The 57,671-nt window shown below is 42.6% G+C and carries 47 protein-coding genes and 2 pseudogenes (1 of these 49 only partly in view); 20 read left to right on the top strand and 29 right to left on the bottom strand.

What is annotated here, in order from left to right:
* Both DWX23_RS18420 and DWX23_RS18415 read right to left on the bottom strand, forming a co-directional pair.
* On the bottom strand, positions 1-659 hold the 5' portion of the coding sequence (locus tag DWX23_RS18420) for a TIGR03915 family putative DNA repair protein (protein ID WP_122375520.1). The gene continues 106 nt to the left of window position 1, outside the view; only the first 659 of its 765 coding nucleotides appear in the window; it begins with the start codon at positions 657-659; its stop codon lies off the left edge, out of view.
* A gap of 63 nt (positions 660-722) precedes the next feature.
* Positions 723-1,988, bottom strand: coding sequence for a putative DNA modification/repair radical SAM protein (locus tag DWX23_RS18415; protein ID WP_122352292.1), 1,266 nt, complete (start codon positions 1,986-1,988; stop codon positions 723-725).
* Positions 1,989-2,055: 67 nt separating this feature from the next.
* Between DWX23_RS18415 and DWX23_RS18410 the strand changes: the two genes are divergently transcribed.
* Complete coding sequence (locus DWX23_RS18410) at positions 2,056-2,883, top strand: AraC family transcriptional regulator (protein ID WP_122375519.1); 828 nt, start codon at positions 2,056-2,058, stop codon at positions 2,881-2,883.
* Here DWX23_RS18410 and DWX23_RS18405 read toward each other — a convergent pair.
* Together DWX23_RS18405 and DWX23_RS18400 are read right to left on the bottom strand one after the other, a co-directional pair.
* Positions 2,878-4,092, bottom strand: a complete 1,215-nt coding sequence (locus DWX23_RS18405; RefSeq protein WP_122375518.1) for a multidrug effflux MFS transporter — start codon at positions 4,090-4,092, stop codon at positions 2,878-2,880. The two genes, DWX23_RS18410 and DWX23_RS18405, sit on opposite strands and share 6 nt — an antisense overlap.
* A gap of 97 nt (positions 4,093-4,189) precedes the next feature.
* Complete coding sequence (locus DWX23_RS18400; RefSeq protein ID WP_122375517.1) at positions 4,190-4,852, bottom strand: vancomycin high temperature exclusion protein; 663 nt, start codon at positions 4,850-4,852, stop codon at positions 4,190-4,192.
* A gap of 116 nt (positions 4,853-4,968) precedes the next feature.
* Between DWX23_RS18400 and DWX23_RS18395 the strand changes: the two genes are divergently transcribed.
* Entirely contained in the window at positions 4,969-6,132 is a 1,164-nt protein-coding gene (locus DWX23_RS18395; protein WP_122375516.1) for a glycosyltransferase, read from the top strand.
* 43 nt (positions 6,133-6,175) lie between these two features.
* Here DWX23_RS18395 and DWX23_RS18390 read toward each other — a convergent pair whose 3' ends face one another.
* The 14 genes and pseudogenes from DWX23_RS18390 to DWX23_RS18330 form a co-directional block, all read right to left on the bottom strand.
* The gene (locus tag DWX23_RS18390; RefSeq protein ID WP_122352287.1) at positions 6,176-7,420 is read right to left on the bottom strand and encodes an ABC transporter permease; all 1,245 of its coding nucleotides are present in this window, start codon (positions 7,418-7,420) and stop codon (positions 6,176-6,178) included.
* A 16-nt stretch (positions 7,421-7,436) separates the two neighbouring features.
* A complete protein-coding gene (locus DWX23_RS18385) occupies positions 7,437-8,636 on the bottom strand; it encodes a pyridoxal phosphate-dependent aminotransferase (protein WP_122352286.1) in 1,200 nt (399 codons plus the stop codon).
* A gap of 141 nt (positions 8,637-8,777) precedes the next feature.
* The gene (locus DWX23_RS18380) at positions 8,778-9,674 is read right to left on the bottom strand and encodes a YitT family protein (RefSeq protein ID WP_122352285.1); all 897 of its coding nucleotides are present in this window, start codon (positions 9,672-9,674) and stop codon (positions 8,778-8,780) included.
* A 145-nt stretch (positions 9,675-9,819) separates the two neighbouring features.
* Positions 9,820-10,176 carry a hypothetical protein gene (locus tag DWX23_RS18375; RefSeq protein ID WP_122375549.1) on the bottom strand — a complete coding sequence of 119 codons (357 nt, stop codon included), beginning with the start codon at positions 10,174-10,176 and terminating at the stop codon, positions 9,820-9,822.
* Positions 10,177-10,296: 120 nt separating this feature from the next.
* Positions 10,297-10,821 carry a DinB family protein gene (locus tag DWX23_RS18370; RefSeq protein WP_122375515.1) on the bottom strand — a complete coding sequence of 175 codons (525 nt, stop codon included), beginning with the start codon at positions 10,819-10,821 and terminating at the stop codon, positions 10,297-10,299.
* 63 nt (positions 10,822-10,884) lie between these two features.
* Positions 10,885-11,565: an RNA polymerase sigma factor gene (locus DWX23_RS18365; protein WP_199673329.1), complete on the bottom strand. Its 681-nt coding sequence runs from the start codon at positions 11,563-11,565 to the stop codon at positions 10,885-10,887.
* A 69-nt stretch (positions 11,566-11,634) separates the two neighbouring features.
* Entirely contained in the window at positions 11,635-12,816 is a 1,182-nt protein-coding gene (locus DWX23_RS18360; RefSeq protein WP_122375514.1) for a DUF4221 family protein, read from the bottom strand.
* A gap of 111 nt (positions 12,817-12,927) precedes the next feature.
* A complete protein-coding gene (locus DWX23_RS18355) occupies positions 12,928-14,103 on the bottom strand; it encodes an MFS transporter (protein WP_122375547.1) in 1,176 nt (391 codons plus the stop codon).
* 4 nt (positions 14,104-14,107) lie between these two features.
* A pseudogene (locus DWX23_RS25330) lies at positions 14,108-14,317 on the bottom strand (ABC transporter C-terminal domain-containing protein); the annotation flags it as partial.
* Positions 14,318-14,382: 65 nt separating this feature from the next.
* Positions 14,383-15,991: pseudogene (locus tag DWX23_RS18350) on the bottom strand (ABC-F family ATP-binding cassette domain-containing protein); the annotation flags it as partial.
* A 79-nt stretch (positions 15,992-16,070) separates the two neighbouring features.
* The gene (locus DWX23_RS18345) at positions 16,071-19,379 is read right to left on the bottom strand and encodes a DEAD/DEAH box helicase family protein (RefSeq protein ID WP_122375512.1); all 3,309 of its coding nucleotides are present in this window, start codon (positions 19,377-19,379) and stop codon (positions 16,071-16,073) included.
* Positions 19,380-19,411: 32 nt separating this feature from the next.
* Positions 19,412-20,341: an endonuclease NucS domain-containing protein gene (locus DWX23_RS18340; protein ID WP_122375511.1), complete on the bottom strand. Its 930-nt coding sequence runs from the start codon at positions 20,339-20,341 to the stop codon at positions 19,412-19,414.
* A gap of 12 nt (positions 20,342-20,353) precedes the next feature.
* Positions 20,354-21,460, bottom strand: coding sequence for a restriction endonuclease subunit S (locus tag DWX23_RS18335; protein ID WP_158607091.1), 1,107 nt, complete (start codon positions 21,458-21,460; stop codon positions 20,354-20,356).
* Between the two features lie 2 nt (positions 21,461-21,462).
* Positions 21,463-22,959 (bottom strand): class I SAM-dependent DNA methyltransferase, encoded by a 1,497-nt coding sequence (locus DWX23_RS18330; protein ID WP_122375509.1) that lies wholly within the window; start codon positions 22,957-22,959, stop codon positions 21,463-21,465.
* A 434-nt stretch (positions 22,960-23,393) separates the two neighbouring features.
* Here DWX23_RS18330 and DWX23_RS18325 point away from each other — a divergent pair, with 434 nt between their 5' ends.
* Positions 23,394-23,801 (top strand): MauE/DoxX family redox-associated membrane protein, encoded by a 408-nt coding sequence (locus DWX23_RS18325; RefSeq protein ID WP_122375546.1) that lies wholly within the window; start codon positions 23,394-23,396, stop codon positions 23,799-23,801.
* Positions 23,802-23,897: 96 nt separating this feature from the next.
* Positions 23,898-24,344 carry a DUF6078 family protein gene (locus tag DWX23_RS18320; protein ID WP_122375508.1) on the top strand — a complete coding sequence of 149 codons (447 nt, stop codon included), beginning with the start codon at positions 23,898-23,900 and terminating at the stop codon, positions 24,342-24,344.
* Positions 24,345-24,604: 260 nt separating this feature from the next.
* On the opposite strand, the gene DWX23_RS18315 is transcribed toward DWX23_RS18320, so the two are convergent.
* Positions 24,605-25,444, bottom strand: coding sequence for a phospholipase A (locus DWX23_RS18315; RefSeq protein WP_122352276.1), 840 nt, complete (start codon positions 25,442-25,444; stop codon positions 24,605-24,607).
* A gap of 163 nt (positions 25,445-25,607) precedes the next feature.
* On the opposite strand from DWX23_RS18315, the gene DWX23_RS18310 reads away from it, so the two are divergent.
* Positions 25,608-27,401 (top strand): MutS family DNA mismatch repair protein, encoded by a 1,794-nt coding sequence (locus DWX23_RS18310; protein WP_199673327.1) that lies wholly within the window; start codon positions 25,608-25,610, stop codon positions 27,399-27,401.
* A gap of 50 nt (positions 27,402-27,451) precedes the next feature.
* Here the strand turns inward: DWX23_RS18310 and DWX23_RS18305 are convergent, their stop codons facing one another.
* Entirely contained in the window at positions 27,452-28,249 is a 798-nt protein-coding gene (locus DWX23_RS18305; RefSeq protein WP_122375545.1) for a M48 family metallopeptidase, read from the bottom strand.
* Between the two features lie 183 nt (positions 28,250-28,432).
* Between DWX23_RS18305 and argR the strand changes: the two genes are divergently transcribed.
* From argR to DWX23_RS18280, 5 genes are all read left to right on the top strand, one after another.
* Complete coding sequence (gene argR / locus DWX23_RS18300) at positions 28,433-28,876, top strand: arginine repressor (RefSeq protein ID WP_183672226.1); 444 nt, start codon at positions 28,433-28,435, stop codon at positions 28,874-28,876.
* Positions 28,877-28,941: 65 nt separating this feature from the next.
* Positions 28,942-29,535 carry a GNAT family N-acetyltransferase gene (locus DWX23_RS18295; protein ID WP_122352273.1) on the top strand — a complete coding sequence of 198 codons (594 nt, stop codon included), beginning with the start codon at positions 28,942-28,944 and terminating at the stop codon, positions 29,533-29,535.
* A 70-nt stretch (positions 29,536-29,605) separates the two neighbouring features.
* The gene (locus DWX23_RS18290; RefSeq protein ID WP_007653701.1) at positions 29,606-30,805 is read left to right on the top strand and encodes an argininosuccinate synthase; all 1,200 of its coding nucleotides are present in this window, start codon (positions 29,606-29,608) and stop codon (positions 30,803-30,805) included.
* A complete protein-coding gene (gene argC / locus DWX23_RS18285) occupies positions 30,802-31,770 on the top strand; it encodes an N-acetyl-gamma-glutamyl-phosphate reductase (protein ID WP_122375506.1) in 969 nt (322 codons plus the stop codon). Before DWX23_RS18290 ends, argC begins: the two co-directional genes overlap by 4 nt.
* Positions 31,771-31,780: 10 nt before the next feature.
* Positions 31,781-32,908 carry an aspartate aminotransferase family protein gene (locus DWX23_RS18280; RefSeq protein ID WP_122375505.1) on the top strand — a complete coding sequence of 376 codons (1,128 nt, stop codon included), beginning with the start codon at positions 31,781-31,783 and terminating at the stop codon, positions 32,906-32,908.
* Positions 32,909-32,982: 74 nt separating this feature from the next.
* Here DWX23_RS18280 and DWX23_RS18275 read toward each other — a convergent pair whose 3' ends face one another.
* The gene (locus DWX23_RS18275; RefSeq protein WP_122375504.1) at positions 32,983-33,495 is read right to left on the bottom strand and encodes an FKBP-type peptidyl-prolyl cis-trans isomerase; all 513 of its coding nucleotides are present in this window, start codon (positions 33,493-33,495) and stop codon (positions 32,983-32,985) included.
* Positions 33,496-33,621: 126 nt separating this feature from the next.
* Here DWX23_RS18275 and DWX23_RS18270 point away from each other — a divergent pair, with 126 nt between their 5' ends.
* The 3 genes from DWX23_RS18270 (at position 33,622) to DWX23_RS18260 (ending at position 38,409) form a co-directional block, all read left to right on the top strand.
* On the top strand, positions 33,622-35,856 hold the full coding sequence (locus DWX23_RS18270) for a S9 family peptidase (RefSeq protein WP_122375503.1): 2,235 nt from the start codon (positions 33,622-33,624) through the stop codon (positions 35,854-35,856).
* Positions 35,857-35,892: 36 nt separating this feature from the next.
* A complete protein-coding gene (locus tag DWX23_RS18265) occupies positions 35,893-37,749 on the top strand; it encodes a mechanosensitive ion channel family protein (protein WP_122375502.1) in 1,857 nt (618 codons plus the stop codon).
* Positions 37,750-37,851: 102 nt separating this feature from the next.
* Positions 37,852-38,409: a copper resistance protein NlpE N-terminal domain-containing protein gene (locus tag DWX23_RS18260; protein WP_122352266.1), complete on the top strand. Its 558-nt coding sequence runs from the start codon at positions 37,852-37,854 to the stop codon at positions 38,407-38,409.
* 84 nt (positions 38,410-38,493) lie between these two features.
* Here the strand turns inward: DWX23_RS18260 and DWX23_RS18255 are convergent, their stop codons facing one another.
* Positions 38,494-39,687, bottom strand: coding sequence for an aminopeptidase C (locus DWX23_RS18255; protein WP_122375501.1), 1,194 nt, complete (start codon positions 39,685-39,687; stop codon positions 38,494-38,496).
* Positions 39,688-39,801: 114 nt separating this feature from the next.
* Between DWX23_RS18255 and proC the strand changes: the two genes are divergently transcribed.
* Positions 39,802-40,605: a pyrroline-5-carboxylate reductase gene (gene proC, locus DWX23_RS18250; RefSeq protein WP_122352209.1), complete on the top strand. Its 804-nt coding sequence runs from the start codon at positions 39,802-39,804 to the stop codon at positions 40,603-40,605.
* 476 nt (positions 40,606-41,081) lie between these two features.
* On the opposite strand, the gene DWX23_RS18245 is transcribed toward proC, so the two are convergent.
* From DWX23_RS18245 to pruA, 3 genes are all read right to left on the bottom strand, one after another.
* Positions 41,082-42,275 carry an aminopeptidase C gene (locus DWX23_RS18245; RefSeq protein WP_122375500.1) on the bottom strand — a complete coding sequence of 398 codons (1,194 nt, stop codon included), beginning with the start codon at positions 42,273-42,275 and terminating at the stop codon, positions 41,082-41,084.
* Between the two features lie 95 nt (positions 42,276-42,370).
* Positions 42,371-43,546 (bottom strand): proline dehydrogenase family protein, encoded by a 1,176-nt coding sequence (locus DWX23_RS18240; RefSeq protein WP_122352207.1) that lies wholly within the window; start codon positions 43,544-43,546, stop codon positions 42,371-42,373.
* 112 nt (positions 43,547-43,658) lie between these two features.
* Entirely contained in the window at positions 43,659-45,290 is a 1,632-nt protein-coding gene (gene pruA, locus DWX23_RS18235; RefSeq protein WP_122375499.1) for an L-glutamate gamma-semialdehyde dehydrogenase, read from the bottom strand.
* Between the two features lie 189 nt (positions 45,291-45,479).
* On the opposite strand from pruA, the gene DWX23_RS18230 reads away from it, so the two are divergent.
* The 3 genes from DWX23_RS18230 to DWX23_RS18220 all read left to right on the top strand — a co-directional run bounded on the left by DWX23_RS18230 (position 45,480) and on the right by DWX23_RS18220 (position 47,529).
* The gene (locus tag DWX23_RS18230) at positions 45,480-45,668 is read left to right on the top strand and encodes a ferredoxin (protein WP_122352205.1); all 189 of its coding nucleotides are present in this window, start codon (positions 45,480-45,482) and stop codon (positions 45,666-45,668) included.
* Positions 45,669-45,801: 133 nt separating this feature from the next.
* A complete protein-coding gene (locus DWX23_RS18225; protein WP_122375498.1) occupies positions 45,802-46,806 on the top strand; it encodes a L,D-transpeptidase in 1,005 nt (334 codons plus the stop codon).
* 90 nt (positions 46,807-46,896) lie between these two features.
* Positions 46,897-47,529 carry a murein L,D-transpeptidase catalytic domain family protein gene (locus tag DWX23_RS18220; RefSeq protein WP_122375544.1) on the top strand — a complete coding sequence of 211 codons (633 nt, stop codon included), beginning with the start codon at positions 46,897-46,899 and terminating at the stop codon, positions 47,527-47,529.
* 1 nt (position 47,530) lies between these two features.
* Here DWX23_RS18220 and DWX23_RS18215 read toward each other — a convergent pair whose 3' ends face one another.
* Positions 47,531-49,081: an alpha-L-fucosidase gene (locus DWX23_RS18215; RefSeq protein ID WP_122375497.1), complete on the bottom strand. Its 1,551-nt coding sequence runs from the start codon at positions 49,079-49,081 to the stop codon at positions 47,531-47,533.
* 210 nt (positions 49,082-49,291) lie between these two features.
* Between DWX23_RS18215 and DWX23_RS18210 the strand changes: the two genes are divergently transcribed.
* A complete protein-coding gene (locus tag DWX23_RS18210) occupies positions 49,292-51,664 on the top strand; it encodes a right-handed parallel beta-helix repeat-containing protein (RefSeq protein ID WP_122375496.1) in 2,373 nt (790 codons plus the stop codon).
* Positions 51,665-51,685: 21 nt separating this feature from the next.
* The gene (locus tag DWX23_RS18205) at positions 51,686-52,537 is read left to right on the top strand and encodes an AraC family transcriptional regulator (RefSeq protein WP_122352201.1); all 852 of its coding nucleotides are present in this window, start codon (positions 51,686-51,688) and stop codon (positions 52,535-52,537) included.
* 1 nt (position 52,538) lies between these two features.
* Here DWX23_RS18205 and DWX23_RS18200 read toward each other — a convergent pair whose 3' ends face one another.
* The gene (locus DWX23_RS18200) at positions 52,539-52,928 is read right to left on the bottom strand and encodes an L-rhamnose mutarotase (protein ID WP_122352200.1); all 390 of its coding nucleotides are present in this window, start codon (positions 52,926-52,928) and stop codon (positions 52,539-52,541) included.
* Positions 52,929-53,101: 173 nt separating this feature from the next.
* Between DWX23_RS18200 and DWX23_RS18195 the strand changes: the two genes are divergently transcribed.
* On the top strand, positions 53,102-53,749 hold the full coding sequence (locus DWX23_RS18195) for a pentapeptide repeat-containing protein (protein ID WP_122375495.1): 648 nt from the start codon (positions 53,102-53,104) through the stop codon (positions 53,747-53,749).
* Between the two features lie 18 nt (positions 53,750-53,767).
* Here DWX23_RS18195 and DWX23_RS18190 read toward each other — a convergent pair whose 3' ends face one another.
* Positions 53,768-54,034 (bottom strand): GNAT family N-acetyltransferase, encoded by a 267-nt coding sequence (locus DWX23_RS18190; protein ID WP_122352198.1) that lies wholly within the window; start codon positions 54,032-54,034, stop codon positions 53,768-53,770.
* A gap of 48 nt (positions 54,035-54,082) precedes the next feature.
* Complete coding sequence (locus tag DWX23_RS18185) at positions 54,083-57,583, bottom strand: DUF748 domain-containing protein (protein ID WP_122375494.1); 3,501 nt, start codon at positions 57,581-57,583, stop codon at positions 54,083-54,085.
* Positions 57,584-57,671 lie beyond the last annotated feature (88 nt).

The following is a 57,671-nucleotide window of genomic DNA, read 5'->3' as shown; positions in this document are numbered from 1 at the left end:
CACATCTGCTGGAACAATTTCTCATCCTTATCCATCAGACTCTCATTGAGGAAACCGGATAACAGATGCTCTTCCTTCTGTTCAAAACGGACCTCGATCGTCTCTTTCAGATCATAATAATAGCCGTACTCCCGGCGCATATCATAGATCAGCCATTTCTGATCACCGAAACGATCGTTCAGATACGGCAGGACAAGCGGCAAAACATTATATATAGGTTCGACGGCTGAGAAGTAAGTGCCATCCAATGCTTTCTGAAAACGGAGGAACTGCATAATGCGAAGGCGCTCGTTACTCACTTTCTTCCAGACTTTGGAGATCTGCAGCACATCGGGATCACCGAAATTCAACTCGATGGACTTGGAATGATCGAGCGCCTTGCGGATATAACGGAACAACAACATATCGACCTCCGGCAGTTCCGACAACCAGGAGACTGTCAACCCCGACAGGGATAGTTTCGACACCTTCTTTTCAAGCCCTTTCCAAACCCGGTCCGCCTTTTTCTTGTCGGAATAAATCGTCACCGTTTCCTCGCAGAACAGAGGTAACGGCTCGCCCTCCGCAAGCAGTACATCGGGAAAAGACTTCCGGACGTAAGCGTCGAAGACGGCAGTCAGTAATCCCTCGAAAGTTTTGTCATATATAAAAGCAATCACAATACGTCCTGTTTCAATCCACGCACCCGTAAAGAATGCAACTTTTCTACCTCTATATCACGTTCACAATACATCCTGAAATTGAATTGTTAGTTGGCGGTCGTCCAGCTTCCTGCCTTTTTTCTGAGTCAGGATGTGGCGTACATTCTCCGGCGTCAATTCGTTTACCGTCCGCATCGCCAGTTCATGGCAGGTGATGAAGTATTGCGCTTTCTTCATCACGACCCCGATCTTTTTCAATTGTTCCGATCCCAGACGGGAATAGCGGCGAGAGACAACGATCATCTTCGCCGATTTCACCCCGATACCGGGTACACGGAGAAGCAGCTCATAATCCGCCTTATTGATATCGACCGGAAACATATGCGGATTCCGCAGTGCCCACGATAACTTCGGGTCGACCTCCAGATCCAGTTCCGGGTAAGCATCATTCACGATCTCGTCCACCTTAAACTCATAAAAACGTAACAACCAGTCTGCCTGATACAAACGGTTTTCCCTCACCAGAGGCGGTTGCTTCAATGCCGGAAGCCGGTTGTCATAATCATTCACCGGGATAAACCCCGAATAATAGACACGTTTCATCGTCGGACGCTGATAGAGAGCTGACGACAAACGGAGAATATCTTTGTCCGTATCGGCTGTCGCTCCGATGATCATCTGCGTGCTTTGCCCGGCAGGGGCAAAGCGGGGTGCATGCCGGAAACGCTTCCTTTCCTCCGCACTTTGCAACACGCCCTGCTGAATATAGCGCATCGGGGCAAACACGCTCTTGAAGTCTTTTTCCGGAGCAAGTGTCTGCAAACTTTTCTCATTGGGTATCTCGATATTCACACTGAGACGGTCGGCATACAATCCGGCTTCATTCACCAGTTCCTGGCTGGCTCCGGGAATACTTTTCATATGGATATAACCGTTGAAACGGTGTATCAGCCGCAGGTCTTTCACGACACGGACCAAACGTTCCATCGTATAGTCCGGACTACGTACCACCCCCGAACTCAGGAAGAGACCTTCTATATAATTCCTCCGGTAAAACTCGATCGTCAGATCGACCAGCTCCGTTACGGAAAGCGTCGCCCGGGGCAGATCATTGCTCCGGCGGTTGATACAGTAGGCACAATCATACATACAATAATTGGTCAGCATGATCTTCAGTAAGGAAATACATCGCCCGTCTTCCGCAAAACTATGGCAAATCCCCCACCCTGCCGCACTTCCGACCATTCCTTTCTTTCCGGAACGGGAAGTACCGCTTGACGCGCAGGATACATCGTACTTAGCTGATTCTGCTAATATTTTCAGTTTTTCGAGAACAGTTTCATTCATATTTTAGGAGGATATGCCATACAAAAATAAGGATTAAAAAGCTATCTTTGCGATAAAACAGAGTGAAATGTTCTTAGATAATATTCCCGTACATAACCTGGATGAAACGGACTTCTTTGTCGTCGAACGGATCGAAAACTGTGCGCCCTTGAATTTTCAGGGATCGCACCGGCACAATTTCTACGAACTGCAATTCTTTACGGATACTGGGACAAACGAAAGCCACAGCATCGACTTCGTCGAATATCCGTTGCAAGCCAACCAGCTTTACCTACTCCGTCCCGGACAAGTACATACACTGAAACTAAAAGATCAGAAAGGATTCCTATTCGCTATCAATCCCGATTATTTCGAGCGCCTCTGCCTTCATATCGAGAGGTATGCGGATCATACATTTCCGAATATGCTTCTTCTCCCGGAGAAAGAAATCTTTGCCGTCCGCCAGATCGTTCATCTGATCTACTGCGAACATGAAGGGCAACACCGGAAAAGTCTGCTCAACTCATACATGCACGCTTTGATCACTCATCTGTTGCTATTATATACCGACACCCGGATCGACCAGGATATACGTGTCGGCAAAGTCTTATCCCTGATAGACAAGCACTACATCAACGAACGTACGACCGACTTCTATGCCCGCGAAGTAAATCTCAGCAACAAACGGATGAACGAGCTTACAAAAAAGGCCGTCGGCCACACAGTCAAACAACTGATAGACCAACGGCTATTACTGGAAGCCAAACGCATGATCAGTTCCGGAGCTTCGAGCTTCAAGGAAATAGCGTTCAGCCTGGGATTTAGCGAAGCTTCTTATTTCACCCGCTTCTTCAAGGAGCAAAGTGGTTGTACCCCCGAACAATTCCGGTCGTTACTGAAGAAAGACCTGTCATGAACGGACTTTGATCACCGCCAACCGTCGCCGTGTATCGACAAACAACAGCACGAAAGAGGTCAGTCCGCAAACAAACAATCCGCACATCATCGGTACCACCGAATCGTTCTGCAGGAAACTGACTACCGCCGACAATATCCCGGTAAACAATAATTGCAGGAATCCCATCAATGCCGAAGCTGCCCCGCTATCTTCCTTAAAATAAGCCAATCCAAGCGAAGTCGTTGCCGGAAGCAGCAACCCGATCGGAATCAGATTCAGGAAAACCAGCACCAGCAAAGGAATGACGGAAGTCGACACCAACGAAGTCACCACCAACAATACCCCGATCAACAACTGAAAGACAAGCGTATATCTCACCAGCTTCTTCAACGTCATATATTTCAGGAAGAAATTAATAATATAGGTACCGAACATCAAACCTAACGAATTGACTGCGAAAATAATGGCAAACGTATCTCCCGACATTCCTCCCTTCTCCATGATCAGGAACGGAGCATTGGAAACATACACCATCAAACCGCCGTAAGCCATACAGCCAATAATCGTATAAACCACAAACGGCCATACTTTCATCACCCGCACATATCCTTTCGTCATCTCCCTCAACGAAGGTTTCTTTGCTGTTACACCCTCGGATAAAGGTATCGGTTTACTTTTCGGAAGAAATACCCAGGTCAGCAAAATGGTACAAGCGCCTAACAATGCCATTGTATTGAACACCCCGTGCCAATGCCATTGTTTTAAAAGTAAATTACCGATAGTCGGTGCAATAACAGGAGCAATACCTGAAATAATCACCAACAAAGAGAATACTTTTGTCCGTTGTTCATTCACAAACAGGTCGTTTACGGCTGCACGTCCGACCACAACACCGGCGCACCCACCGAAAGCCTGAAAGAAACGGATTACCCAAAGTTGTTCTATCGAAGTCACATAGATGGAAGCAAACGAACTTACGGTGTATAAAGCAGTTGCCAGCAGAATCGGATTTTTCCGTCCGTAATAATCGGATAGCGATCCCCAGAACAATTGTCCGAGGGCAAAACCCGCCAGGAAGATGGATAAGGAAATTTGTACTTCACCCAGAGAAACCTGCAGGCTCTCAGCAATATCTGTAAAAGCAGGAAGATAAAGGTCTATACTCAGAGGTTCCAGAGCCGCCAGTAAGGAAAGGACCAGAACCACGATTCCCATTTTTCTATTCATCACGTTATACCTATTAAAATTACCGCGACAAAAGTACTTCCTTCTTTCCGTCCGTCTTTTACATTAATTGCACATTTACTGGTATAAACAGGAACTTTCAGGGAATAGGGATCGGTTCACCCAGATGGCGCGGTTGCTTCCGTGTCGCCAGATCGATAAAGACTTTTACCCTCGCCAGCAACTCGCGGATACGTGTCTTGAATCCGGCATAGGTATCCACATCGCGTGCATTGAAACCGACAGCCTGAATCCCATGCTTACCAGCCAGGAACAAAGCCCGTTCATTATGGAATCGTTGAGAAATAACGGTGAAACGATCTTGCCCGAATATCTCCCTGGCACGGACAACCGAATCCAGGGTACGCAGTCCTGCATAATCCAGGACAATGACCGAATCGGGAATATGATACATCAGAAGAGCTTTTTTCATCTCTTCAGGCTCGTTATAATTTCGCCGACGGTTGTCCCCGCTGATCAGGATATATTTTATCTTTCCGGACTTATACAATTCGGCAGCGGCTTCGATCCGGTAATCGAAATACAGGTTACTCCGTCCGTTCTTCAACATAGGTGTAGTTCCCAGCAATAAACCGACTTTATTTTCCGGGATTTGTTCCGTATCGTCATAAACGAGTTCCTTTGCATAATTACGAATACGAACATGGCAGGATAGTATCACAATACCAACCAGCAGACAGGCAGTGAACAGAACACCAGCAAGTACACCAACCACCTCTTTTCTTTTATTTTTATTCGCCATCTACAAATATAGTATTTTTCAGTAGAATAAACGAAACGGGATATTTCTTTTATGAGTGTGGTAATTAGGCAGGAAACATGTACATTTGTACGTTTTTTAAATTTACATATTCAAGAATGAACGACTTACTTATTTTCAACCATATAGAATTGATCCTGGCGGCTACAACTGCCGGTCTTTTCATCATCCAGCTTTTGTATTATCTTGTTACTTATGCCCGTCCGTTGAGACAGGCAAAAAGGAGACAAATGGAGGCAGGACAGGCCAAACCCGCCGTTTCCGTGATTGTCTATGCCAAGAACGAATCGGAGAATCTAAGGAAACATCTCCCGGCTTTACTGAACCAGAACTATCCGGAATACGAAATTATCGTCGTCAACGATGGCTCCACGGATGAGAGTGACGAGGTTTTAAAAACCTTCAAAAACGAATACGATCACCTTTATCACACCTATATTCCGGAAGACGTAAAATACCTGAGCCGCAAAAAACTGGCACTCACCGTCGGAATTAAAGCTGCCAAATACGACATCCTCCTTTTCACCGAGGCTAATTGCGAACCGATGGGTAAAAACTGGGTATCTACTATGGCACGCAACTATACATCCAAGACAAGCATTGTTTTAGGTTTCTGTGCGTATGGTCCCCATAAAGGATTTTTCCACAAACTGGTCGCTTACGATAACCTGATGACCGGACTGCAATACATTTCGTCTGCCCTTACCGGAAATCCCTATACCGGAAACGGTCGTAACCTCTCCTACCGGAAAGACTTGTTCTTTGCTCATAAGGGTTATTACAAATCGCTCAGCCTACATGCCGGAGACGATGATTTGTTCATCAATGAATCCGCCACCAAAGATAACACCCGGGTGGAATATTCTCCGGATAGCATCACCGAAATGGCAAAGATAGACCGTTTCAGTATGTGGAAAGAAATGAAAGTATCACGTGCTGCGACCCAGCGTTATTATAAAGGTTGGAATCTGACCTTTTTCAGAACGGAGAGCATCAGCTACTTCCTGTTCTTCATCGCGGTTATTACCAGTATCGTATTGGGTATCCTCGGAAACTGGTTGATCTCCATACTGGCCGGCTTACTTTACATAATCCGGTTTTCCTGTAAAGCTGCCATCCTACACAAATCGGCCAAGCTCCTGCAACAGAAACCGGTCACAGGCTGGCTATTTCTGTTGGAGTTGATCTTACCACTGTTCAATCTGTATGTAAGAATATACCGTATATTCAGAGGGAAGAACGATTATACGTTCAGGCTGTGAATAATTGAAAGTTGAAAATTGAGAATTGAAAATTAATGGAAGATTACTCGAACCGAATACTTTTGGCGGGATCGATCTTAGTGATCAGGTAAGACGGGCCGAGCATCATCAACATGGATGCACACAGCGTTCCGATATTCAGCAGAACTAAAGAGAGTACACTCAGATCGATAGGCACTGCATCCAGATAATAGGTGGACGGGTCCAGTTTTATTATATGAAAATGAGACTGGATCAGGCAGATAGCAATCCCGATCACATTTCCCCAAAGCATCCCTTTCCCTATCAGGAAGAAGGAGATATAGAGAAATATCTTACGGATACTGGCATTGTTTTCTCCCAACGCTTTCAGGATACCGATCATATTAGTCCGCTCCAGAATAATAATCAGCAAACCGGATATCATTGTAAAACCGGCAACAGAAAATATCAGGATAAGGATAACGACCACATTCACGTCCAACACATCGAGCCAGTTAAATATCATCGGATTCATCTCCTTGATCGAACGGGTAAAATAGGTATTTCCATGACGATCCTGTTGTTCAACCAAATTGAAATACAGGTCTTCTGCTATCTGATCCAGATCGTTGTAGTCATCGACAAGCAATTCCAGTCCGCTGACTTCGTCTTTATCCCAGCCATTCAAACGACGTATCTGCTTGATATCCGCCAGGACAAACAACTTGTCGTAATCCATAAAACCAGTCTCGTAAATCCCGGCTATGTTGAATTTGCGTGCACGAACATCTTCCTGAACGAAATAAGTCCGAACCGAATCTCCCAGTTTCAGATTTAATAAATCGGATAAATATTTGGAAATAATGATATCTATCGAACTTTTATCCGGGTTTATCGTAAGGATTTCACCCTCTTTCAGATTATTCCGGAAGAAACTCCAATCATAATCCGTGTCGACACCCTTCAATACAATCCCCTGAAAATCGCTATCTGTTTTCAGAATCCCCATCTTAGTGGCATATGCTTCTATATGTTTGATTCCGGGAAACTCCTGAAGAGCCTGAAGCAAGGAATCGCTCACCGCAATCGGTGTCGTTTCGTATGAACTGTTATTATCGAAATTGGTGATCTGGATATGAGAACCGAAACCGATCACCTTATTACGGACTTCTTTTTTAAACCCGATTACAATAGCCACCGAAAGAATCATTACCGCCAATCCGAGCGCAATCCCAATTATGGCAATACGAACAGCAGGAGGTGTTACCTGACGGTCCCCCTCCTTACTGAAATGAATTCTTTGTGCTATAAATAATTCTAAGTTCAAATCACTTTATAATTCGTTAAATGACTCTTCCCGGATAAGCTTCCAATGCTTTAGCCAGCACAACCAACGCATTTGCCAAATCTTCTTTTTTCAATACGTAAGCAATACGTACTTCATTCTTACCCAAACCCGGTGTTGTATAGAAACCGGAAGCCGGAGCCATCATGACTGTCTGTCCTTCATATTCAAATTCATCCAGACACCAGGCACAGAACTTATCGGCATCATCCACGGGCAGTTTGGCAACCGTATAAAAAGCTCCCATAGGGATCGGAGAATAGCATCCCGGAATACGATTCAGACCGTCGATCAGGAATTTGCGACGTTCCACATATTCGTTATACACCTCCAACATATACTCTTCAGGCGTATCCAATGAAGCCTCGGCAATGATCTGTCCGATCAATGGAGGACTTAAACGGGCCTGGCACCATTTCATAACATTTTCCTTCACCATCTGATTCTTCGTGATCAGTGCACCGATACGGATACCGCATTCGCTGTAACGTTTAGAAACAGAATCGACCAACACTACGTTATTCTCTATCCCTTTCAAATGGAAAGCAGAGATATAAGGGGCTCCCGTATAACAGAACTCGCGATATACCTCATCCGAAAACAGGAACAGATCGTATTTCTTCACAATATCACGAATCTGATCCATTTCTTTCTGTGTATACAGATAGCCGGTCGGATTGTTCGGGTTACAGATCAGGATCGCTTTCGTACGCGGTGTGATCAGTTCCTCAAAACGTTCTACCGAAGGAAGGGCAAAACCTTCATCGATAGTAGACGGAACTGTTTTGATCACAGCCCCGCTGGAAATGGCAAACGCCATATAGTTTGCATACGCAGGTTCGGGAACAATAATTTCATCCCCCGGATCCAGACAAGCCATAAAAGAGAAGAACACAGCTTCCGAGCCACCGGTAGTGATGATTATATCGTCAACATCGACATTGATATTGAATTTCGCATAATATTTAACCAATTTCTCACGGAAACTACGAATCCCTTCACTGGGTGAATACTCCAAAACCTTACGATCAATACGGCGCATCGCCTCCATCGCGACCTCAGGAGTAGATAAATCCGGTTGACCGATATTCAGATGGTACACCTTGGTACCCTTTGCCTTAGCCTTATTGGCTAGCGGAACAAGTTTTCTAATGGGGGAAGCCGGCATGTTGACACCCCGCTGTGAGATATTAGGCATTACTTTTTCTATATGTTAGTTTAAAGTTCGGCAAAGATAGGAAATAATTGAAAATTGAAAGTTGAAAATTGAAAATTAATATCGGTTTGCATGTTTTCCGCTCATTTAATTTTCAATTTTCAATTCTCCATTTTCAAATCCTCAAATTCCCGGCCGAGGTGAATCCTTGCTTGCATGCATCGTCGAGATAAACGCATGTGGATCAATATCTTTAATCTCGTCTTTCAAACGCGGCATATCTTTACGTTCAGCGATCGTAAAAATGATCTCTTTCTCCTGTCCTTCATACATTCCGCGTCCATGCAGGAAAGTTCCGCGCATCCCCATCTTGCCGACAATCAGGTCTTTTATTTCCTGTGTTTTCTTCGATACGATGAATACGGCACGATTCGGATTCTCTGTCTGGAACATTTCCACGACCTTCCCATAGACAAAGATGGCAAACCAGGAATACAAAGGCACTGCCCAATCCTGAAATACGATCAAACCGAGCATTACGATAGCAGAGTCAAGCAATATGATCATATTACTAACTTTCAGATTAGAATTATTGGCAATCACACGGGCCAGCACATCGGTTCCCGCACTTGTACTTTGTGCCTTAAAGACACAAGTCACACCCAGACCCAATATCGCACCGCCATAAAAACAGGCAATAAAAGTATCGTTTTCTACCAGCGGTTCCGTTCCGCAGAAATAAGATAAAGTATCTGTAAAAACAGAGATCAGTACAAATGTCACTATTGTTTTCGGTCCGGAAGAAAGTCCGATCTTTTTCATCGCCAGTATCAGCAACGGCACGTTGAAGCACAAAGCGGTAGCCCCCATCGGCAAACCATCCGGAAAAATGGAGAAAAGTCCTTTCGTGACATAATGTAAAACAATGGAAATACCATAAACCCCGCCCGGTACGATTTTATAAGGGGCGAGAAAAAGCACATAGCTCAGTGCCTGGAGAAAAGCTCCGACAACGATCAGCGAATAGTCGAAAGCATTACTTCTCAATGTAGCATTAGAAGGAAAACCTAGTTGTTTCATGATAAGATTAAATCATTATTTGTTCTTTTAAGTGTCACAAAGATAGATAAAAAAAGAAGAGACTACACAAACAAATTGTGTAATCTCCTCTATCTATTTTCAACAACCGCGATACGGGATCAAACAATCCCGACGCCTTTTATTATTAAAGGCTCAATGCACGGTTATTATTATTTGTCACATTCAACAATGTTACATATTTACGATACTGGTCGGGAGTCAGAACCTTTTTCATCAATTTCAAATTCCCATAGACAGCCTGGTGCATTTTCTTCTGTTGCTTGCTTTCGCTCGAACGAAGACTTTCACGTTGCATATCAAGGAAGTATTCATTAATGTTTGCTACTTCATTCACCTGAGAGGGGGTTAATTGTAAATAATAACTCAGTTTCTCAAAGTTAATAGCAAACGGTTCTTTACTCACATTGTTCCGGTTCTCGCGTGCAAAACCTACTGTTGCACATAATAAAATAGCTGCTACAGCCATACCTAAACGTTTCATAATACCTAAAAACATTAAATTAATAACCTAAACTCAGAGGCCACTGCCTCTCTATCTCCTTTTATCTTTTTGCTTTCAGATATATAACAGTATGTTTTATAACATTGTTCACGAGCAGGTTTATTTATTCAGCCAAATGATCGGATATCCCAGTCTCCGCTTGATCTCTTCCATCTCCGCACTATGCCACATTTCATGTTTGAAGCACCAGGACAATGCCTCATATTTGTTATTTGCGACCGGATGTTTAAAGGGAATAGGTTCCAATGGAGTATATAAAATACCATCACTTAAAGCCAACAGGTTTTCAATACAAATTTCATGAACTGCGTCCAACTGATTTTTCAATACGAAAGCAGTTACAACCTCCTCTTTGACAGACCGGTGTAAAGTACCCATCCCATTAAACAATTTATTATACTGTGCCACAGGAATCACCCGGTTGACTTTTTCATTCCATCCTGTTATCACAGTAATTGCATGAAAGTTCTGGGCGACGATCAGATGTCCGATCTGCCAGGCAAAGTTTGAATCCGTATTTTCCGGTATGACAAACCATAAATCTTCCGGGAGTTCCGAAACCAGGCGATTGACAAAATTTCTTGATTCAATGATCTGCTCTCTCAAAAATTCAATTCGATTCATAATGTTTACTTTTTAAGTTATACATTAATCATTAGTGAACGGAAGAGCAGGATATGTGACAACTCAGTCCAAAAATTTTTCCCAATAATTCTTTCTCGGTAAATCTTTTTCAAATTTATGATACAGATCGGCCAGCCGTATCATTTTCAAAACGGTTGAATATTCTTTCTCCAGATCGATACAGTAAACCTGTTTGCAGATCCGGCATTTACAAGTCCCGACAGGATTATATAACGGACAGGTATCATTCATAAAATGACTGATCTTAGTTATTGAACGAGAGGATATCTGCCGGACATTCTCTACCGACATTTCCATAATACTACTGATCTGTTTATAGGAAAGACCTATATTTTCTTTAAATATAAAGATCAAACGGGCATCGTTATTTAAACAGTGATTCAATGCAGTCAAACACCAGTCACACCGTTCCTTTACCCATTCTTTCCGATCCTCGTCAGAACCGGAATACTCAATTTCCTCCAAACCTCTGAATTGTTCCAAGTTCAGCAAAGTGACTACCTTTTCATTTTGGGCATACCGTAAAATAGTCCGTTTCGCAATCGTATATATCCACGTTGACAATTCAGAATTACCATTAAAAGAGGACAGGCTTTTAAAGATTTCATACCAGACTTCCTGTGCCGCCTCTTTCGCTATCTCTTTGTTCTGGATCATACGATGAGCAATGGTAGCAACCATTCTCCCATATTGTTCAACTAAATTTTTACGGTCTATCTCCATTGATCGGGTTATTAATCGATTTCTCCTGCCAAACCATACTATATTATATATGATTAAACCATCCTCCTATTACAAATCCTGTATATTGAACAAACCGAAAGTCAGATAATCGTCATCCTCCGGTTCTGTTCCGATACGTTCGATATTCAATCCCTCTTTAGTGACAAAAGAGTTCGTCCAGTTCCATTCCTGCCCTGTTCCTATCATCGTTTCACCGAGGTAATGAAACTGTTCGTCCATCATGACAATCGTTAGCGGTTTACTGTCGAGAGGCGTTTTCAAATTCGCATCCGGCATGCCATGTAACAAATAGCGGTAATATACTTTACGGTACGGATCATGAATTACAGCTGCATAAAAATCCTGTTCCATATAAGAGGTATAAACCAACTCGTCAGGTGTAGTCTTTACCTCCTCATGGCCGATAGAAGTAATCGTTCCGGCTTCATTGCTACCTCCGTATACTTTCATTGCTGCATCACTGTTCCAATCCGATATATACAGATCGTGTGAATTTGTAAAACTGTGGACCATCTTCCCTTCCGGTGTTATTGCCGGATACACAAACTGAATCAGGTCACCGCCCCAATTATAATTATTTCCGAATAACTCTTCCGGATAAAGATGATGATTTTCTGCCTTATCAGTAACCAAATCAATAGAGGTTGTGAACCGGAAATTCTCCCTGTCAGCCAATATCTCCGGGAAAGGAGCAAGACCGGGTAACTGTAAATGATTATCTATCAACATCAACGGCATAACTGTAGAAAAAACATACTGCGGATTATGCATTGCCCATTCTTTATCGTCTTTATTTAATAATGTAACACGGTTATGTATCACCCCAGCACTATCAGCCAAAGCGATTTCTATCAACGGGCGGTTGAATACATAAATAGAATCCGGACTTTTGATATAATAAGCTCCTATACTCATAACGGCATTCGCTCCTTCACGTTCGAAAGCGATTTGCCTGAGATAAGCAGTATCCGAATAATTGTAGAAATAAATCGCATTTTTCCGGGGATTCAGGAAGGTGAGCAGATCATTCCCCGTATGGTCGGAACAATACTGGATATAAGGAGGCTTAACCTTTGTCTCCGTATCCAAACGGAAACGTTTCTCGCCTGTCTCCACCAACTGCTTAACAGCCTTCAACTTCCCTTTATATTCATTCTTCACGCTCTTTTGATTACCGGAACAAGCGAAAAGCAGCAACAGCGATAACAGATAACAGTAATTCTTTTTCATATAGTTCTTATAGATTTGTTTTTCAGGTATAAATCAAAATCAATGCACAAATGTAAAGAAATATTCCATCGAAGTACATTAGAAACTGTTCATTTCTATAAACTCTAATATTCAAACAGATAATTTATATTTCTCATATGAAGGTCTCACCCATCGCAAATAAACCAGGAGCGATATCAGGCAACACCCCGAACCGGCTAAATAAGCAGTTGCCAGATCAGCATGCGAAGCAATAAAACCAGCCGCAAGCATGCCGATCCCCACCCCGAAATCGAAAGAAGTCAGATAAGTGGAAGTAGCCGTCCCACGCATATGATGCGGAGCCACATTCACAAAAAGGCATTGAATGGCCGGTACACAAACGCCAAATCCTATACCGATAGCCAAGGCAGAAGCGAAGAATACAATCTCATTATGAAAAATAGCGAAAACGGCAAATGAAAGCGTCAGGAATGTCAGTGCACTGATCGACACAAGATGTATCTTCCCATGATCGACCAAACGCCCGGAAATAAGACGGGCCGTACCCACTCCTATCGCCATAAAAATAAAGAAATAACCCGGATTGGCGACATTGATCTCCTTCCCGTACAATACCACAAAAGAAGTCACCATCCCATAAGGAATTGCACTCAACAGATAAGCCAAAGCCGTCGGCAAAGCTTTCACCAGGATAAAACGATCGAGCGAGAATGCCGGTCTCGGTACTTTCTCCCGCTTCGGATAACGGATCAGGCAAACCGAACCGACACCCACCAAAGCAATTGCCAGTCCAGCAAACACCACCGGATGAAAACCGAACCGGTCATAGATAAACACGGCCACCAATGGCGACAGCGACATCGCCAGGTTTATCGTCAATCCATAAAAACCCATTCCTTCCCCTCTTCGTTTGGAAGGGATCACATCGATCGCTATGGTATTTCCGGCAACAGAAGTCATTCCCATAAACCCACCCTGAATAAAACGGACAGCCATAATCATCAATACTGTCGTTGCGAACAGGTAACCGGTAAACATACAGGCAAAAACCATAAAAGCTAACAAATATAATGGCTTGCGGGAAAAGCAATCCACCAGATATCCGGAGAACGGACGAACACATAACAAACCGATCGAATAACTGGAAAGAGCTATTCCCACTTCCGACGGATCGATCTTCAGAACTTCCACCAAATAGACCGGTATAGTTGGCATCAACATGTAGAAAGAGAAGTTCATCAGGAAATAAGAGATACAACACTGAATGAAATTCCGGTTCCAAAGCACAGGTTTCGCTTCGTTCATATCTTTAAGCCAGTTCACTCAGCTCCAGCCAACGCATTGTCTTTTCGTCTATTTCTTCCATTACTTTCGCAATTCGTTCCGACTTAACCATCAGCTCATCGTTGCTAAGTGTTCCGCTACTCATTGCTGTTTCCAGTTCTGCCTTTTCGGCTTCAAGCTGCGGTATTTCCACCTCCAGTGCTTCAAACTCTTTCCGTTCTTTGAAGGTAAGTTTCTTTTTCTGCTCAGGCTGTGGACGGTTATTCTTTTCAGGAGCCGATGTTTGTTTGGGCTGGCGAGCTGCTTCAGCCTCTTTCTCCAACTGATCCTGTACCTCTTTCCAGTCACGGTACTGAGTATAATTGCCGGGGAAATCCTTCAGATCGGCATTACCACGGAATACCAACAGGTGATCGACTACTTTATCCATAAAGTAACGGTCGTGCGAAACAACGATTACACACCCCTTAAAGTTACGCAGATATTCTTCCAATACATTCAAGGTCACGATATCCAGATCATTGGTCGGCTCATCCAGTACCAGGAAGTTCGGGTTGCGCATCAGAACGGTACATAGATATAAACGGCGTTTTTCTCCACCACTCAGCTTGTAGACATAGCTATGTTGCTTTTCGGGAGTGAACAAGAAATAATTCAGGAATTGGGAAACTCCCAACTTCTTACCGTCTCCAAGATCAACATATTCAGCTATATCCTGCACGACATCGATCACTTTCATCTGCTCGTCAAACTGCAGACCATCCTGACTGTAATAGCCGAAACGGACTGTTTCGCCAACATCGAAGCGTCCGCTATCCGGTTCTACTTCGCCCATCAGCATTTTAATAAAGGTAGACTTCCCTGTCCCGTTGTTACCTACGATACCCATCTTTTCGTAACGGGCAAAAATATAATTGAAATCTTCTACGATCTTGATACTACCGAAACTTTTCGTAACATGCTCCGCTTCAAATATTTTCGATCCGATATAGGATGCTTTCACATCCAGGTTCACATTACCGTTATCCCGTTGCTGCTTGGCTTTCTTTTCCAGCTCATAAAAAGCATCGATACGATATTTAGCTTTCGTACCGCGTGCCTGCGGCTGACGACGCATCCATTCCAACTCTTTCCTTAACAGGTTGTTGGCACGTTCCACTTCTGTGTTCATCGTCTCCATCCGTTCCTGACGTTTTTCCAGATAATAGCTGTAATTACCTTTATACTGGTAAATTTGCTGACGGTCTATTTCGATAATCTCGCTGCAGACACGGTCCAGGAAATAACGGTCGTGCGTAACCATCAGGATACTGATGTTGGCACGGCTCAGGTAACCTTCCAGCCATTCAGTCATTTCCAGGTCAAGGTGGTTGGTCGGCTCATCGAGAATGATTAGTTCGGGGTCGGTGATCAGAACGTTGGCCAATGCCACACGTTTCAACTGCCCACCGGACAGATGTTCCACTTTCTGATCGAAGTTTGTGATCTTCAACTGCGAAAGGATCTGTTTGGCCCGTTGTTCATAATCCCAGGCTTTCAGGTTATCCATACGCATCAAGATATCCTCCAGATTGGAATGATCGTCACTCGCCATCGCTTCTTCATACTCGGCAATCAGACGAACCGTCTCGTTCGGAGAATAGAAACAGGCTTGCAGAACAGTCAACCCTTCCGGATAGACAGGCGTCTGCTCCAAGTAGCCGACACGCAGGTCGTTACGGAACACGACAGCTCCGTTATCATAATCTTCCTTCCCTGCAATGATATTCAGCAAAGTTGTTTTACCCGTCCCGTTCTTTGCAATAAGGCCCACTTTCTGACCTTGTGCAATACCAAATGTAATATCCTCAAAAAGAACCAAATCGCCGAAGCTTTTGGTCAGTCCGTCTATCTGTAAGTAACTGATCATACTGCCTTTTATGCTTTAAATGCCGGACAAAGATACAAAAATTCAGCGTAGGGTAATCTATAATAATGCCTCGTTTACTTTAAGCAGTTATTACCTTATGCAAATTCTCCACATATTGAGTAAGGTCACTAAGCTTATCACCAAATGCATCATACCAATCAAAATTCACAAATGGATCATTTCCGAATGTAGAGGTCGTTATGTCCCCATTTTCACATACATAATTTAAAATGGTCTTCAAATATTCCTCCTGCATGGAATTCAGATTACTTTCAGATATTAGTTCTGTGAATTTTCGAATAGCAATATTCCGATTCACTCCAATTATAGAACGGATAAAAGCAGCAACATTACCTCCATAAATCATATTCTGAGCATATTTTGAATATTCCTCTCTGGTTCCCAACTGCTGCCATAATATACGTTCCAAATCACGAATATCAGCTTGAGATAATGGCTCTACATTAAATATCTTTTGCAATACTGCATTATCTTTGTTCTCAGCCAAATAATCCACAACACGCTGTTTGTAAGTCGTAGTCGTAACTATTCCTGGCGCTTCTCCTCCATCGGTAAAAGCATCTTCAATATCTATAGTAAAAGTATTCTTACTATTTCCTTTTAAGAATAATATCAGTTCACGCAAGTCCTTACGAACACGCTCCAAACCATCCAAATTCAGATTTTCCCAGAAATGAGAGCTTAGAACCTCCTTTATAGTCTCTATCTTTGCCATAACCAAAGGAATGGAAGTTGCTTTTTGAAGATCTCGGGCAATTTCAATTACTTTTTTCTTACTTCTCACAGCATTAATATCCGCATCCAACAAGGATAATTCTATATAAAGAATAAGTAAATCGAACTGTTTAGACTCTTCATTCTCCATTTTTTGAATCAATAACGGAGATAGACTATTTTTTATGTGTAAAGCATCTGTCTCGGAAATAAAAATCCAATTTTCTGATTTACGATATTTACATACCAAATCCCAATGCTTCCGAACTCCAATTCGTGAATCATTCAGCGTAGCCACCTGACTATGCAACAGAGTCTTCAATTCATCATGTAAGTTTTTAGCAAAAGGATCTTCCTGATACCGGCTATGCTGCAAAAACACAGATATATCCGTACGAAGACAAAACAAACGCTCAGTCAATGACTGAACAGGTTTTGCCTCTACCCCTTGAGGGTTATCATTGAAAAACTCAAAATTATTACAATAATCAAATATGTAAAAACATTCCTTATTCTTTCCGGGCCCAAATATATTTTCAGATAAACGAGTTCCTCTACCTATCATCTGCATAAATTTGATCTTTGATTTAATCACTTTAAAAAAGACCAAATTCAAAATATCCGGCACATCAACTCCAGTGTCGAGCATATCAACAGAAACAGCTATTTGTGGTAAATTATCTCTCACCTCAAACTGATCAATCAGATTTCCTGCATACGTCACCGAGTTATCAATCAATTGACAAAAGCTCGGACCATATTCAGGATAAAGTTTTCCAAACCGTTCTACAATCAATACTGCATGTTTGTGATTATAAGCAAAAATGATTGTTTTTCCGATCCGTTCACCGCTCTGAACCCTTAACCCGTTTTCCATCAGATCCTGCAACACTTTATCTACCGTATCTTCATTAAAGAGAAACTTAAATATTTCATCCTTTTCTATATCACGATGATAATCCTCATCCGGATCAATATTTCTTTGAGCTTTTTCATATTCCCACACTTTTTCAAGCTGTTCCTTCTCCTCTTTACTCAAATTTTCATATTTAATTCCATTATTAATATGAGCAGAATGACGGATAATTCCTTTATAAGGGACCAGATACTTTTCTGCAACAGCTTCCTCCAGTTCATAAGCAAAATTGGGTTCTCCCTGTTCCTGTTCGAATAACTGATAAGTACTTCTATCCACCTCACTACGTGGTGTAGCAGTCAATCCGACCAGTAAAGAGTCAAAATAATCAAATATATCCCCATATTTTCCAAAAATAGAACGATGCGCCTCGTCAACAATAATCAAATCAAAACGACCTACAGAAAAATCTTTCGTATCACGATCTATATAATTAATCATCGTTTGATAAGTACTGAACATAACACGGGCTGCCAAATCCGGTTTATTATCATCCGACAAGACACAATAAGTTCCTGGTAATAATTTTGTAAAATTCTTATATGCTTGTTTTACCAAAGCGGTACGATCGGCCAGAAACAAAACATTTTTCACCCAGTTGTTGCGCATTAGTAATTCAACCAAAGAAATGGCAACACGCGTCTTCCCTGTACCTGTTGCCATAACTAATAGGGCACGACGGTGTTTTTTATTGAAATATTCACAAACAGCTTTAATTCCGCGTTTCTGATATTCGCGGTCTGTTATCTCGTCACGAATACGCAAATCGGTAATCTCCGCTCTCTCTCGTTTCTGAATGATCAGCTCCAAATCAGCTTGCGTATGATAACCATATACAGGACGTGAAGGGTAACCTAACCCATCTATCACAAAGGTATTAAAACCGTTTGTATAATAAATAACAGGCATCACGCCATACTGTGCTTCCAGGCATTTGGCATACAATTCAGCCTGATGTTTTCCTCTGGCGGCATCCACACTGGTACGTTTAGCCTCTATGACCGCTAAAGGCTTTCCATTGGCACCAAACAAGACGTAATCAGCAAAACCAGTTTCCTTATGATTCGGCATTCCTGCCAATTGTATTTCGATGCAGGCTTTTGCTGGCATAATGGATCCTTTTGCTTCCAAAATATCCCAACCTGCCTCACGTAACATTTGATCAATAAAATACTTTCGGGTTTCCGCTTCCGAAATACCTGTAACTGCTTTCGTAACCAAGGCTGTTTCTAACTGACCCTCATATTTCTCTACCAAAGCATTGGTCGGCTCCATATTTTCTTTGGGAGCTAGATGAACTTCAGCCTGTCCAGGGATCAAATTACGGTCAAAAGTCGGATAATCATCTATTACTTTCAGCTTTACTAATACGGAACCGACAAAAACATACAAATTCAGTAAAGAGAAAAAAGATTCTTTCTTTGCTACTTTTCCCAAATGTGCTGAATTATTACCGGCTTTACGGATATAGTGCAAGCGTTTCAACAAATCATCACTCTGAATAAAATTCTTAAACGACTCAGCATTTACCAACTGGAAAAGTGAAGACCGTTCCGGTATTTCCATCCCTTTAAACAAATAAATAGCTCTTACAATGTATTCTAAAGCCCGGCGACTATTGATAGCCGACTTCTCCGGATCTATAATCTGGTTAATTTCTGCCTCATTGCAATATGCATACAAATCTGCAAAGTCCGAATTTCCTTTCAGGTAATCAAAGTTTTTTGCTTGTATCATAACACTAACACTAGTTATGTTGATTTATAAATTCACACGCCTTTAAAAAGTTTGAAATCTATCTGATACCGATAGAACTCAATATTAGTACATACAGAAAGAGCTCTCTTCAACCGGGTATCTGCCTCCAATCCGATAATAATACCTTTTACCTCTTGATTGGGTTCCGCTAATTCTTCTTTGACATACCCCATGTATCGATGAATTTGCCCGACAACGACATCGGATGTTCGCCCTCTTTTTAGCTCTATGACCAACAAGGTCTTTTTATCCTTGCTGACTGCCAGTATATCAATAGGACCAGTATCGCTAGGATATTGTTCCCCTACTATTTCACCATTATCCTCAAATATATCATATTTTTTTCCAATATCAGTATGTTTCCAATTTTTTACGAGAAAATCTTCCAAATGTTTTTCCAATGCAAAGACAGTTGGGTCTTCAACCTCCTCATCATTACAATAGACAGTAGGAGGAGCTGTTCTTGTCAAGAATATCTCTATTTCTTGTTGGTATTTTGTGATATCGCAACATGTACCAATAGAACCGGTCGAATGTTGCAAACCTTCACTCATTTCACTTCTTTGAATGGTTTTATCATACCATTGAACTCTGCGTCGATGAGGTAGATTAGTTCCCGGCACATAATAATAATTTCCTACAATTTCGGCAATATAATATTCACCTTTGCCATTAGGAGTTAAAACAATATCGCCTATTTCAAGCCCACGGCATACAGTCCAGAGAAATCCGCAGGAAAGACCAGCAGCAACTTTTGTTTTTTCCGGATTTTCTTGCAGATATACAGGTATATACTCTTTATTAAAAGCTTTCCATCCATCAGGTAAATGACCTGACAAATCATTATCCGGAAGAAAGTTAGTTCCAATAAAACCACCTTCTTTACACTCGTCAGCATATATGCTGCCTCTTCCTAACATTACTCGGTTGTATTGTTTCATGGTTGATTAAGTTTATCCAAAATATTTATTCATAGTGTAGTCTAAGAGTTGTTGAACTTCGACTATGGATTGTTTTATTTTTTGTTTTTGGGATTCAATACCAATTACTTTTCGTTCAAAATGATTCTGAAAATCAATTGGAGGAACAATAATTTTTACCCGTCTAATCTCTCCCAAATGTAAATTAGGGACTCCTACTCCTTTTAATGCATCATTAAACTGCATTTTTGTACATGGACTATTTATCGCATGAACTAAATAAATTGGATTATATTTAGCATAAGGTCTCAATAGTGCCAGACTGACATAGATATCAAAAACCTCATCTGTATCAACTAACGCACATGTACCTGTAGTTCCATTCTTACAAAGTAATATGTCATTTCGACGAGGAGCTAATCTTTTATACAATACTTCATGCAATTCGTGAGGGATATATTTAACATTAGTCCAATCAATACTTCCACTTACTACATCCTTTGCTGATAAGAATTTATAACCATTATCTTTATCTATCGTGTAAGTTGGAGTTTGATGTGTTCCATCAGTAATTAATTCAAATATATCATTTAGACTTTCAATATTATAATTACAAATATTACTTTGCAAATCCCCAAACATATCATAAAAAATAGCCTGCCCAAGACGATCTAACTCTTTAAGTTGTTCACGCTTCTTTACTAGGATTTCGTTTAGTTTGTCAAGTTTCGTAACAATAGTTTCTTGCTTACAAATAGAAGGAAGAGGAATAAGTATATCATACAAATCTTTTTTCGTTAGGCTAGGAATAGTTACCGCTCGATTATGCCGTTCAAAATCATATTCTTTACAAAAATAAAATAAAAACCTAGGTAATAAATAAGTTGTATTTGCTACAAGACCAAATGCAGTATCGACATTCCAAAACTTTTGATTCATAAATATAGGATTATTGATATTTCCCTTTCTACCTATAATGACTGTTTCTTCTGGACACAAATAGTCATTTGCATACCCCATTATTCCCCCACTTCCACAAATCGGATATTTACCATTTTTAGATTCAACTTCTTTTTGATTACGGCCATTTATAATAGTCAATACATCAATCCATTTTCTATATACCCAACCTTCCTTCATACTCATATCATCTTCCTAAAATCCACAATCGCCTGCCGAATCTCTTCCTCCAAACTCTCAATACGTGCAAGAATCACTTCCGGTTTTTCATACTCTACCTTTTCCCGTTCCACTTCTTTATACTTATTGATCGAAAGATCATAATCATTGGCACGTATATCATCTACAGGAACAAAGAAAGACTGGTCTTTACGAGTGCGGGATTCTTCTCCTGCAAGGTTATGGAACCTTTTTATCACATCAGGAATATCGCTTCCTTCACATTCAGTACGTTTTTGATCGAGGGTAAAACCATCGGCTTTCATATCATAAAACCAAACTTTATCCGTACCTCCTACATTTGTTTTTGTAAAGATCAGAATAGCCGTACTTACCCCGGAATAAGGTTGAAAAACACCTGCCGGCATAGAGATAACAGCCTGTAACCGATGCTTATCTACCAATTCTGTACGGATAGATTTATGTCCTTTACTATTGCCAAACAATACGCCATCAGGAACGATCGAAGCACAACGTCCGCCCGCTACCAACATACGTAAAAACAAAGCGACAAACAACAGCTCAGTCTTCTTTGTATTGGTAATTGCCAACAGGCTTTTACTCACCGAATCATTGTCAAGGCTACCGGTAAACGGAGGATTTGCCAGACAAAGCGTATATAAATTCTCATCCGTATTATCAGACGATAACGAATCACGCCATTGAATATTCGGATTATTAACTCCATGCAACATCAAGTTCATCGCCCCAATACGCAACATCGTTTGATCGGTATCGAACCCGTTAAACATTTCATTATTAAAATGATCTGCAGCACTTTCGTTCAACAATTCATCTTTACAATGCTCTGTGATGTATTTTGCGCATTCCACAATAAACCCAGCTGATCCCATTGCCGGATCACAAATGATATCTCTTACAGTCGGCTTCATTAATTCCACCATCATCTGGATGATATGCCGTGGCGTACGAAACTGTCCGTTGGTACCACTTGCCGCCATTTTACCCAGGATATATTCATACACATCTCCCATCGTATCGCGGTTATTCATATCCAGATTGTTGATACCATCGACAACCTTGGCTAAAGTCCGTTCATTAGGGATTAGAAAAATAGCACTTCGCATAAAACGGCTATAAGCTGAATCCTCTCCTACACCAATATTTTTAATGAAAATGAAAACATCATTACGAACGGTATTGAACATACGAACTGTATCCGTATTCTTAAAAACAGACCAACGCAACGATTTATAAGGGATGTCCTTATCACTTTCCGGATTATGCCAGTTTCCATCCTTAAATATAAGCTTTTCAGGAGCAACATGATACTTAAATGCATTTGCTATTGCTTCTTTTTTAATCTGCGCATCATCCAACATCTTCATAAAGAACAAATAGGTCATTTGTTCCAGAATTGTAATCGAGTTCGTGATACCACCTGTCCAGAATGCATCCCATATCTGGTCTACACGGTTTTTTATCTCGCCTGTTATCATTTTCGTTTTTTATTGTTTATAAGTCTATTTGCAAATATAAGCACTTTCAGTCAAACCTGTCGTAATATACAGGTTTTCCATCCCATATTGAATATAAATTCTTATCCCCCCAAACTTTATTATTTTAAGCCCACGTAGTAATACTACTTTGTAGGAGGTTTATTTTTTACTCTAAAAGACTATCATTCATCTTAATGGCTTTTCTAAAAGGATTCACCATTACACCACATTTAATACAACCTCCCTCGTTTCTTTTGAAGAAACCATGTCTCTTCAATTTACAAATTGTCTTATGCTATAAAAATAATACATTTTCATGAACCTAACCAAAACATATAATACCTTTCTCCCGTTTTATAATAAAAGGTCTCCGCTTGATTCTGAAAATCATTATCAAGAGAGATTTTAAATATCATTCTTTGAATATTATCAATATGACTAAAAAAATAGATTATATATCTTTGTTTGCACGCATTGCTTTAGCTTTGGGCTTTCTGTCAGCCGTTGCAGACCGTTTAGGGTTATGGACTCCGTTATTGGGAAGTGACAATGTGGTCTGGGGGAATATGGAAAGTTTTACTGCTTACACTGGAGTTTTATTGCCGTGGGTTCCTCCATATCTGTTACCGCTGTTCGCATGGACGGCTACAATCGCTGAAATCGTACTTGGCGTATTACTATTAATAGGTTTCCAAAAACGTTTGGTTGCTCTTCTTAGCGGCATTCTATTATTGACATTTGCTTTTGCCATGCTGTTTTCTTTGAATATAAAAGCACCACTCGATTATAGCGTATTTGCAGCGGCGGGATGTGCTTTCTTGCTTTACAAGGAAAGCGATTAAGAACCGTACAAAAATTTGGATGAAATAATCTTCTCCTAAATTCGTTTAATCAAGGAATAAAATGTATGTTTGCTTCGTTAACTAAACGACAAATATATGAATCCCAATTTCGACTACAGCTTATTCCCATACTCTTTCGCCCACTGTCTGAACAGCGAATGCCTACGTGCAGAAAAATGCCTGCGCCGGCAAGTTGCCTTACGTATGCCAAAAGAAAGAGAAGCGGTTACAGTCGTGAACCCGAAACATGTTGCTCCTTCGGGGGAGGATTGTAAGCTCTTTGTTCCCGATCAACCGGAACAATATGCACGAGGAATCACTCATCTGCTCGATCGTGTTCCGCACAATGATGCTGTTATTATCAAACAACAAATGATAGAACATTTCGGACAGACGAACTATTATCGCTTTTCCCGGAAAGAACGTCTTATCAAACCCCATGAACAGGAATATATACGAACATTATTTCATAAGAGAGGAGTAACAGAAGAACCTGCCTTCGATGAATATGTAGAATACTACGATCTTTATCGAAAGATATAAAACAGGAAAATCCCTTTACACATATTAAACCGAGTCAACCCTTTTTATTGATTAGGCAGAAAGTAGTCAACTAAAATCGTTAAACGACAGTAATTTTATTTCCATATATTATGAAAGGACATTTTCATATATTGTGAAAATAGTGTTTCATAATATAAGAAAATAGATTTTCATAATTTACAAAAATCTTAACAAAGCAATATCTTCTGTCCGTTTATTCAGTAAAAATATGGAATTGGAACTAACCCTATCACTCAATCTCAATAAATACTGAAATCCTGCGGCTTTATCACAAATCCGATCCGCAGCATACTCTTGAACTGATTATATTCCAACAGGTTTTCACCGTAGCCATTATAATATTGTAGGAAGAAATATTGATTCTCATTATTATTGAACTTATAACTCAACTCTACCTGTGTATTAAAGCTGAACCATGTTTTACGTTTCGTCAGGATCACTCCGCAATTAAAACGCTTATTATCCGTTCGGAAATTAGTTGCCAGCTGGAATATACCGTTGTATTTCAGCAAGTCCTTGTTATACTTACCATCGACGATCGGTATCCAGGTCTTGAACTGGGCTTCCCAATTCTTGTTGAGAACAACGGCGGCAGCAAATGTGACCCTATTCCAGCTACGCGAAGCTGTGCTGTCTTTCCCGTTCGACTCATGTTCAAGCATCAGATATCCTTTACCTATATATTTGTTATGATGGATAATCAGGTGTCCGAGTCCTATTCCCGGATTAAAGTTCAGGTCGCGCATAGGAAGAGATTCCTGAAAAACATTCCAGAAAGCTTTCTGTGTATACTGGATGAAAAGATAGGTATCGAAAGGTAACTTGCTTTTGGTCAGCCGCTGCGCAATACTCAATTGAAATTTGACATCCGAATTGGCAGCGGTCGGTTTATGCCCGATCGTCGTTCCACCGATAAAATAGTTGTCTTTAAATAATGTAAAATAAGGAGCCTTGTCCAATACCGCACGTACACTGTCTGCATTATATTCCATCTTGGGGTCCTGGACCAGCACCTGGGAGAAAACTGATACGAAGCCGGAGATAAATAAAACAAACAGAAATATAGTTATCCTTTTCATATATAATATTATTGTGTATAGACCCTATAAAACAGAGCAAAGGTAATAACCGCACAGCTAAACAATTCTCCCCGATTTCCTGAATTATGGTCAATTCAGTTACCTTTTCTTTATTAATAACCAATTCTTATCCGGTAAGTTCATTTTTTATATCTTTGTCCGCATGGAAAAAGTATATCAATATTATCGGGATACAATAGCAGCATACACACGCCGCTCGGACAATCTGAAAAAGAAAATACATTTGATAGGAACAATACGCCTGTTACTCGTTGCCGGACTTATTGCAGCAATATGGTTTTTAAAGGCCGAAAGCTGGATGATGCTGACAGGGGCAGTTATCCTGTTCCTTATACCTTTCGTCGGACTAATGGTCTATCATACGTTTTTATCATCGAAAAAATCGTATGCCGACGTTCTTATATCACTCTGCAACAATGAGCTGAAAGGACTGGATTATGACTTCAGCGCTTTCGACGGAGCTTCTGAAAAAAGCAGCGGAGAACACTCCTTCAGTCTGGACCTGGATCTTTTCGGGAATCGTTCCATCTTCCAGTCAATCAACCGCACGGTCACTTCCATGGGAAAAGAAAGGCTTGCCGACTGGTTTACCAACCCGCTTACCGACAAAGAGGAAATTCTCAAACGGCAGGAAGCGATCCGCGAACTAAGCGAAATGACACAGTTAAGACAGCATTTCTATGTTACCGGCATGCTGCATCCCGGAGAAAAAGGAGATATTCGTACGCTGATCTCACTAACTGACAATAAACCGGTATTCATCAACAGTTTGCTCTGGAAAAGCCTGACATGGATTATCCCTGCCATATGGGCAGTTCTGTTCGTAGGAGCATCGACCGGAACAGTCACTTTTGCCATGCTAGGTATATTTTTTGCCATAGCATTCCTTATTGCAAATATACGGGCCAAACAGATCAACACACTTCACAACTCTGTGAATAAGATGGAAAAAATACTATACACCTATTCTTCACTGATCAAAAGTATTGAAGGTGATATTTTCAAATCATCCGAACTGGCAACTATCAGCGGACGGTTCAACGGGCCAGACGGTACAGCTTCCCGTTCACTGAAAAAGTTATCCCGCTGCATCGGAGCACTCGACCAACGGATCAGCTTTATGGGAATCATCCTGAATATATTCATCCTGCGTGATACCCGGACAGCGATCAGGTTGGAACGCTGGATACAGACACATGCCGGAGATATTCCTCTGTGGTTCGATGCTTTGGAAAAATTCGACGCTTATAGTTCACTAGGCGGTTTCGCATTCAATCATCCGGGTTATATTTATCCGGAAATAGCAGATACTTATTTCAAGATGAGCGGCAAAGCATTGGGACATCCCCTTCTTCGTCGTGATGTTTGTGTCAGAAATGATATTTCGATCGAGAAAAGTCCCTGGTTTCTGATCATTACCGGGGCTAATATGGCAGGAAAAAGTACTTACCTGCGGACTATCGGGGTCAATTATTTATTGGCTTGTATAGGTGCTCCGGTATATGCAGAGGCACTAACGGTCTATCCGGCAAAGATGGTGACCAGCCTGCGTACTTCCGATTCACTGGTCAGCAATGAATCTTATTTCTTTGCCGAACTGAAACGGTTGAAGATGATTATCGACCGCTTGCAACAAGGCGAGCAGTTATTTATCATCCTGGATGAGATCCTGAAAGGAACCAACTCCATCGACAAACAGAAAGGTTCGATCGCCCTGATGAAGCAATTGGTATCTTTCCAGGCTTGCGGTATCATCGCCACACACGACCTGGTATTAGGTGAACTGGAAAAAGAATTTCCCGACCAGATAAAAAATTACCGTTTCGAGGCAGATATCAAAAACGAAGAACTGACTTTCTCCTATCAACTCCGGGAAGGCATTGCCCAAAATATGAATGCTTGTTTTCTGATGAAAAAGATGGGAATAACCGTTTAAAAAGAAAGGCTATCATTTTTGATAGCCTTTCTTTTTAAACTTAACCGATATTATTTGGTTTTATACTTCGCCTTGATCTCCGGCAATGCCCGCTGTATCTCTGCAATACGGGTCGCATCACTCGGGTGAGTGCTCATGAACTCGGGAGTCGCCCCGCTCTTTCCGGCAGACATTTTTTGCCAGAAATTCACTGCGACATCCGGATTATACCCGGCCATTGTCATAAATACCAATCCCATATAATCCGCTTCCGATTCATGTTTGCGGGAGAATGGCAACATAACGCCATATTGTGCCCCCACTCCATAAACCGTATTCGCCAGATTCTGTACTGCCGCACTCTTATTACTTACCGCCTGACCCAGAACAGCCGCGCCATACTGTGCCATCAACTGCTGGCTCATTCGTTCATTACTATGTTTAGCCACGGCATGAGCTACTTCGTGTCCAACAACAACCGCCAGTTCATCGTCCGACGATACCAGAGACATCAAACCTTCATAAACAACGATCTTACCACCCGGCATACAGAAAGCATTTATCTGGTTATCCTTCACCAGATTGAACTCCCACTGGAAATTCTTGATCTCACTTTCCATCCCGTTTGCTTTCAGATAAGCCTCTGTGGCTGCGGCAATCTTTTTACCGACACGGGTAACCATTGCACTCTCATTCTTATCCGTTGACTTTGTGGCTGATTTCATATAATCGCTATATTGCGTTAAACTGGAAGTCAACACTTCCTGATCGGAAACCAACAATACCTGTTTTCTCCCTGTCAAAGGAACACTTCCGCAAGCACTCAGCAGCAGAAGCATAGCCATTAATAAACCTGTAATCTTTTTCATCTCTCTCATTTAGTTTTTACGAATACAAAATTACCATTTCTTTATAAGAATAGAACAAATCCAAAGGCATTTTTGCTCAATAGACGTATATGACAAATAATTATGCAAAAAAACCGGAGTAGAATGTATATTTATTCAATTATTCGATTTATATTTGCATCCGTTTTGCATAAATATACAAACATGAGTACAAAGAAGGAACGATTGGACGCTATCTGCCGCATCATACAAACAAAGGCGATATGTAACCAGGAAGAGCTGCTGAAAGAATTGGAAACCAGCGGATTTCAGGTCACACAGGCTACCTTGTCACGCGACATAAAGCAACTGAAAGTAGCCAAAGTACATGATGCGAACGGCGATTATGTATATTGTCTGCCTGATTATTCAGCTTTGATACAGCCGAACAAGGTACAGACACAACATCATCCGAACATCGAATTTTCCGGAAATCTCGCAGTTGTCAAGACTCGTCCGGGATATGCGATGGGGATCGCTTCCGATATCGATACCCATGCTCCGCACGAGATACTGGGAACGATTGCCGGAGACGACACCATCCTGATCATCCCCCGCGAAGGGATCAGCAGGGACCGGATAGTGAAAGCATTATCACATTTTATATAAGGGCGATTAAGGGAGACAACAGTTCTTCCGTTTATAAACAAAAGAAGATTAAGAACAATCGTAAAATGAAACAAGAAACAGAAATCGATGTAATGATTGCTGACGCCTCTCACGAAATATATGTAGACAAGATATTGACTACCATTGAAGAGGCTGCCAAAGTGCGCGGAACTGGTATCGCTAAGCGTACGCATGAATATGTGGCCCAGAAAATGAAAGAAGGGAAAGCAGTCATCGCACTGGCCGGAGATCAGTTTGCCGGTTTCAGCTATATCGAATCGTGGGGGAACAAACAGTATGTAACGACCTCCGGGTTAATTGTTCACCCGGATTTCCGAGGTTTGGGTATTGCCAAACGGATCAAGGATATGACGTTTCAACTGGCTCGCATGCGTTGGCCGAAAGCGAAAGTATTCAGTCTTACTTCGGGTGCAGCGGTGATGAAGATGAACACCGAACTGGGTTATGTACCTGTAACCTTTTCCGATCTGACCGACGACGAATCGTTCTGGCGCGGTTGCATCGGTTGCGTAAACCATGATATTCTGGAACGTACGAACCGGAAATATTGTATCTGTACGGCGATGTTGTTCGACCCGGCCGATCCGCACCGTGCCAAACGGGAAGCAGACGAAAGAGAAAAAAATAATAATAAATAAATCATACGGGGCTTTCCGGTAAGGGCGTTTCGCGAAACGCCCATACGGAACCCACAAAAACAAACAGACAATGAAAAAGAAAGTAGTAGTTGCATTCAGCGGAGGTTTGGATACCTCTTTCACAGTGATGTACCTTGCCAAAGAAAAAGGCTACGAAGTATATGCAGCTTGTGCCAACACGGGTGGATTCAGCGAAGAACAGTTGAAGCAGAACGAAGAAAATGCCTATAAACTAGGAGCTACCAAATATGTAACGATCGACGTCACAAAAGAATATTACGAAAAGAGCTTGAAATATATGGTATTCGGCAATGTATTGCGTAACGGTACCTACCCTATCTCCGTTAGCTCCGAACGTATCTTCCAGGCATTGGCTATCGCCCGTTATGCCAACGAGATCGGTGCGGATGCGATCGCTCACGGTTCAACCGGTGCAGGTAACGACCAGATCCGTTTCGACATGACTTTCCTGGTACTGGCTCCGAACGTGGAGATCATCACATTAACCCGCGACATGGCGCTGACCCGCGATTATGAGATCAACTACCTGAAAGAACACGGCTTCGTTGCCGATTTCACGAAGTTGAAATATTCTTACAATGTTGGCCTGTGGGGTACTTCCATCTGTGGAGGTGAAATTTTGGATTCAGCTCAGGGATTGCCTGAAAGTGCTTACCTGAAACAGGTAGAAAAAACCGGCAGCGAAGAACTACGCATCGAATTCAAGAAAGGTGAGATCCATGCAGTGAACGGTGAAGTATTCGAAGACAAGATCGCCGCTATCCAGAAAGTGGAAGAGATCGGTGCTGCTTACGGTATCGGCCGTGACATGCACGTCGGCGACACGATCATCGGTATCAAAGGACGTGTAGGTTTTGAAGCTGCTGCTCCTATGCTGATCATCGGTGCACACCGTTTCCTGGAAAAATATACATTGAGCAAATGGCAGCAGTACTGGAAAGACCAGGTTGCCAACTGGTATGGCATGTTCCTGCACGAAAGCCAGTATCTGGAACCGGTTATGCGTGACATTGAAGCCATGTTGCAGGAATCACAGCGTAATGTAAACGGCACGGCTATACTCGAACTCCGCCCGCTTTCTTTCTCAACCGTCGGTGTTGAATCGGAAGACGACCTGGTGAAGACTAAATTCGGTGAATACGGTGAAATGCAGAAAGGCTGGACGGCAGAAGATGCCAAAGGCTTTATCAAAGTAACTTCTACACCGTTACGTGTTTATTATAACAACCATAAGGACGAAGAAATATGATAAAGATCGGAATTATAGGTGGTGCGGGATATACAGCAGGCGAATTGATCCGCCTGCTGCTTAATCACCCGGACGCCGAGATTACATTTGTGAATAGTACCAGTAACGCCGGAAATTTGATCACTGACGTTCATAGCGGCCTGTTCGGCGAAACCGAAATGCGTTTTACCGACGAGTTGCCGTTGAACAGCATTGACCTTCTGTTCTTCTGCACCGCCCACGGCGACACGAAGAAGTTCATGGAAAGCCATACTGTACCCGAGAACGTGAAGATCATCGACCTCAGCATGGATTACCGTATCGAAAGCGACGAGCATGATTTCGTTTACGGTCTGCCGGAATTGAACCGACGACGTATCTGCAATTCCCGACACATTGCGAACCCCGGTTGTTTTGCCACCTGTATCCAGTTAGCCGTTTTGCCACTGGCTAAACACTTGATGCTGAACTCCGAGTTACACGTCAACGCGATCACCGGTTCTACGGGAGCCGGCGTGAAGCCTTCGTCGACTTCTCATTTCAGCTGGCGAAACGATAACATTTCGATTTATAAACCGTTCACACACCAGCACTTGGCTGAGATTGGGCAGAGCCTGCGCCAGTTGCAGAATAGTTTCGAAAGTAATATCAACTTTATTCCGGTAAGGGGCAATTTCTCACGCGGTATTTTTGCAACGACTTATATCGACTGTAAAGTAGGATTGGATGAGATCCGCCGTATTTATGAAGAATACTACGACGATCATTCGTTCACATTCATTACAGATAAGAATCCGGATCTGAAACAGGTAGTCAACACAAACAAATGTCTCCTGTACCTCCAGAAATATGATAACAAATTGCTGATCGTATCTATGATCGACAACTTGTTGAAAGGCGCCAGCGGACAAGCTGTGCATAATATGAATTTGCTGTTCGGTTTGGAAGAGACTGTAGGATTACATCTCAAACCGTCAGCGTTTTAAATAAGAAATCATGAAACTATTCGACGTATACCCTTTATTTAATATAGAAATAGTAAAAGGCAAAGGATGCCATGTATGGGACGGTGAAGGTACAGAATACCTCGACCTGTATGGTGGCCATGCCGTTATATCCGTCGGTCATAGCCACCCTACTTATGTAGCTGCTATCACCGACCAGGTGAACAAGTTGGGATTTTATTCCAACTCTGTCATCAACAGTTTGCAACAGAAACTGGCTGACAAGCTGGGAAAAGCTTCCGGTTATGACGATTATTCCTTATTCCTGATCAACTCCGGTGCCGAAGCAAACGAAAATGCGTTGAAACTGGCTTCCTTCCACAATGGGAAGAAACGGGTAATCGCTTTCAAGCACGCTTTCCACGGACGTACTTCTGCTGCGGTTCGCGTCACTGATAATCCGAAGATCATTGCTCCGGTCAACGAAGACCTGGCTGTTACTTACCTGCCGTTGAACGATGCGGCAGCTGTTGAAGCTGAATTGCAGAAAGGGGATGTTTCTTCCGTTATTATAGAAGGCATCCAGGGAGTCGGCGGTATCCAGCTTCCGACAGACGACTTTATGAAAGAATTGCGTGCCTTATGTACCAAATATGAAGCCTGCCTGATCCTGGATGAAATTCAGTCCGGTTACGGTAGAAGCGGAAAGTTCTTTGCCCATCAATATGCTGATATCAAACCGGATTTGATCACGGTTGCCAAAGGGATCGGTAATGGTTTCCCGATGAGCGGTTTGCTGATCAGCCCGATGTTCAAGCCTGTTTACGGCATGTTGGGAACGACTTTCGGAGGTAACCATCTGGCTTGTGCTGCTGCTATCGCCGTATTGGACATCATGGAAAACGAGAAGTTGGTTGACAATGCAGCCAAAGTCGGTGAATTTCTGATCGAAGAGTTACACAAACTGCCGGGAATCAAGGAAGTTCGTGGTCGCGGTCTGATGATCGGTATCGAGTTTGAAGAATCGATCAAAGAAGTACGTAGCAAACTTCTTTTTGAAGAAAAAGTATTCACCGGAGTTGCCGGAACTAATACGATCCGCCTGCTTCCGCCGCTTTGCCTGACAATGGATGAAGCGAAAGAATTCCTTGCCCGATTCAAAAAAGTACTCAATGCTTAATTAGTTCTTTATTATAAAAGAAGGGCGCCAACGGATATTCCGAAGGCGCCCTTCTTATTTATAGAAAGAGTCTGTTATTTGCTATCCTCTACTCTATAGTTGAATATCAGAGTAGAACCAAAAGGAACTGTTCCCATCCCCAACTGATAATCATAGCCTAAATCAGAAGGAATGATCGCCTCTATGGAATCACCCACTGATGTATCCAAAATAACATATCGCAAACCGGTAATCAGTTCACCTACAACAAAATTTTCAGTAATCTTCTTTTGAAATACCGTACCATCTATATAATGTCCTTCCAAAGTAAAGTGCAGTTTACTACTACTTGTCGGATATTTAGGTGTTTCAGCTTTTCTGTCGATTATTCTATATAACGTTGTATCGCCATCCTTCACAATCTGCTGATAGACTAAATTCCCGTTCTCATCTTTCTCCAACGCTTTCTCACGAATATATTCGTGGTTCTTCTCGTAATGAGCAATCTGCTCCGGACTTAACTCAAATTTGTTGTCATCATTATTACAAGCGGTAAACCCACTCAACATCACCATCGCAAAACATGCGACTGCATAAATAGATCTCATTATTCGTCTTTTATTTTACTATTAAACTCTTTTGAAGCCGCAAAGATAATAATAAGAGTTTCTCCTTTGTTATCTCAAAGAACTTTACGTTATTTGTATATTCAGAAACAAACACAATAAATACAAATGAAACTAAATAAACTAATTGTTGCCGCCGCTATTACTATTTTCTGCAGCAATCTGTGTACCGCACAAAAATCATTGGATTTAGAAGAAGTTCTCAGTGGGAGACTGATCCAGACAAAAGGAATCGGTGCCATGAACTGGATGAAAGACGGGGAACGTTACAGCCGCCTGGAAAGAAATGAAACAGACGGAGGTATGGATGTCGTTGCCTACCGTGCCAAAGATAATGCCCGCGAAGTGATCATCCCCTCTTCCATGTTTATAAACACATTGACAGGAAAACACATTGGAATGGGGCGCCTCTCCTGGAGCAATGACAATGACAAAGTTATGATATTTAATAACACTAAACGTGTTTGGCGTTATGATACGCGGGGAGATTACTGGGTGCTTAGCCTGCAAGACGGCAGCCTGCGCCAGTTGGGAAAAGGATTGCCCGAATCATCGATGATGTTCGCTAAATTCTCTCCCGACGGAACCAGAGTAGCCTACGTTTCCGACAATAATATTTATGTAGAAGATATAAACTCCGGCAAAAGAACCCAGTTGACCCACGACGGAAGCCGGACTATCGTAAACGGTACGTTCGACTGGGTATATGAAGAAGAATTCAGCTGCCGCGACGGTTTCCGCTGGAGCCCGGACGGCAAATATATAGCCTACTGGCAAAGCGATACGGAAGGGACCGGCGTATTCGACATCATCAACAATGTCGATTCTGTCTATCCTACTATCCTCCACTTTCCCTATCCGAAAGCAGGTACAGCCAATTCAGCAGTAAAAGTAGGATATGTCCCGGCAGAAGGGGGAACGACCACCTGGATCGATATTCCCGGAGATCCGCGGAACAATTACATTCCCCGTATGGATTTCATTCCGGAAAGCAACGAATTGTTCATTCAACAATTGAACCGGGAACAGAATACCAATAAAGTATGGATTGCCCAAATAGGCAGTGCAACACCTAAAAATATCTTTACCGATCAAGATGCTGCATGGCTGGATACAAACGATAATATCCAGTGGCTGAAGAACAACCAGTATTTCACCTGGGAAAGCGAACGCAGCGGATGGCGTCACCTGTATCGTGTGAGCCGTGACGGAAAAGAGATTGTCCCTGTCACAAAAGGAGATTTCGATTATATCCAGCCGGTCGGAACCGATCTGCAAAAAGGTTTGGTTTATTTTATCGCTTCACCGGAAAACTATACACAACGTTATCTGTACAGTGCAAACCTGTTCGGCAAAGGCGAAGTAAAACGCTTGAGCCCGGAAAACCAGCCGGGGCAGCATCGTTATAACATGTCTCCGACCGGAAAATGGGCGGTACATACCTACAGCAATTCAGTAACCCCTCCGGTGATTGACATGGTTTCATTTCCCAAGAATCAGTCCGTTCGTATAATCGAAGATAATGCAAAAGCGAAAGAACAATATGACGCACTGGGATTGAATCCGAAAGAGTTTGTCAAAGTCAAATCAGGCGATTTACTACTCGATGCCTGCATGATTAAACCTGTTAACTTCGACCCTTCGAAGAAATACCCGGTTATTATCGAAGTCTATGGCGAACCGGCAGGATCGACCGTACAGGACTCATGGGGTGGCGGCGATCTGTGGAACCAATATATGGTCAATCAAGGATACATCTATGTCAGCATCGAAAACCGGGGAGCTAATGCACCACGCGGACGTGAATGGCGCAAATGCATCTATGGGGAAGTCGGTACATTTGCATCCGAAGATCAGGCACGGGGCATACAGGATCTCGGACGGCAATACCCGTTCATCGACCTGTCCCGTATCGGTATCAACGGATGGAGCGGAGGCGGTAGCCAGACACTGAACTGTATGTTCCGCTATCCGGAAGTATTTCACACCGGCATTGCAATCGCTTTTGTTGCCGACCAGCGCTTATATGACACCATTTATCAGGAACGCTATATGAACACCCCGCAAAATAATCCGGAAGGTTATCGTAAAGGTTCTCCTATCAGTTATACAAAAGGATTGAAAGGAAACTTATTACTGATACACGGAACGGGCGACGACAACGTACATTACCAGAACTGCGAAATGCAGGTGAATGAACTGGTCAAACATGGAAAGATATTCAGTCAGATCAGCTATCCGATGCGTAGCCACGGTATCTATGAGCGTGAAGGCACCACCTTACATCTACGGAAAAGTATGGCAGACTACTGGTTGAAACATTTGCCGGCAGGAGGCAAATAAACATATATAAATTAAAGTATAGAGTAAAAAGGCACTATGAAACGTTTAGTTATATGCTTTGCCGTTATATCGGCCCTATTCTTCATGCCTTCCCGGGCTACGTCCCAGATCAGGGAAAAGGCTGAAGGATTATTGAATGCTGTCATTACAGAGAACAAGACAAACGAGGCCCCGGCCGATTCATCCGCCGCAATGGAAGAAAAGTACCGGCAGGATTCTATCAGAATGCAGGAGCTTGAACTTCAGTTACAGGAAATGAAGCTGAATGAGATCGTACTCCGGACCGAGTTGGATGATGCGTTGAACAAGCATATCACCACCGATTCGCTGAAAAAAGAGGAACAGCGTCACCGCATCGACTCGTTACGAACCCTGACACCCGGTGTCCCTCTTATCATCGACAATGATACGCTCCTCACTTTCTATGCCAAAAGAGGAGGTGTTTCTGCACACGACCGTGCTGAAAATGCCGTCAACTTAATCCTGAAGATCGGAAAAGACCTTAGCCTGAAAACCGACTCTGTATATCTGTTCACCAGTGAATACCAGACGGATATCATGTATGGAGAAAAAGTGATATTGAGTGTTACCGACCAGGATGCCCTTTGGATGAATACGGATAGGGACGAACTGGCAAAACAATATCAATCTGCTGTCCACGATAAGATCCTGTCGCTGAAAAAAGAACACAGCATCCTTCAGATCGCTAAACGGGTAGGCCTTTTCATCTTAGTACTGGTCGTTCAGTATTTCCTGTTTAAGCTGACCAACTATCTGTTCAGAAAACTACGCCGCCGTATTATCTGGCTGAAGCAGAACAAACTCAAATCCATCACCATACGGGATTATGAATTTCTGAACACTCACCGGCAAGGCAGGATACTTATCTTCCTGAATAACATTCTTCGCTATCTGGTTTTACTGATACAGCTTATGTTCAGTGTCCCGATGCTGTTTGCCATATTCCCGCAAACAGAGAATCTGGCAATGAGGTTATTCACTTATATTATCGAACCGATCAAAATGGTTCTTAAATCTGTTGTCGAATACATACCTAACCTTTTCATTATCATTGTCATTTATTACAGTGTAAAATATATTATAAAGGGTATTCAATATATAGCCAATGAGATTGAAAGTGAGAAATTAAAGATCACCGGATTCTATCCGGACTGGGCACAGCCATCATTCAATATTATACGCTTCCTGTTGTATGCCTTTATGATCGCAATGGTCTACCCGTATCTGCCAGGCTCCGATTCCGGTGTATTTCAGGGTATTTCGGTCTTTGTCGGACTGATCGTCTCCCTGGGTTCAAGTACGGTTATCGGAAATATCATAGCAGGGCTGGTCATTACTTATATGCGTCCGTTCAAACTGGGCGACCGTATCAAGTTAAACGAGACTACAGGAAATGTAATTGAAAAAACGCCGTTCGTAACCCGCATCCGTACCCCAAAGAATGAGGTTGTTACAATTCCCAACTCATTCATCATGTCGTCACATACGGTCAATTACAGTGCATCCGCCCGCCAGTTCGGTCTGATCATCCACTCGACAGTCAGTATCGGTTATGATATTCCCTGGCGTCAGGTCCATCAGTTACTGATCGATGCAGCCCGCTCGACTCCCGGAGTGATGTCGCACCCGAAACCGTTTGTTCTGGAAACGGAATTGCAGGACTACTATCCCTGTTACCAGATAAATGCTTATATAAAAGATGCCGACAAATTATCTCAGATATATTCCGACCTGCACCAGAACATACAGGATGTATTCAATGAAGCAGGTATAGAGATCATGTCGCCCCATTATTATGCAGAACGCGACGGTAGTGCTATCACTATTCCTCCTGAATATCAGAAAAAACCGGAGAGTCCGGATAAAAAATGAGAAACAGCCTGTCATATAGTTAAAAAAGTCCTCCTGCAAAACAAAATGCAGGGGGACTTTTGTTATAACGGCAAAGTCACTAATAAATAAAAATGCAGAATAATGAAAAAGTATTTTATCGCAGTAGCAGCTCTGGCTTTATTAGCTGCATGTAGCGGGAAGAAAACAACCGAACCCGCTTTAATAGAGGAAGAAAGCGTAACAGTAGCTGAAGCGGTACCCGATGCACCGGCTTTGCCTGAAGTAACAGGAAAAACGACCAAACCTGTGAACATGCGTGATTCGCTGAAAGTAGATCCTAAAAAAGGAAGCGTTATCCAGAAAAAATATAAGGGAACATTCCCGGCTGCAGATGGTCCCGGCATCGTTTATGACCTGACTTTGTTCTATCAGCAAGATAGCGACGACGGCGTTTACGAAATGGATGCCACTTATCTGGAAGCTGAAAACGGACAGGATAAAACATTCTCTTCTACCGGTAAACGTCAGGTAAAACATGGTACACCCAGCGATTCTGAAGCTGTCGTTTACGAATTGATCCCTAGCGACGGAAGTATGACATTCTATTTCCAGGCAGAAGGCGACAGTCTGACACTATTGAATCAGGAATTACAGAAAGCAGCATCCGATCTGAATTACACCCTGATACTGGTTCCATAAATAAGCACATCTTTGTATAAATAGAAAAGAGGCACCCCAACTCCTACCGGGAATGCCTCTTTTCGCTTTTTATAATATAGGTAATTACTTGATTCCTAATTTTGTTTTGATCGTTTTAGGCAGTGCATCTTTGTGAACGACGATCGTCATAGTTTTAAAAGCGACAAACGGTTCCGAAGCATACCAGGTTCCTTTATATTTGTTGTCAGTTCCCCAGGAATTCTTTACCATATAGAACTTCTTACCGTTCTGGTCTTTGGCAATACCATAGATCAACATGCCGTGATCATCGGTAGTCTGATAGTTATCATAATCTTTCTGACGCATTTCCTGAGTGATCGTCAATTCCTTGCAACCCGGTTTTTCGATCATCTTCTTGATCTCTGCATCCTTCTCAGTCTTGCTCAAACCTACCCATTTATCCTGGTCTGAACCGGATGTTTCGATGGAAGTAACATCAGCAGCTACAGCAATACCGTTACGAGTAAAACCTTTTTCACTAACATCGGCAGCCCATGCGATAGAATAACCTGTATTGATTGCATTGTCCATGACCTGCATCAGTTCATCCAACGGCAGGTTATAAGACAAATCCCAACGCCAGTTATCCTGCACTTCGATAGGGAATGCAGTATAGAAAGGATGATGTGTATAAGAAGTCAAAGAGATATAGTCATCGATATTCAAACCCAGTTCTTCACCAAAGCTCTTCGGAGTATATTCCTTTCCGTTGTAAGTAAACTTTTCAGGAACTGCTCCCAAATAAGAATCGATAATCCCGTCAAAACCTTTCTTCCAGACTGGCGACAGCTTTCCGTTCGGATTCTTGATGATTGTATTTACATAAGAGATGGCCAGGCTTTCCAATTCACCGTGCACATGCTGTTCTTCGCCATACTGCAATCCGTTCATGACTGATTCGGGTACTGCGCCATAATGTTTCGTTGCGTAAAGCACATCTCCAAACGAACCACCCTGTGCGAAGTTCAGACACCCATGTAAACGGACAAATTTATCAGCCTTATCTTTATAAGAATGACTTACTACAAACATCTCAGACAGGTCATATTCACCTTTTCCCGTACGCAACAATTCTGCTTCCAGGAAACCGATTCCAGAGAACGACCAACACGTTCCCGTACGGTTCTGATTCTTGACCGGAGTAATTTTCAATTCTTTGACCGGAGTAAACACATACTCGTCTTTTTCCTGTGCTTCAACACTCGTTGCAGAGAAGGCACAAGCCAACAGCAGGCTAGCAGCAATAAGTTTCTTCATCTTTTGTTTTCGATTATATTAGCAATTATACATTTTGAGGCAAATGTACGGGTTTTATTCCTTTTTTCCATACTTTTGCAACTCATGATTTTACAATTATAAATAAACGGAGACATGAAAATAACTATTATCGGAGCCGGGAATATCGGTGGCGCCATTGCCCGTGGACTGGCAAAAGGCCATATGTTCAAAGCATCGGACATAACCTGTACGGCACAGTCGCAAGCTACATTGGATAAAATCAAAGCGGCCAATCCTGATTTTGTCGTATTGTCCGACAATATCGAAGCCGTAAAAGGAGCCGACATCGTTGTCATTGCAGTAAAACCCTGGAGGGTGGAAGAAATTATCGACCAGATAAAGGGAGTACTCGATTCCGACAAACAGATCATCGTTTCAGTAGCCGCAGGAATCACTTTCGAGACACTGAATACATATCTTACAAAGAAAACCAGTTACGAGGACTGGGTGACGCCGGCACTGTTCCGTATCATGCCTAATACTGCTATCGAAGTATTGAGCAGCATGACTTTTGTCTCTGCACATAATGCAACGAAAGAACAGTGCGATTTGATTGTCAACATATTCAACGAACTGGGAAATGCCATGCTGGTAGAAGAACGCCTGATGGGTGCCGGAACGGCATTGGCCTCGAGTGGCATTGCCTTTGCCCTTCGTTATATCCGTGCAGCAATCGAAGGTGGTGTCGAACTCGGTTTCTATCCGAAGCAGGCACAGGAGATCGTTGTTCATACGGTAAAAGGGGCTACAGACCTGTTGCTGGAAAATAAAAGCAATCCGGAAATGGAGATAGACAAAGTAACGACTCCGGGAGGAATTACGATCAAAGGGTTGAATGAAATGGAAATGTCTGGTTTCACTTCTTCGGTGATCAAGGGTCTGAAAGCCAGTAAGTAAAAATTTGGTTCAGAATTTATTATGCACGTTTCAGCCTTCAGGAACTTCCGACCCCAGATAATCATAGCTTAATCCTGAAGGATAAAAATATTGGGTAAAAATATATCTGATTCCTAAACTCAGGACGATACAGCCATAGATTTTACCTCAATGACACGCTTTATTCTCCCTTCAGGATAATACCCTGTAAATCAAATCGTGAAGCGACTGAAGGCTGAAAGGTGACTATATGGATCTCGCTAGTAGAAGCCATTTCGGGTAGCTGCTGCAGTCATTCCCAGTAGCTGCAGCAATCATGAAAAATCGCTGCAGCACTTATTTGAAATGGCTGCCTACCCATTCCGGAGTGACTGCCTACCCATTCTGAAAAAGACGTAAGCTTTTCGACAAAAAAACGTAAGCTTTTTCTCTGAAGATTTCGCCTTTTTCTAACCCAGGAATCAATCAATCAATCAATCAATCAATCAATCAATCAATCAATCAATACCTAATTTCACCTTGATCGCTTTGGGAAGTGCAGCTTTGTGGACGACGATATCCATCGTCTTGTAAGCCACAAACGGTTCAGAAACATACCAAATACCTTTATATTTGTTATCAGTGCCCCAGGAGTTCTTCACCATATAGAACTTTTTGCCATTCTGATCTTTGGCAATACCGTAGATCAACATGCCGTGATCATCAGTAGTCTGATAGTTATCATAATCCTTCTGACGCATTTCCTGAGTGATGGTCAATTCCTTACATCCCGGTTTCTCGATCATCTTCCTGATCTCCTCATCTTTTTCCGATTTGCTCAAGCCAACCCATTTATCCTGATCCGAACCGGATGTCTCCATAGAAGCCACATCGGCAGCGACAGCAATTCCGTTACGGGTAAAACCTTTTTCACTTACATCAGAACCCCACACAATCGTATAACCGGTATTTATTGCATTATCTATGACCTGCATCAACTCATTCAACGGCAAGTTATATGCCGATTCCCAACGCCAATTATCTTCCAGTTCAAGAGAGAATTCCGTATAAAAAGGATGATGCGTATAAGACGTCAAAGAAACATAGTCGTCCATATTCAGCCCCAGTTCTTCTCTGAAACTCTCCGGGGTATATTCTTTTCCGTTATAAGTGAACTTCTCCGGAATTTCACCTAAATAAGAATCGATAATTCCGTCAAAACCTTTCTTCCAGGCAGGCGACAACTTCCCGTTAGGATTTTTGATCACAGTATTTACATAAGAGAGAGCCAGACTTTCCAGCTCGCCATGCACATGCTGATCTTCACCATACTGCAGTCCGGTCATGACCGATTCAGGAACGATACCATAATGCTTAACGGCATACAGCACATCACCGGAAGAGCCACCCTGACCAAAATTCAGACAACCATGCAAACGGACGAACTTATCGGCCTTGTCCTTATAAGAGTGGTTTACAACAAACATTTCAGACAAGTCATATTCACCTTTTCCCATACGTAACAATTCAGCTTCCAGGAAACCGATTGCTGAGAAAGACCAACAGGTACCTGTACGGTTCTGGTTCTTTACGGGAGTAATCTTCAATTCTTTTACCGGAGTAAATACATACTCATCACTTTCCTGTGCCCAGACATCAGTCACAGAAAACGTACAAGCCAGCAATAAGCCGGCAGTAATTAGTTTATTCATCTTTTGTTTTTGATTATATTAAAAAAGCTGTCTCTTTATTTTGAGACAGCTTCGCAAAATTAACAAATAAACACCACCAGAATCATGATGGCTGATTATTGTTTCACTTTTTTACGGCGATTCAACTCTGACTGTAGCATCTTTAGTTCACGACTGGTCTGCCCGGCAACTGAAGTATTTTCTTCTGCCCGACGAATCAGATAAGGCAGAACCTCTCTTACCGCAGCATAGGGCACATATTTCGTAACGTTATATTTTTCATGCGCCAGATTGAATGAGATATTATCACTCATTCCCAGCAACTGGGCAAAAAAGATACGGGGATCGTTCCTTTCAAGGCCTTTTTCATCTATCAGCTTTGCTAATTTATAATTACTTTCCTCATTATGTGTCCCCATAAACATTTCCAGGTGATCCAGATGATCCATTGTGAAACGAACGGCTGCATCAAAATTCTCATCCGTCGCTTTTTTATCCTTACAGATCGGATCAGGATAACCTAAAGCTGCAGCACGAGCACGTTCGGCTTCCATATAAGCTCCACGTACAAACTTGACTCCGGCAATATATCCTTTTTCCGTGGCATCATCCAGGATACGGCGCAGGTAAGGCATGCGGTCGTGCCGGTACATCTGTAAAGTAGCAAATACGATAGCCCGTTTTTTATTATATTTCCGCATTGCTTCGTCAGTCAGTTCATCCAACGCATCCTGGAAACAGTAATCCTCGGCATCGACGATCAGGCGGACATCATTTTCATAGGCCCGCTGACAAAATGCCATAAAACGTTCCTTGAATTCACGGAAAGCCTTTACCTCCTCGATGGTCAGTTCGCTTCGTTTTTCGGATGCTTTGGCCAACAGTTCATCAGTTACAATAGTAGAAGGTTTGAATACAGCATATGCCAGGTTATCGTTTCCTTTTGCGAAATCGATCGAACGTATTGTCTCTTCAAATGTAGCTTGTATACCTTCGGGAGTCTGTTCTCCTTCGGCTGAGAAGTCGAGTGTTGAACGCACATTGAAGCGGCGAAGATGGTCGATTGCCCTCGTACAATCCTGCAAGGTCTCACCACCGACAAACTGTTTATACAACGTAGGCTTCACAGCCCATGCAAGAGGGAAATGAATTTTTAAAGCGATATTACTGGCGAAGCTGGCGCATTTTACCAACCACGGATATTTGATTGTGTTGAATAGTAAGTAAGCGTTTTTCAATTCGGACTGCGATTTGGATGAGAACGCAATCTCTGTATTATTAAAGTCTAACATAGCATTTGATTTTAAGAGTTAACAGATGACAGTTGACAGATGACAGATAAACAGGTAATATCTCATTAACCATTACCTGTCAACTGTCACTTGTCAATTGTCATCTGATATGTTATTTTTCTCCTAAGAACGGATAACCATAAGAAGTAGGCGGAACCAGAGCCTCTTTGATACAACGAGGATTCGTCCAGCGGATCAGGTTCAACGGACCACCAGCCTTATCGTTCGTACCGGAAGCTCTTGAACCACCGAACGGTTGCTGGGCAATAACGGCACCTGTCGGCTTATCGTTGATATAGAAGTTACCGGCTGCATAACGAAGCTTATTGAAAGCTGTATCGATAGCATACCGATCGCGTGCAAAGATAGAACCTGTCAGGCCATACGGAGAAGTGCGGTCACACAGTTCGAGTGTTTCTTCATATTTATCATCGTCATAGACATAGATTGTAATGACCGGACCAAAAATTTCTTCTACCATACTCTTGAACATCGGATCGGTCGTCTTGATAACTGTCGGTTCAACAAAATAACCGACCGATTTATCACCATTACCTCCAAAGACGATCTCTGCATCCGGCGACTGTTTCGCATAATTGATATAGCTCATGATATTATCGAACGATGCCTCATCGATAACGGCATTGATAAAGTTCGTGAAGTCCTGCACATCTCCCATCTTGATCTCTTTCAACATATCGCCAACCTGGTCTTTCACTTCTTTCCACATGGAAGCAGGTATATAGGCACGTGATCCGGCAGAACATTTCTGTCCCTGATATTCGAATGCACCGCGAACAATAGCCGTTGCTACGTCCGAAGACGGAGCTGAAGGATGAACAAAAATAAAATTTTTTCCACCTGTTTCACCGACAATCTTCGGATAAGATTTATAATGACCGAGGTTCTCACCCATCTGACGCCATAAGGTATTGAATGTAGCTGTCGAACCGGTGAAATGGAAACCTGCCAGATCGCGGCTACCTGTTACCACCTTACCGATCACACTGCCCTGGCCAGGGATAAAGTTGACAACACCATCCGGTAATCCGGCTTCCTGGAAGACTTTCATCAGCAGGTAATTCGAATGGATAGCTGTCGTAGACGGTTTCCATACAGCAACATTCCCCATCATAGCCGGTCCCATATTCAGGTTACTGGCGATAGAGGTAAAGTTGAATGGTGTCAACGAGAACACGAAACCTTCCAGTGCACGATATTCCATCCGGTTCAGGATACCTGTTTCCGAATAAGGCTGGTCTGCATACACCTGGCTGGCATAGAATGTACTGAAGCGCAGGAAATCGATCAACTCGCAAGGAGCATCGATCTCTGCCTGGAACGGATTCTTGCTCTGGCCCAGCATGACGGAAGCATTCAACAGATAACGATATTTTGTGGCAAAGAGTTCCGCCACCCTCAACATAACGGACGCACGTTCTACCCAAGGCAGTTCCGACCAATCTTTATGCGCTTTCATAGCGGCATCGATAGCCATTTGTACCTCTTTCTCACCTGCTTTATGGTAAGTAGCCAATACATGGTGATGATCATGTGGCATAACCACTTTACCGGTGTTGCCCGTACGAACTTCTTTCCCTCCGATGATCAATGGAATATCCCATTCTTCATTCGACAGTTGTGCTAATGTTTTTTTCAGGGCTGCTTTTTCACTTGATCCGGGTGCATACGATTTTACCGGCTCATTAATTGGCTTAGGAAATCTAAAGATAGCGTTATCCATGTTGTTTTTAGTTTATGAATGGTTAATCAATGATTTTATCTATGCTGTAAACGTAATAAAATAATTTTAAATCAAACGGCTTAATGCGTTAAATTAGTTTTAATTGGACAAGTGTCTTTCTGCCGGACATATCAACATTTTCTTTACCATATCTGTTATTAGGATATAATCATCTTAAATGTATAAACTATGGCTATTAAAAGTGTTTGGATAGAAGAAGATTGTATCGCTTGCGGTACTTGCGAAGGTATATGTCCGGAAGTTTTTCATGTAACTGACCGTTCCCACGTAAATGAAGGGGTGAACTTCAACGATTTCGAAGAAGGGATCAAAGAAGCTGCTGAAAGCTGTCCGGTCAGCGTTATTAAATATGATTAAGTGAGGATGGATCACTCACCGTTTCACAGAGTAAAAAGCAGAGAGGTTATTCCATCCGGAGTAACCTCTTTTTCCGCCGGTACTTGTGGTTATTCCGATAAAAAACCGTATATTCACAAAAAAGATAAATGGGATGAAAAGAGCTGTTATATTTCCGGTATTCTGTCTTATTCTGCTTAGTTACTGTACGACTAAAACGGACAGGGCGGTCTCCGGCGGAGAAGCTCTTCCCGACTCTATATCTATAGAAGCGGCAGAGGTAATCGATACGGTTCCCAAAGAGATCATCATAGAAAAAGAACTGCTCTATGACCAGCATACCTTGGCCGACACATATCCTTATAAAGACACGACACGGGAATTCCAGTGGGATAAAATAAAAGAACGCCTCTCCTGGCTGGAATCTATCCAGAAGAAACCGGCGACCTGGTCAGTCCTGCAGAATTACAGGAACAAAAACGGAGAAGCTCCGTTGGTAAAAAACTACCACAGGGATTCATATCGGCGCATTGCGGATTCTTTAGGTGTCGAACGTTTCCAGGGAATCCCTCTTTACCTGACGACAGATACCTCCGTTCCTGAACTCTACGGCAGAGACGGTGCTCTGGTTAAACATCTGGAAGATTACACTAATTTTACAAAAGTAGCTTCCGTACATACCGGAAAGGAATGGATGATCCCTAAAAAATATATCAAGACCATTCCCGACACGATCGCATTCAGAAAAGCTATCTTCGTCGATACAAAGAATCAAAACATTGCGACATTGGAACAGGATGGCGATAAATGGCTGGTTAGAAGTATGAATCCTGCAACTACCGGGTTACACAGACCACCTTATGCCCAGGAAACTCCTCCCGGCGTATATGTCGTCCAGGAAAAGAAACCCCGTATGATCTATTTGGTGGACGGGACAACAGAAACCGGAGGATTTGCGCCTTATGCCAGTCGCTTCACTAACGGAGGGTATATCCACGGCGTACCGGTCAATGCCCCACGCAAAACATTTATCGAATACAGCCCATCGCTAGGCACGACTCCCCGCTCCCACATGTGTGTCCGGAACGCCACTTCGCATGCTAAATTTATTTACGACTGGGCACCGGTTTATGAGGCACTCGTTTTTGTTTTCGATTAAAAAGTCTAACTTTGCAGTCTGATTCACACAGACATGCACAAAATTTTCATCTACCTGCTCCTCCTGTTCATACCTGTGAATTTCTCCCAAATGAGAAGTTCAGAACCTGTCATGTATGAAATTTCAAGCTGTCGGCAACTATACCAGGAGATGCGACTGGAAGGGATCGTAAACTTCACGGCATTCGAACAGGCAATCGCCGGATATAATAAAATCGAAGAAAAGTCAAAAGAGATACTGACACTGGTCGATTTCAGCAAGCCCTCCACCGAAGAACGCTTTTATGTATTCGATATGAGACATAAAAAACTGTTATTCTCTTCACTTGTGTCACACGGAAAGAATAGCGGAGGAAATTATGCCACTTCTTTCTCCAACGAGAACGGTTCTCTCAAAAGTTCATTGGGATTCTTTCTGACAGAAAATACCTATCAGGGTAAAAACGGTTATTCGCTTGTCCTTAACGGACTGGAAAAAGGGATCAACGACCGCGCAAAAGAACGGGCGATCGTGATCCACGGAGCAGCTTACTCCAACCCCTCTGTCATATCTTCATCCGGTCGCCTGGGACGCAGCTTCGGTTGCCCGGCATTGCCACAGGCTGTAAGCAAACCTATTATCAACACGATTAAAGGCGGTTCCCTGCTTTTTATCTACGCTAATAATCAGAATTATCTGGCTTACAGCCCTATTTTATCCAAACAACAGGTTGCTTCCATGTAGATCATTCATCCCCGTGCTTAAACGGGATGTCGATCATCTCCGATTCCAAATGGCTTCCTGCTTTCTTATCGAAACTGATCTTAAAAGCATAAGCATATTCACACGGCTTCTCTGCCGGAACAGATAGTTTCAAACCTTGGTCGGTCTGCTTCCAGCTGATCTTCGCATCGGATCCCAACAACTTCACATCCAGTATCTTTGCATCGGCAACAGTAGTCTTATCCAGCGATTTTATTAAAACACCGGCCTTATCCCAATTCAGAACAATCGCATAAAGATCGTTTCCTTTGGTTGTAAAACGCATATCACGGGCGGTATAAGCGGTCGCTTCATTATCCGTGAAGGTACCGGCAGTACCGGCAATATCTCCTTCTCCTGATTTTATCCAGCAACGAGTTCCGTAGATCGCTTCTCCGTTCACTTTCAGCCAATCACCGATAGAAAGCAACACCGATTTTTGTTCTTCCGTAATCGTTCCGTCCGCACGGGGACCGATATTCAGCAACAGGTTACCGTTTTTACTGACAATATCGATCAGGTCGTGTACAATCTGTTCCGGGGTTTTATTCTCTTCACCATCGGTATAACACCACGAATGTTTACCAACGGAAGTATCTGTTTGCCAGGGATATTTACGCATCTTATCCAATTTACCACGCTCTACGTCGCCAACCTGGATATTTGTCGGGTAACCATGCTTGGTATTTACCACAACACCTCTTCCCCAATCTATCGAATTATTATAATAGTAAGCCATAAACTTGTTGAAGTAAGGACGTATAACCGGATTATTCACTGTCCAGTCAAACCAGATCAACTGAGGCTGATACTTATCTATCAGTTCATGAGTATGTGCCAAGAAGTCCAGACCGACCTCATCCGTATATTTCTCCTGTTCCAGTCGACGGCCATATAGAGAGACCGACTTATCCTGCACATCCGAAGGAAACTCCATTCCTCCATTGTAAAACCAGGAGTTTTCCAGCCGGTGGCTCGACAGGCCGAAAACAAGTCCTTCCTTCTCAGTCGCTTTCTTCAACAAACCGATAATATCTTTCTTCGGTCCCATCTTTACGGCATTCCACGGATTCAGATCGCTGTCATACATAGCAAAACCGTCATGATGCTCCGCAACAGGTACCACATATTTTGCACCAGCAGCCTTGAACAACGACACCCATTCATCCGCATTAAACTTCTCCGCCCCGAACATCGGTATAAAGTCTTTATAACCGAACTTTACATGATCGCCGTATTTTTCAATATGGTGCTTATATTCCTTAGAATCTTTCTTATACATATTTCTCGGATACCATTCATTTACATAGGCCGGAACTGCATAAACACCCCAATGGATAAATATACCGAACTTTGCATCTGAAAACCATGCAGGAAACTGGTAATTCTCACCCATATTTTCCCAGTTATCCTGAAACACAGCCGTCCCTTTCGGAGAGGCTACCGAAAGAATATCCTTTGCCGGTGTACCGGCCTGCTTGCATGACATAAGTAAGGATAATGCAATGAATAGAAAAGAAGTGTGCTTGCCCATAAGATTAACAGATTAAATTAGATATACAAAAGAACTATTATTAATATGAAATGAGTGATACAAAAAAGAGAAGGAATAACACGATTTCGACATTTTATCATTCATACCCGGAATAGTATAGTTATTTTCCATAAAAAAACTCTATCTTGCAAACGTTAAAGAAAAGAGATAGAACACACTTACATAACAATTTAAATCTAATAAGTAACAATGATGAGTAAAGTACTAAATGCTCTGCCGGTAATATTACTGACCCTTATAACATTACCGATATCGGCACAATCTGAATTTTACGTTGCCGAGACAGGCAAAGACACAGGCGACGGAAGTTTAAGGAATCCGTTGAACAGTATCCCTGCCGCTTTGGAAAAGGCTCGGACGGAAAAAGGAGACGTGGTCATTTATATCCGGGAAGGGAAATATATTCTTGACAAACCGGTCGTATTCACCCCGCAGGATGGAAACGACAGCCGGCAACTCTCCGTAAAAGCCTACCCGGGAGAAAAAGTAATCCTCTCTTCAGGTATCCCTTTAACCCTAAAATGGGAACCTTATAAAAAAGGAATTATGAAAGCCAAAATAGATGGTAACCCCGTAATGGATATGTTGGTTGCAGACGGCCAGCTCCGCCACATGGCCCGTTACCCGAACTTCGATGAAAAAGCAGTCCGTTTCAATGGAACTTCAGCTCAGGCTACCGCTCCCGAACGGGTCAAAAAATGGAAAAATCCCACTGGAGGATATCTGCACGCCATGCACAATCATGACTGGGGTGACTTTCATTACCGCATTACGGGGAAAAATAAGAAAGGAGAATTAGAGATGGAAGGAGGCTGGCAAAATAACCGCCAGTCCGGTCTTCACCCGGATAACCGGATGGTGGAAAATATATTTGAAGAACTCGATGCTCCGGGCGAATGGTATTATGCTGCCGGTGAACATACATTATATTACTATCCATTGGAAGGCGAAAATGTATCTAAAGTACTTTTCGAATCTCCTCAACTCAAACACCTGATCGAATTTCGGGGAACAGAAGCCACCCCGGTAAAGAATATCACACTGGAAGGTTTGGAATTGACACAAACACTGCGTACGTTCATGGAACCGTATGAACAACTGCTCCGCTCGGACTGGACGGTCTACCGGGGGGCTGCCGTATTCTTTGAAGGAACCGAGCATTGTGCATTACGCAACTGTTACTTGCATAACCTGGGAGGAAATGCTATTTTCTTTTCCAATTATAACCGTCATTCAGAAGTATCCGGTTCTCATCTCACCCGGATCGGTGCCAGTGCCATTTGTTTTGTCGGTGATCCGGATGCGGTCCGTTCACCGAGTTTTGAATACGGAGAATTTGTTCCGTACGAACAACTGGATCATACCAAAGGCCCCAAAAGCAATAACTATCCGGCTCAATGCCTGGTATACGATAACCTGATCCACTCGATCGGCCTGTTTGAAAAACAGATCACCGGAGTTGAACTATCCATGTCGCAAGCTATCACCGTCAGTCACAACAGTATCTACGACACCCCCCGCGCCGGAATCAATATCAGCGAGGGGACATGGGGTGGACATATCCTGGAATTCAACGACATTTTCGATACGGTGAAAGAAACCGGCGACCATGGTTCTTTCAATTCCTGGGGACGCGACCGTTACTGGCATCCGAGCTACAAAACAATGGAATCCATCGTAGCCAAAGATCCGGCCCTTATTCTGGCGGATGCTGTCCGGACGACCGTAATCAGAAATAACCGTTTCCGCTGTGACAGGGGTTGGGATATCGATCTGGACGACGGTTCCAGTAATTACCACATATATAACAACCTATGCCTCAACGGAGGGATCAAGCTACGGGAAGGTTTTTACCGTGTAGTAGAAAACAACATCATGGTCAATAACTCTTTCCATCCGCATGTCTGGTTTATAAACAGCGGCGATGTCTTTACACGCAATATCGTCATGACAGAATACAAACCGATCGGTGTACGGGAATGGGGATTGATGGTAGACTATAATATTTTCACTGATAGCCTCTCCTGTGCCACCGCCCGAAAAAACAATACGGATGAACACTCCATTGTGACTTCCGTACAATTCAGTAATCCATCAGAAGGAGATTTTACCGTTGCCGATGATTCCGAAGCCATAACCAAAGGCGGCTTCCGCAATTTTGTTATGGACCAGTTCGGAGTGGTCTCTTCTCGTCTGAAAGCGATCGCACATACTCCCAAAATGCCTACTCCCATCATCATCGCCACTCATGCAGACGACGAAGTAATCAACTGGAGCGGGGCAACGATCAAAAGCCTGCAAACGCTCGGTGAACGGTCGGCAACAGGAATGGACTCAGAACGGGGAGTATATGTAGTATCGGTCAATGCTCTAGGCGGTAAACTACGGGATTATATCCGTCCGAATGACGTGATCCTGAAAATAGAAACTATCACCGTCAACAACCTGAAAGAAATGCAGGATGCTCTTCAGAAGATCGATAAGTCGAAAGATATCGAATTTATTATCTTCCGGACACAAAAAGAAAACAAAATCGTTATCCCCGGCAAGTTACTGGACTAACCGGATTATAGTCAAAGGAAGATGAAGGAAAAAGAGAATACAGACCTGATCCTGCTGAATATCGGATATGCGGTTCACCGTGCCGACTGGAATTACAAAAATGTAAACAGTCCGTTCGCCCGCATTTATCTGGTCAGGCAAGGCATAGCCAAACTGCATTTACAGGATCAGGTCCAGTCTCTTACCCCCGGACATCTTTACCTGATTCCTCCATTCACGCTACATAGTTATGAATGCGACGATTTCTATACATTATATTATATACATATTTATGAGAACCCGCTATCCAACCAACGTATCCTGGAAGATTATATTTTTCCGGTGGAAGTGGATGCGACCCCGCTGGACAGTCAACTGGTGGAACAACTGGCCGACATCAATCCCGGAAGAAACCTGAAAGAATACGATCCTTCCAACTACGACAATTCTTCCACCCTGATGCAAAACATCCTGCTTCACACTAAAAACCCGACCTATACCATGATGGAAACACAGGGGATTTTGCTTCAACTATTGTCACGTTTTATGAAAGAGGCGACACACAAATATGAGATTACCGATAACCGGATACGAAAAACGATCCGATATATCCGTAAAAACATCGACAAGAACATAACCATCGATGAACTGACCGAGATTTGTTGCCTCTCTAAAGACCATTTCATCCGGCTTTTCAAAGAGGAAATACACGTCACTCCGGTACAGTACATCAACCAAAAGAAAATAGAAAAAGCCCAGTTGTTGATTATCACCGACAATCGTCCGGTCAAAGACATAGCTTATACGCTTTCTTTCGAGAACGTATCTTATTTCAACCGGCTTTTCAAAAGATACACGGGGCTGACTCCTGTCATGTATAAAAGTAAATTATAAATTATTCGTACAAATGAAAAATACGTTCCATCAACTGCCATTTTTCGGCAGAACTGGCATTCGGATCAGCTTGTTGGAAAACCGACATATATTCTTCCCATTCAGCCTGTCGCGGTAAACCCGCCAAACGAGCGAAAGCTGTATCCCAATCAAAATCGGCCGGAGTCTCCACGATCATGAACAATCGGTTCCCGCACAGATAAATTTCCATTTCCAATATCCCGACGCTCTTGATCCCTTCGCCTATTTCAGGCCAGTGACATGCTTGTCCATGTCTTTTCTTATATTCTTCAATCAATTCCGGATCGTCTTTCAAATCCAGCGTCTGGCAATAACGCTTGGTAGGGAAATCATATCGCTTGCTTTTGTATCCATTCTTTTTATCTTCCATAAACTGTATTATTTAATAAAATCATCCGACAGGAATGATTCGAATACAAATAAAGCAATTATTATGCTACCGGAATAATATTATTCCGGCAAGGGATAAAACGATATCGATACAAGCATCGTGAAATACGGATCAAAATAGCTATCTTTACCCGCTTATAAAAATAAAATAAAATGAAGATAACCTCCCCTCGCATAACTAAAATATTAAAAGAAGACGGTCCACTTGACGAAACACTCCTGCTGGCAGGAGAAGACGTGACAGAATATTCTTTCAGGAATCAAAGACTATTCGAAGTTAAAACGGAAAATATCAGCATGCAATCCTGCCTGTTCACCAACTGCCTGCTGATCGGTTGCAGCATAAAAAAGTCGCAGTTCAGTGATATTATCTTCCGAAACTGCGACTTATCAAATGTCAATTTCTCCGGCTCAGGTTTTCACCGGATCGAATTTATCGAATGTAAACTGATCGGTACTAATTTTTCCGAATCAGCTTTAAATCATACGGTTTTCACCAACTGTAAAGCCGAATATCTGAATCTTACCATGAGCAAACTGAAATACGTCAGCTTCGATCAGTGTGATCTTCGGAACAGTTCTCTTGAAAATTGCCAGTTTGCCAGTGTAAACTTCAATGCCAGTGATCTCAAAGAAGCGGAATTTTACCGTACGCCCTTAAAAGGTACCGACTTCAGCAACTGCGACATATCCGGCATCCGAATAAGTCCCATAGTCGGTTGTGAGTTACGCGGAGCTACCGTCACTTCTTTACAAGCACTCGAACTGGCCCATCTACTGGGGGTGACTATCAAAGGATAATCTTCATTTTCAAACTGATTATCTTGCATATTCCTGATGTCTTTTAAGCCAGGCGACTGCATAAGAGCAGACAGCCCGAGGTTTCAACTGATTTTCTAACGCATAGTCGAAAGCCGCTTTCACCAAAGAGGCAGCTATCCCCTGACCTTCGAGAGGCTCCGGCACTATCGTGTGGATAATATCCAGATTATTGCCAACGAGCCTGTACTGCACAAAGGCAGTTAAACCATCCTGCTTTAATTCAAAGCGCAACTTTTCAGGATAGTGAATAATATCATATTCCATAATTCTATTTTTTATCTTCAATACAACACCCTATATTGTTAAAACAGTTCAGTCCGGGATTAGTTCACTGTCTGGTTCATTTTGTCCGAAAACTTTTACCTCTTGCCGGTTCTTCTTTTTAGGATGGAAAAAGTTCTTCACTTTAGTAAAAAATCCAGTCACTCCCTTGGCCACATCCTGTGCCTTTTTAGAGACACCCACCGATTCTGTCAGTGCCGGACGAAGGATCTGCCATAAATAATTGAATGTAGAATGGTATGGATCACGCTCTATGCTTAATTGGGAATAACGAGGCCGGTGCGTACCCTGCTCAGGATGATCAGGATTATCATGTTTCAGTACCAGATTGGCCAGGCGGGAGAGAAATTTATTATCGATCACTTCACCATTTTTTTCCTTCATTATCTCTGCTTTCAAATCTCTGTAAAGGAATAACATCTCGACTGTGGCTCCTTTTGTTGAAGCTTCCGTACTGAATGTGAAGTCTGTCAGCCTGCCGCTCTCTACCTTAGCAAAAGCCAGGGGAGTGATCAATTCGTTCAGCGCAGTCAGGTCAAAGTCTGCCAGATGTGCATCCAGCAGGAAACGGTCATTCAGGGAATCGACCGGAAGCATCCAGGTAGCGGTAAAATAGCCTTTGCCCATCAATTTGCCGTTCGCATCCAGACGGATATATTGATCCGGCCGGGAGGCTATATTGGTAAAACCTGAAAATTTACCGTTCATTTCCGTGAAAAAGAGTTTACCCGGTTGTATCCCTTTTTTCGATAATTCTTCGTAGACAACGGTTAGGTTATTCACACCAAGACTGTCGATAGCCACTTTCACCGGAGCCTTCTGCAAACCGGAATAGATCATCGGTACAATATGGCGGGGAACAGCAATCTGCTGATTCTTGAAGTTTTGAAGTTCTGCATCATCTATCTGCACCTCCTTTATCCGGACTATCTGTTCCGAAAAGTAAGCAGGTAAATCAATTCCCGATAATCCCAGTTTACCGACTTTAATATCGAACCAATCCTGATGCTTAGGCTGGCGATAAGCAAATTCCATCTTCGGATAGGTAGAAATCAGATGGATATTTTCCATGTTCAGATCGGTATTATCCAGATTAACCTTTCCTATCTTCAACGTATAAAAACCATTATCCAACGGGAATGCCAGATCCCGGGTATCGAAGCGGACGGTTTTCAATCCAAATATCCGGTCCTTTGTATTGAGATGCAATCCTTCCAAAAACAGGCTTGCGGTATCATGATCCCATACAGCATTGGAAATATTCAGTTTCCCCAGTGAAAGATCAGGAGTGAAACGGTTGACTGCTTCATAGATATCATTCGATATGATCAGGGGAGATTTCTTTTTTACCTTTATCGTATCAGGTGAGTTTCCGGCCTGATAGCGGATAACTGGTTCAGACAGATCTATCGAACCGACAGAAAAATGCAAGCTATCCCAGGCAATCTTACCAATTTCCAAATCATGGAGTGTGAGATGCAATAAACTACCATCCTTTTTCAACATTCGTATATCAGGCGATTCGACGTGTAGGGAGGCTGCATCCAGATGTTGAAGCAACTTTTGAGGCAAATGGCTCAATCCTGTAGCATAGACCATCGGAGTTTCTACACTAATATATGAATCCGCCCCCAGCTGCCATAAAGAATCCTGTGGAAGCAGTTTCACGTCCTGCAAACTCAATACACCTTTTGATGTTGAGAAATTTCCTTTCCGCACAGCCAGGCGATAGGCTTTACCCGGTAAATAATTATCGAAATCGCTGAAACTAAAACCGAAATGATCGCAGGCAAAGAATAGACTGCCGCTCCGGTTTGTACTGTCATTCACCAGAAAACGGGTTGCATAAAAATTAAAATCTTTCAATTTGTAGACAACCGGATCAGGAACACTCCGGTCATTCAACGTAACATAGGCATGATTCAGATCGATCCGCTTGATAGACAAATATTGTAATAAAGGATTCAGGATACTTTCAACATCTGCCCTCGGATCGACCGGCGCTTTCACTTCTTTATTCTTTTTCGCATAAGACGGTGATTTATAATAATAAATTACCGGACGGTCTATCTTGAACAGGTCGGCACTGATTCCTTTGTCATAAAGCAAACCTTTCATAGCCAATGTGTCAATACTGCCGGACATATAATCTTTCCGGGAGTTGACCGATATCGGTTTCAAACGAATTTTCTCGATACTGAAATCTCCGGACTCTGTATCCAACGCCATACGTTCGACATCGAAACGATGATTGCGTGCCGTCATATTTCCACTGATACCGGTTGCTTCAAAAGCAAAGTTTTGAGAATACCACAATCCGTGTTTCTCTTCGGCAAGCGAATCGATCAGAAAACCGGTTGCCTGGAAATTAAAATTATCCAGTTTATAGACTTCCACCGAATCTTTCACTGCTTGCGAATAGGTTACTTTCGCGGCATCGATCCCTATTGTTTTTATTGAAACGCTATGAAGCACCGGTGAAATAATATCATAAAGCGACAAGGCCTGTACCAGGGAATCGGTATCGATCTTCGCTGCACCGTCAACCGGTTTATTAACCTCCGAATCATTGCCAGCCAGGTTAAAGATTTGAATATCCGATGAAGATATTTCAAACGAACGCGCCGTCAGATAATTCAGCGCTTCCTCCCGTTTAAAATGAACACCGTTGACCTCTACGGTTTTGACCTGTGCATCGACATAACTGTCCGGGCGTTGCTTATTTTCCGTCCACAAACTATCCTGCGGGATCAAACGTATCTTCTCTATATAAATAATCGAGTCCTGCGTGCTGAGTTTTATGCTGTCAGTCCGGAGAAGAAAGTCGTTGTTAGCTAGCAGAGTCTGCGGTTGGTTCGTGACAAACTCGAAGTTATCACAGTAAAGTAACTTACCACTCTGTGATGAATTTTTATCCAGCAAAAAACCGTATGCACGGAAACTGACATCGTCCAGCCCGTAAACAATCGGTGTGACAGGATTCTCGACAGTATAAAAAACGCTGGCATCAGACAGGTTCAGCGTCCTTACACTTAAGACATTAATATAAGGGGAGATCACTTCATACAAAGATTTCGTTTCAGCATGCCGTATCTTTTTCTCCATACGCCCCGAGTAATAAGAGTCAAACACTTCTATCCGAGGATCTTTTATCTCGAACGAGTTAAAATGAAGTTCTTTATAGCTCCAACGCCAAGTCAGGTTCACACCTTTGAAGTCTATCACGCCGATCTCTGCCTTCACATATGTACGGGGAAGGCTGTCGATAGCTTTCCATTGTTGAAACACAGTCGAGTCAGGCATCAACCTGACACCTTCAATCTTTAGTTCTCCTTTCACGAAACCGATAGACAGGTCATCGAATGTCAGATTGTAAAAACCATCTGTAGCTTCAGCTGTTCGCTGACTCAGTTCTACTTTCAGATATCTCTCCAGGCGATTGCTCAGATAGAGGTTCAGGATCGTAAGAAGCACAGCCAGCAATCCGATTGCCGGGAAAATATATTTTACTATTTTCTTTTTCCGCCCCATATCTTATTAAAACATTATCTGATAAAGTAAAGACTCTATAAATTAAAACAAGATAACAGATATTATGTTTAAGTTTCTTAGGCAACTG

The sequence above is a fragment of the Parabacteroides sp. AF18-52 genome (assembly GCF_003479145.1).
GTDB classification, from domain to species: domain Bacteria; phylum Bacteroidota; class Bacteroidia; order Bacteroidales; family Tannerellaceae; genus Parabacteroides; species Parabacteroides faecis.
Note: the sequence above shows the minus strand (reverse complement) of the source record. Positions and strands in the feature narration are given on the sequence as shown.

What these genes read in the sequence shown, in the direction of transcription:
- DWX23_RS18415 (WP_122352292.1), bottom strand. Translation starts at nt 1,988, where the DNA reads ATGAATGAAACTGTTCTCGAAAAACTGAAAATATTAGCAGAATCAGCT.
- DWX23_RS18410 (WP_122375519.1), top strand. Translation starts at nt 2,056, where the DNA reads ATGTTCTTAGATAATATTCCCGTACATAACCTGGATGAAACGGACTTC.
- DWX23_RS18405 (WP_122375518.1), bottom strand. Translation starts at nt 4,092, where the DNA reads ATGAATAGAAAAATGGGAATCGTGGTTCTGGTCCTTTCCTTACTGGCG.
- DWX23_RS18400 (WP_122375517.1), bottom strand. Translation starts at nt 4,852, where the DNA reads ATGGCGAATAAAAATAAAAGAAAAGAGGTGGTTGGTGTACTTGCTGGT.
- DWX23_RS18395 (WP_122375516.1), top strand. Translation starts at nt 4,969, where the DNA reads ATGAACGACTTACTTATTTTCAACCATATAGAATTGATCCTGGCGGCT.
- DWX23_RS18385 (WP_122352286.1), bottom strand. Translation starts at nt 8,636, where the DNA reads ATGCCTAATATCTCACAGCGGGGTGTCAACATGCCGGCTTCCCCCATT.
- DWX23_RS18380 (WP_122352285.1), bottom strand. Translation starts at nt 9,674, where the DNA reads ATGAAACAACTAGGTTTTCCTTCTAATGCTACATTGAGAAGTAATGCT.
- DWX23_RS18375 (WP_122375549.1), bottom strand. Translation starts at nt 10,176, where the DNA reads ATGAAACGTTTAGGTATGGCTGTAGCAGCTATTTTATTATGTGCAACA.
- DWX23_RS18370 (WP_122375515.1), bottom strand. Translation starts at nt 10,821, where the DNA reads ATGAATCGAATTGAATTTTTGAGAGAGCAGATCATTGAATCAAGAAAT.
- DWX23_RS18365 (WP_199673329.1), bottom strand. Translation starts at nt 11,565, where the DNA reads ATGGAGATAGACCGTAAAAATTTAGTTGAACAATATGGGAGAATGGTT.
- DWX23_RS18360 (WP_122375514.1), bottom strand. Translation starts at nt 12,816, where the DNA reads ATGAAAAAGAATTACTGTTATCTGTTATCGCTGTTGCTGCTTTTCGCT.
- DWX23_RS18355 (WP_122375547.1), bottom strand. Translation starts at nt 14,103, where the DNA reads ATGAACGAAGCGAAACCTGTGCTTTGGAACCGGAATTTCATTCAGTGT.
- DWX23_RS18345 (WP_122375512.1), bottom strand. Translation starts at nt 19,379, where the DNA reads ATGATACAAGCAAAAAACTTTGATTACCTGAAAGGAAATTCGGACTTT.
- DWX23_RS18340 (WP_122375511.1), bottom strand. Translation starts at nt 20,341, where the DNA reads ATGAAACAATACAACCGAGTAATGTTAGGAAGAGGCAGCATATATGCT.
- DWX23_RS18335 (WP_158607091.1), bottom strand. Translation starts at nt 21,460, where the DNA reads ATGAAGGAAGGTTGGGTATATAGAAAATGGATTGATGTATTGACTATT.
- DWX23_RS18330 (WP_122375509.1), bottom strand. Translation starts at nt 22,959, where the DNA reads ATGATAACAGGCGAGATAAAAAACCGTGTAGACCAGATATGGGATGCA.
- DWX23_RS18325 (WP_122375546.1), top strand. Translation starts at nt 23,394, where the DNA reads ATGACTAAAAAAATAGATTATATATCTTTGTTTGCACGCATTGCTTTA.
- DWX23_RS18320 (WP_122375508.1), top strand. Translation starts at nt 23,898, where the DNA reads ATGAATCCCAATTTCGACTACAGCTTATTCCCATACTCTTTCGCCCAC.
- DWX23_RS18315 (WP_122352276.1), bottom strand. Translation starts at nt 25,444, where the DNA reads ATGAAAAGGATAACTATATTTCTGTTTGTTTTATTTATCTCCGGCTTC.
- DWX23_RS18310 (WP_199673327.1), top strand. Translation starts at nt 25,608, where the DNA reads ATGGAAAAAGTATATCAATATTATCGGGATACAATAGCAGCATACACA.
- DWX23_RS18305 (WP_122375545.1), bottom strand. Translation starts at nt 28,249, where the DNA reads ATGAAAAAGATTACAGGTTTATTAATGGCTATGCTTCTGCTGCTGAGT.
- argR (WP_183672226.1), top strand. Translation starts at nt 28,433, where the DNA reads ATGAGTACAAAGAAGGAACGATTGGACGCTATCTGCCGCATCATACAA.
- DWX23_RS18295 (WP_122352273.1), top strand. Translation starts at nt 28,942, where the DNA reads ATGAAACAAGAAACAGAAATCGATGTAATGATTGCTGACGCCTCTCAC.
- DWX23_RS18290 (WP_007653701.1), top strand. Translation starts at nt 29,606, where the DNA reads ATGAAAAAGAAAGTAGTAGTTGCATTCAGCGGAGGTTTGGATACCTCT.
- argC (WP_122375506.1), top strand. Translation starts at nt 30,802, where the DNA reads ATGATAAAGATCGGAATTATAGGTGGTGCGGGATATACAGCAGGCGAA.
- DWX23_RS18280 (WP_122375505.1), top strand. Translation starts at nt 31,781, where the DNA reads ATGAAACTATTCGACGTATACCCTTTATTTAATATAGAAATAGTAAAA.
- DWX23_RS18275 (WP_122375504.1), bottom strand. Translation starts at nt 33,495, where the DNA reads ATGAGATCTATTTATGCAGTCGCATGTTTTGCGATGGTGATGTTGAGT.
- DWX23_RS18270 (WP_122375503.1), top strand. Translation starts at nt 33,622, where the DNA reads ATGAAACTAAATAAACTAATTGTTGCCGCCGCTATTACTATTTTCTGC.
- DWX23_RS18265 (WP_122375502.1), top strand. Translation starts at nt 35,893, where the DNA reads ATGAAACGTTTAGTTATATGCTTTGCCGTTATATCGGCCCTATTCTTC.
- DWX23_RS18260 (WP_122352266.1), top strand. Translation starts at nt 37,852, where the DNA reads ATGAAAAAGTATTTTATCGCAGTAGCAGCTCTGGCTTTATTAGCTGCA.
- DWX23_RS18255 (WP_122375501.1), bottom strand. Translation starts at nt 39,687, where the DNA reads ATGAAGAAACTTATTGCTGCTAGCCTGCTGTTGGCTTGTGCCTTCTCT.
- proC (WP_122352209.1), top strand. Translation starts at nt 39,802, where the DNA reads ATGAAAATAACTATTATCGGAGCCGGGAATATCGGTGGCGCCATTGCC.
- DWX23_RS18245 (WP_122375500.1), bottom strand. Translation starts at nt 42,275, where the DNA reads ATGAATAAACTAATTACTGCCGGCTTATTGCTGGCTTGTACGTTTTCT.
- DWX23_RS18240 (WP_122352207.1), bottom strand. Translation starts at nt 43,546, where the DNA reads ATGTTAGACTTTAATAATACAGAGATTGCGTTCTCATCCAAATCGCAG.
- pruA (WP_122375499.1), bottom strand. Translation starts at nt 45,290, where the DNA reads ATGGATAACGCTATCTTTAGATTTCCTAAGCCAATTAATGAGCCGGTA.
- DWX23_RS18230 (WP_122352205.1), top strand. Translation starts at nt 45,480, where the DNA reads ATGGCTATTAAAAGTGTTTGGATAGAAGAAGATTGTATCGCTTGCGGT.
- DWX23_RS18225 (WP_122375498.1), top strand. Translation starts at nt 45,802, where the DNA reads ATGAAAAGAGCTGTTATATTTCCGGTATTCTGTCTTATTCTGCTTAGT.
- DWX23_RS18220 (WP_122375544.1), top strand. Translation starts at nt 46,897, where the DNA reads ATGAGAAGTTCAGAACCTGTCATGTATGAAATTTCAAGCTGTCGGCAA.
- DWX23_RS18215 (WP_122375497.1), bottom strand. Translation starts at nt 49,081, where the DNA reads ATGGGCAAGCACACTTCTTTTCTATTCATTGCATTATCCTTACTTATG.
- DWX23_RS18210 (WP_122375496.1), top strand. Translation starts at nt 49,292, where the DNA reads ATGATGAGTAAAGTACTAAATGCTCTGCCGGTAATATTACTGACCCTT.
- DWX23_RS18205 (WP_122352201.1), top strand. Translation starts at nt 51,686, where the DNA reads ATGAAGGAAAAAGAGAATACAGACCTGATCCTGCTGAATATCGGATAT.
- DWX23_RS18200 (WP_122352200.1), bottom strand. Translation starts at nt 52,928, where the DNA reads ATGGAAGATAAAAAGAATGGATACAAAAGCAAGCGATATGATTTCCCT.
- DWX23_RS18195 (WP_122375495.1), top strand. Translation starts at nt 53,102, where the DNA reads ATGAAGATAACCTCCCCTCGCATAACTAAAATATTAAAAGAAGACGGT.
- DWX23_RS18190 (WP_122352198.1), bottom strand. Translation starts at nt 54,034, where the DNA reads ATGGAATATGATATTATTCACTATCCTGAAAAGTTGCGCTTTGAATTA.
- DWX23_RS18185 (WP_122375494.1), bottom strand. Translation starts at nt 57,583, where the DNA reads ATGGGGCGGAAAAAGAAAATAGTAAAATATATTTTCCCGGCAATCGGA.